The 57,671-nt window shown below is 36.6% G+C and carries 59 protein-coding genes (1 of these 59 running past the window's edge); 45 read left to right on the top strand and 14 right to left on the bottom strand.

Going from position 1 to position 57,671, the window contains the following annotated elements:
- The 6 genes from ACIQYS_RS17880 to ACIQYS_RS17855 form a co-directional block, all read left to right on the top strand.
- Window positions 1-704: the 3' portion of a response regulator gene (locus tag ACIQYS_RS17880; protein ID WP_402982877.1), read on the top strand. Its footprint begins 1 nt before the window's first position; the window shows 704 of its 705 coding nt (coding positions 2-705); its start codon straddles the left edge of the window (only 2 of its three bases are visible, at window positions 1-2); it ends in the stop codon at window positions 702-704.
- A gap of 1 nt (window position 705) precedes the next feature.
- Window positions 706-1,692, top strand: coding sequence for a sensor histidine kinase (locus ACIQYS_RS17875; protein WP_402982875.1), 987 nt, complete (start codon window positions 706-708; stop codon window positions 1,690-1,692).
- A 17-nt stretch (window positions 1,693-1,709) separates the two neighbouring features.
- Window positions 1,710-2,483 (top strand): ABC transporter ATP-binding protein, encoded by a 774-nt coding sequence (locus ACIQYS_RS17870; RefSeq protein WP_402982873.1) that lies wholly within the window; start codon window positions 1,710-1,712, stop codon window positions 2,481-2,483.
- Window positions 2,455-4,389, top strand: a complete 1,935-nt coding sequence (locus ACIQYS_RS17865; protein WP_402982871.1) for an FtsX-like permease family protein — start codon at window positions 2,455-2,457, stop codon at window positions 4,387-4,389. Before ACIQYS_RS17870 ends, ACIQYS_RS17865 begins: the two co-directional genes overlap by 29 nt.
- A gap of 92 nt (window positions 4,390-4,481) precedes the next feature.
- Window positions 4,482-6,038, top strand: coding sequence for a fatty acid--CoA ligase family protein (locus tag ACIQYS_RS17860; RefSeq protein ID WP_402982869.1), 1,557 nt, complete (start codon window positions 4,482-4,484; stop codon window positions 6,036-6,038).
- 551 nt (window positions 6,039-6,589) lie between these two features.
- On the top strand, window positions 6,590-8,566 hold the full coding sequence (locus ACIQYS_RS17855) for a S9 family peptidase (protein ID WP_402982867.1): 1,977 nt from the start codon (window positions 6,590-6,592) through the stop codon (window positions 8,564-8,566).
- A gap of 76 nt (window positions 8,567-8,642) precedes the next feature.
- Here ACIQYS_RS17855 and ACIQYS_RS17850 read toward each other — a convergent pair whose 3' ends face one another.
- A complete protein-coding gene (locus ACIQYS_RS17850) occupies window positions 8,643-9,998 on the bottom strand; it encodes an amino acid permease (protein WP_402982865.1) in 1,356 nt (451 codons plus the stop codon).
- Between the two features lie 134 nt (window positions 9,999-10,132).
- On the opposite strand from ACIQYS_RS17850, the gene ACIQYS_RS17845 reads away from it, so the two are divergent.
- The 7 genes from ACIQYS_RS17845 (at window position 10,133) to ACIQYS_RS17815 (ending at window position 15,704) form a co-directional block, all read left to right on the top strand.
- Window positions 10,133-10,660: a GNAT family N-acetyltransferase gene (locus ACIQYS_RS17845; RefSeq protein WP_402982862.1), complete on the top strand. Its 528-nt coding sequence runs from the start codon at window positions 10,133-10,135 to the stop codon at window positions 10,658-10,660.
- On the top strand, window positions 10,657-11,385 hold the full coding sequence (locus ACIQYS_RS17840; protein ID WP_402982859.1) for an ABC transporter ATP-binding protein: 729 nt from the start codon (window positions 10,657-10,659) through the stop codon (window positions 11,383-11,385). Before ACIQYS_RS17845 ends, ACIQYS_RS17840 begins: the two co-directional genes overlap by 4 nt.
- Window positions 11,382-12,131, top strand: coding sequence for an ABC transporter permease (locus ACIQYS_RS17835; protein WP_402982857.1), 750 nt, complete (start codon window positions 11,382-11,384; stop codon window positions 12,129-12,131). The genes ACIQYS_RS17840 and ACIQYS_RS17835 overlap by 4 nt, the downstream gene beginning before the upstream one ends.
- 382 nt (window positions 12,132-12,513) lie before the next feature.
- The gene (locus tag ACIQYS_RS17830; protein WP_402982854.1) at window positions 12,514-13,152 is read left to right on the top strand and encodes a class I SAM-dependent DNA methyltransferase; all 639 of its coding nucleotides are present in this window, start codon (window positions 12,514-12,516) and stop codon (window positions 13,150-13,152) included.
- Between the two features lie 12 nt (window positions 13,153-13,164).
- Window positions 13,165-13,635, top strand: coding sequence for an S-ribosylhomocysteine lyase (locus tag ACIQYS_RS17825; protein WP_402982852.1), 471 nt, complete (start codon window positions 13,165-13,167; stop codon window positions 13,633-13,635).
- On the top strand, window positions 13,635-14,567 hold the full coding sequence (locus ACIQYS_RS17820; RefSeq protein WP_402982849.1) for a PLP-dependent cysteine synthase family protein: 933 nt from the start codon (window positions 13,635-13,637) through the stop codon (window positions 14,565-14,567). Before ACIQYS_RS17825 ends, ACIQYS_RS17820 begins: the two co-directional genes overlap by 1 nt.
- Before the next feature lie 3 nt (window positions 14,568-14,570).
- Window positions 14,571-15,704: a bifunctional cystathionine gamma-lyase/homocysteine desulfhydrase gene (locus tag ACIQYS_RS17815; RefSeq protein WP_402982847.1), complete on the top strand. Its 1,134-nt coding sequence runs from the start codon at window positions 14,571-14,573 to the stop codon at window positions 15,702-15,704.
- 118 nt (window positions 15,705-15,822) lie between these two features.
- Here the strand turns inward: ACIQYS_RS17815 and ACIQYS_RS17810 are convergent, their stop codons facing one another.
- From ACIQYS_RS17810 to ACIQYS_RS17795, 4 genes are all read right to left on the bottom strand, one after another.
- Window positions 15,823-17,049: an NAD(P)/FAD-dependent oxidoreductase gene (locus tag ACIQYS_RS17810; RefSeq protein ID WP_402982844.1), complete on the bottom strand. Its 1,227-nt coding sequence runs from the start codon at window positions 17,047-17,049 to the stop codon at window positions 15,823-15,825.
- A complete protein-coding gene (locus ACIQYS_RS17805; protein WP_402982841.1) occupies window positions 17,042-17,380 on the bottom strand; it encodes a (2Fe-2S)-binding protein in 339 nt (112 codons plus the stop codon). The genes ACIQYS_RS17810 and ACIQYS_RS17805 overlap by 8 nt, the downstream gene beginning before the upstream one ends.
- Window positions 17,377-17,643 carry a (2Fe-2S)-binding protein gene (locus tag ACIQYS_RS17800; protein ID WP_402982839.1) on the bottom strand — a complete coding sequence of 89 codons (267 nt, stop codon included), beginning with the start codon at window positions 17,641-17,643 and terminating at the stop codon, window positions 17,377-17,379. Before ACIQYS_RS17800 ends, ACIQYS_RS17805 begins: the two co-directional genes overlap by 4 nt.
- Window positions 17,644-17,724: 81 nt before the next feature.
- Window positions 17,725-19,455 (bottom strand): sigma-54 interaction domain-containing protein, encoded by a 1,731-nt coding sequence (locus ACIQYS_RS17795; RefSeq protein ID WP_402982836.1) that lies wholly within the window; start codon window positions 19,453-19,455, stop codon window positions 17,725-17,727.
- Window positions 19,456-19,615: 160 nt separating this feature from the next.
- On the opposite strand from ACIQYS_RS17795, the gene ACIQYS_RS17790 reads away from it, so the two are divergent.
- The 6 genes from ACIQYS_RS17790 (at window position 19,616) to ACIQYS_RS17765 (ending at window position 26,831) form a co-directional block, all read left to right on the top strand.
- Window positions 19,616-20,797 carry an NAD(P)/FAD-dependent oxidoreductase gene (locus tag ACIQYS_RS17790; protein WP_402982834.1) on the top strand — a complete coding sequence of 394 codons (1,182 nt, stop codon included), beginning with the start codon at window positions 19,616-19,618 and terminating at the stop codon, window positions 20,795-20,797.
- Complete coding sequence (locus ACIQYS_RS17785) at window positions 20,797-21,837, top strand: proline racemase family protein (protein ID WP_402982832.1); 1,041 nt, start codon at window positions 20,797-20,799, stop codon at window positions 21,835-21,837. Before ACIQYS_RS17790 ends, ACIQYS_RS17785 begins: the two co-directional genes overlap by 1 nt.
- On the top strand, window positions 21,838-22,755 hold the full coding sequence (locus ACIQYS_RS17780; protein ID WP_402982830.1) for a proline racemase family protein: 918 nt from the start codon (window positions 21,838-21,840) through the stop codon (window positions 22,753-22,755).
- A gap of 41 nt (window positions 22,756-22,796) precedes the next feature.
- Window positions 22,797-23,690: a 4-hydroxy-tetrahydrodipicolinate synthase gene (gene dapA / locus ACIQYS_RS17775; protein ID WP_402982827.1), complete on the top strand. Its 894-nt coding sequence runs from the start codon at window positions 22,797-22,799 to the stop codon at window positions 23,688-23,690.
- A 19-nt stretch (window positions 23,691-23,709) separates the two neighbouring features.
- Window positions 23,710-25,200 carry an aldehyde dehydrogenase family protein gene (locus tag ACIQYS_RS17770; RefSeq protein ID WP_402982824.1) on the top strand — a complete coding sequence of 497 codons (1,491 nt, stop codon included), beginning with the start codon at window positions 23,710-23,712 and terminating at the stop codon, window positions 25,198-25,200.
- 149 nt (window positions 25,201-25,349) lie between these two features.
- Complete coding sequence (locus ACIQYS_RS17765) at window positions 25,350-26,831, top strand: alanine/glycine:cation symporter family protein (RefSeq protein WP_402982822.1); 1,482 nt, start codon at window positions 25,350-25,352, stop codon at window positions 26,829-26,831.
- Window positions 26,832-26,913: 82 nt separating this feature from the next.
- Here the strand turns inward: ACIQYS_RS17765 and ACIQYS_RS17760 are convergent, their stop codons facing one another.
- A complete protein-coding gene (locus ACIQYS_RS17760; RefSeq protein ID WP_402982820.1) occupies window positions 26,914-28,023 on the bottom strand; it encodes a M24 family metallopeptidase in 1,110 nt (369 codons plus the stop codon).
- 126 nt (window positions 28,024-28,149) lie between these two features.
- Between ACIQYS_RS17760 and ACIQYS_RS17755 the strand changes: the two genes are divergently transcribed.
- The 6 genes from ACIQYS_RS17755 to opp4C all read left to right on the top strand — a co-directional run bounded on the left by ACIQYS_RS17755 (window position 28,150) and on the right by opp4C (window position 35,328).
- Window positions 28,150-29,226: a M24 family metallopeptidase gene (locus ACIQYS_RS17755; protein WP_402982818.1), complete on the top strand. Its 1,077-nt coding sequence runs from the start codon at window positions 28,150-28,152 to the stop codon at window positions 29,224-29,226.
- Window positions 29,227-29,538: 312 nt separating this feature from the next.
- A complete protein-coding gene (locus ACIQYS_RS17750) occupies window positions 29,539-30,519 on the top strand; it encodes an ABC transporter ATP-binding protein (protein WP_402982815.1) in 981 nt (326 codons plus the stop codon).
- Complete coding sequence (locus ACIQYS_RS17745) at window positions 30,519-31,580, top strand: ABC transporter ATP-binding protein (RefSeq protein ID WP_402982813.1); 1,062 nt, start codon at window positions 30,519-30,521, stop codon at window positions 31,578-31,580. Before ACIQYS_RS17750 ends, ACIQYS_RS17745 begins: the two co-directional genes overlap by 1 nt.
- A gap of 89 nt (window positions 31,581-31,669) precedes the next feature.
- Complete coding sequence (locus ACIQYS_RS17740) at window positions 31,670-33,319, top strand: peptide-binding protein (RefSeq protein WP_402982810.1); 1,650 nt, start codon at window positions 31,670-31,672, stop codon at window positions 33,317-33,319.
- Between the two features lie 129 nt (window positions 33,320-33,448).
- Entirely contained in the window at window positions 33,449-34,399 is a 951-nt protein-coding gene (locus ACIQYS_RS17735) for an ABC transporter permease (protein WP_402982808.1), read from the top strand.
- Between the two features lie 11 nt (window positions 34,400-34,410).
- Window positions 34,411-35,328 (top strand): oligopeptide ABC transporter permease, encoded by a 918-nt coding sequence (opp4C, locus tag ACIQYS_RS17730; RefSeq protein WP_402982805.1) that lies wholly within the window; start codon window positions 34,411-34,413, stop codon window positions 35,326-35,328.
- 58 nt (window positions 35,329-35,386) lie between these two features.
- Here opp4C and ACIQYS_RS17725 read toward each other — a convergent pair whose 3' ends face one another.
- Window positions 35,387-37,429: a prolyl oligopeptidase family serine peptidase gene (locus tag ACIQYS_RS17725; RefSeq protein ID WP_402982803.1), complete on the bottom strand. Its 2,043-nt coding sequence runs from the start codon at window positions 37,427-37,429 to the stop codon at window positions 35,387-35,389.
- A gap of 157 nt (window positions 37,430-37,586) precedes the next feature.
- On the opposite strand from ACIQYS_RS17725, the gene ACIQYS_RS17720 reads away from it, so the two are divergent.
- Entirely contained in the window at window positions 37,587-38,006 is a 420-nt protein-coding gene (locus ACIQYS_RS17720; protein ID WP_402982800.1) for a GNAT family N-acetyltransferase, read from the top strand.
- 261 nt (window positions 38,007-38,267) lie between these two features.
- Here ACIQYS_RS17720 and ACIQYS_RS17715 read toward each other — a convergent pair whose 3' ends face one another.
- Window positions 38,268-38,516 (bottom strand): hypothetical protein, encoded by a 249-nt coding sequence (locus ACIQYS_RS17715; RefSeq protein WP_402982798.1) that lies wholly within the window; start codon window positions 38,514-38,516, stop codon window positions 38,268-38,270.
- A 164-nt stretch (window positions 38,517-38,680) separates the two neighbouring features.
- On the opposite strand from ACIQYS_RS17715, the gene ACIQYS_RS17710 reads away from it, so the two are divergent.
- Window positions 38,681-39,535 (top strand): DUF2268 domain-containing putative Zn-dependent protease, encoded by an 855-nt coding sequence (locus ACIQYS_RS17710; RefSeq protein ID WP_402982795.1) that lies wholly within the window; start codon window positions 38,681-38,683, stop codon window positions 39,533-39,535.
- Here the strand turns inward: ACIQYS_RS17710 and ACIQYS_RS17705 are convergent.
- On the bottom strand, window positions 39,516-40,223 hold the full coding sequence (locus tag ACIQYS_RS17705) for a class I SAM-dependent methyltransferase (protein WP_402982793.1): 708 nt from the start codon (window positions 40,221-40,223) through the stop codon (window positions 39,516-39,518). The two genes, ACIQYS_RS17710 and ACIQYS_RS17705, sit on opposite strands and share 20 nt — an antisense overlap.
- Window positions 40,224-40,353: 130 nt before the next feature.
- Between ACIQYS_RS17705 and ACIQYS_RS17700 the strand changes: the two genes are divergently transcribed.
- A complete protein-coding gene (locus ACIQYS_RS17700) occupies window positions 40,354-40,707 on the top strand; it encodes a hypothetical protein (protein ID WP_402982791.1) in 354 nt (117 codons plus the stop codon).
- Between the two features lie 122 nt (window positions 40,708-40,829).
- Here ACIQYS_RS17700 and ACIQYS_RS17695 read toward each other — a convergent pair whose 3' ends face one another.
- Together ACIQYS_RS17695 and ACIQYS_RS17690 are read right to left on the bottom strand one after the other, a co-directional pair.
- Window positions 40,830-41,213, bottom strand: coding sequence for a hotdog family protein (locus ACIQYS_RS17695; protein WP_402982788.1), 384 nt, complete (start codon window positions 41,211-41,213; stop codon window positions 40,830-40,832).
- Window positions 41,214-41,257: 44 nt separating this feature from the next.
- Window positions 41,258-42,229, bottom strand: coding sequence for an MBL fold metallo-hydrolase (locus tag ACIQYS_RS17690; RefSeq protein ID WP_483880190.1), 972 nt, complete (start codon window positions 42,227-42,229; stop codon window positions 41,258-41,260).
- A 543-nt stretch (window positions 42,230-42,772) separates the two neighbouring features.
- On the opposite strand from ACIQYS_RS17690, the gene ACIQYS_RS17685 reads away from it, so the two are divergent.
- The 10 genes from ACIQYS_RS17685 to ACIQYS_RS17640 all read left to right on the top strand — a co-directional run bounded on the left by ACIQYS_RS17685 (window position 42,773) and on the right by ACIQYS_RS17640 (window position 50,568).
- Window positions 42,773-43,213, top strand: a complete 441-nt coding sequence (locus tag ACIQYS_RS17685; protein WP_402982783.1) for a cell wall hydrolase — start codon at window positions 42,773-42,775, stop codon at window positions 43,211-43,213.
- A 524-nt stretch (window positions 43,214-43,737) separates the two neighbouring features.
- Window positions 43,738-45,042: an aspartate aminotransferase family protein gene (locus ACIQYS_RS17680; RefSeq protein ID WP_402982780.1), complete on the top strand. Its 1,305-nt coding sequence runs from the start codon at window positions 43,738-43,740 to the stop codon at window positions 45,040-45,042.
- A gap of 4 nt (window positions 45,043-45,046) precedes the next feature.
- Window positions 45,047-45,844, top strand: coding sequence for a transporter substrate-binding domain-containing protein (locus ACIQYS_RS17675; protein WP_402982778.1), 798 nt, complete (start codon window positions 45,047-45,049; stop codon window positions 45,842-45,844).
- Between the two features lie 45 nt (window positions 45,845-45,889).
- The gene (locus ACIQYS_RS17670) at window positions 45,890-46,546 is read left to right on the top strand and encodes an amino acid ABC transporter permease (RefSeq protein WP_402982775.1); all 657 of its coding nucleotides are present in this window, start codon (window positions 45,890-45,892) and stop codon (window positions 46,544-46,546) included.
- A complete protein-coding gene (locus ACIQYS_RS17665) occupies window positions 46,539-47,261 on the top strand; it encodes an amino acid ABC transporter ATP-binding protein (RefSeq protein ID WP_402982773.1) in 723 nt (240 codons plus the stop codon). The genes ACIQYS_RS17670 and ACIQYS_RS17665 overlap by 8 nt, the downstream gene beginning before the upstream one ends.
- 151 nt (window positions 47,262-47,412) lie before the next feature.
- Entirely contained in the window at window positions 47,413-47,805 is a 393-nt protein-coding gene (locus ACIQYS_RS17660) for a DUF4181 domain-containing protein (protein ID WP_402982771.1), read from the top strand.
- A gap of 185 nt (window positions 47,806-47,990) precedes the next feature.
- Entirely contained in the window at window positions 47,991-48,176 is a 186-nt protein-coding gene (locus ACIQYS_RS17655) for a hypothetical protein (protein WP_402982769.1), read from the top strand.
- Window positions 48,173-48,922: a hypothetical protein gene (locus ACIQYS_RS17650; protein ID WP_402982767.1), complete on the top strand. Its 750-nt coding sequence runs from the start codon at window positions 48,173-48,175 to the stop codon at window positions 48,920-48,922. The genes ACIQYS_RS17655 and ACIQYS_RS17650 overlap by 4 nt, the downstream gene beginning before the upstream one ends.
- On the top strand, window positions 48,915-49,685 hold the full coding sequence (locus ACIQYS_RS17645; protein ID WP_402982764.1) for a class I SAM-dependent methyltransferase: 771 nt from the start codon (window positions 48,915-48,917) through the stop codon (window positions 49,683-49,685). Before ACIQYS_RS17650 ends, ACIQYS_RS17645 begins: the two co-directional genes overlap by 8 nt.
- A 244-nt stretch (window positions 49,686-49,929) precedes the next feature.
- Entirely contained in the window at window positions 49,930-50,568 is a 639-nt protein-coding gene (locus tag ACIQYS_RS17640) for a GntR family transcriptional regulator (RefSeq protein WP_402982762.1), read from the top strand.
- 335 nt (window positions 50,569-50,903) lie between these two features.
- Here ACIQYS_RS17640 and ACIQYS_RS17635 read toward each other — a convergent pair whose 3' ends face one another.
- Together ACIQYS_RS17635 and ACIQYS_RS17630 are read right to left on the bottom strand one after the other, a co-directional pair.
- Complete coding sequence (locus ACIQYS_RS17635; protein ID WP_402982903.1) at window positions 50,904-50,981, bottom strand: DUF5412 family protein; 78 nt, start codon at window positions 50,979-50,981, stop codon at window positions 50,904-50,906.
- A complete protein-coding gene (locus ACIQYS_RS17630) occupies window positions 50,978-51,160 on the bottom strand; it encodes a DUF5412 family protein (protein WP_402982760.1) in 183 nt (60 codons plus the stop codon). The genes ACIQYS_RS17635 and ACIQYS_RS17630 overlap by 4 nt, the downstream gene beginning before the upstream one ends.
- A gap of 414 nt (window positions 51,161-51,574) precedes the next feature.
- Here ACIQYS_RS17630 and ACIQYS_RS17625 point away from each other — a divergent pair, with 414 nt between their 5' ends.
- The 7 genes from ACIQYS_RS17625 to ACIQYS_RS17595 all read left to right on the top strand — a co-directional run bounded on the left by ACIQYS_RS17625 (window position 51,575) and on the right by ACIQYS_RS17595 (window position 56,775).
- Complete coding sequence (locus ACIQYS_RS17625; protein WP_402982758.1) at window positions 51,575-52,051, top strand: GNAT family N-acetyltransferase; 477 nt, start codon at window positions 51,575-51,577, stop codon at window positions 52,049-52,051.
- Window positions 52,052-52,368: 317 nt separating this feature from the next.
- Entirely contained in the window at window positions 52,369-53,166 is a 798-nt protein-coding gene (locus ACIQYS_RS17620) for a hypothetical protein (RefSeq protein ID WP_402982755.1), read from the top strand.
- Window positions 53,167-54,162: 996 nt separating this feature from the next.
- A complete protein-coding gene (locus tag ACIQYS_RS17615; protein ID WP_402982753.1) occupies window positions 54,163-54,300 on the top strand; it encodes a hypothetical protein in 138 nt (45 codons plus the stop codon).
- 105 nt (window positions 54,301-54,405) lie between these two features.
- On the top strand, window positions 54,406-54,882 hold the full coding sequence (locus ACIQYS_RS17610; protein ID WP_402982751.1) for a hypothetical protein: 477 nt from the start codon (window positions 54,406-54,408) through the stop codon (window positions 54,880-54,882).
- A gap of 111 nt (window positions 54,883-54,993) precedes the next feature.
- Window positions 54,994-55,251, top strand: coding sequence for a hypothetical protein (locus ACIQYS_RS17605; RefSeq protein ID WP_402982748.1), 258 nt, complete (start codon window positions 54,994-54,996; stop codon window positions 55,249-55,251).
- A gap of 215 nt (window positions 55,252-55,466) precedes the next feature.
- Window positions 55,467-55,985 (top strand): sigma-70 family RNA polymerase sigma factor, encoded by a 519-nt coding sequence (locus ACIQYS_RS17600; protein ID WP_402982746.1) that lies wholly within the window; start codon window positions 55,467-55,469, stop codon window positions 55,983-55,985.
- Complete coding sequence (locus ACIQYS_RS17595; protein WP_402982744.1) at window positions 55,978-56,775, top strand: hypothetical protein; 798 nt, start codon at window positions 55,978-55,980, stop codon at window positions 56,773-56,775. The genes ACIQYS_RS17600 and ACIQYS_RS17595 overlap by 8 nt, the downstream gene beginning before the upstream one ends.
- 209 nt (window positions 56,776-56,984) lie before the next feature.
- Here the strand turns inward: ACIQYS_RS17595 and ACIQYS_RS17590 are convergent.
- Window positions 56,985-57,671 (bottom strand): transposase (locus ACIQYS_RS17590; RefSeq protein ID WP_402982742.1); only part of this gene is annotated, 687 nt, incomplete at its 5' end.

Genomic DNA, 57,671 nt, shown 5'->3' with positions numbered 1-57,671 from the left:
TGATGATACACCGTGTATTAGTAGTAGAAGATGATCGTAAAATCGCATCGCTTCTTGCAGATACTTTGAGGAAATACCATTATGAAGTACAAACAATTGAAGATTTCGATCATATTATCGAGGAGTTTACAGCGTTCGATCCTCATATTGTGTTATTAGATGTGAATTTACCGTCTTATGACGGCTACTATTGGTGTCGTCAACTCCGTCAGCTAACCACGTGCCCGATTATTTTTGTTTCGGCAAGATCAGGTGAAATGGACCAAGTATTTGCACTTGAAAATGGTGGGGATGATTTTATCACGAAGCCTTTTCATTACGAAATCGTCCTAGCAAAGATAAAGAGCCACTTAAGAAGAACATATGGTGAATATGCAGCGAAGCAAGAAGAGCGTGTGGTGAAAGTAGGGAAATTGCAGCTTTATATGGAACGTATGGAATTACATACGTCAAAAGAAGAAATTCCACTTCAAAAGAAAGAATGTACCATTTTAGAATTATTACTGAAAAATCACCCAAAGCTCGTCACAAGAGAGCAATTACTAGAAGAACTATGGGATGACCAGTCATTTGTGGATGAAAATACACTTAATGTAAATATGACAAGAGTGCGAAAGAAAATGGCTGATTATAGTGTTTTATCTACAATTGAAACAGTTAGAGGAGCGGGATATCGTTTGAACCTAAGTCCGGAGGAAGCTTAATATGTTTCGGTTATTTGTAAAGGAACATTTACTATTTATCATTTTTCAATTTTCATTAGTTCTATTTGTCATGCTACTGTACTGGTTGGATGGATTTCGAAACCTAGACACCGCTGTCTATTCCATTGTTATTAGTAGTATATTGACGCTTACTTTTTTAGGGACATTGTTTGTGAAAAAATATACGTTTTATAAAAAAATCCTCTCTGTCCCAACCCAAATCGAAGTTATTTTGCAACGAGCAGCGCAGTCCCCAGAAATCAAACAAGTAGAGAATTACTTACAACATATATATCGTTTATATCAAAAGGAAGTACAACTTTTATATGCTAGACAAAATAGGCATTTACAATTTATGAACAGTTGGGTGCACCAAATGAAGACCCCGATTTCTGTCCTCGAACTAATGACACAAAACAGTGAAGAGATTGATTCGAAGAGTGTAGTAGAAGAAATGGATCGACTCAAGCGAGGGTTAGAAGCAGTTTTAATGAATGCGAGATTAGACACGTTCGAAGAAGATATGCAAATTGAACGGATAGATTTAAAACAATTGGTAACCGAAGTAGTAACGGAGAATAAGCGGTTATTCATCGGCAATCATTTATTTCCAGTAATTTCGATGGAGGACAATTGTATGATTACATCGGATAGAAAATGGATCCGTTATGTCATTGCACAATTTGTAACGAATGCGGTTAAATATACATTTGAGAAAAATAAAAAAGTATATTTTGAAACGAATATCGAGGAAAAACAAATAATTTTCTCTGTTAGGGATGAAGGAATTGGTATTCCTGCATCGGATATTAAAAGAGTGACAAAGGCATTTTTTACCGGAGAAAACGGTCGTAAAACTGGTGAGTCTACTGGAATGGGATTATATTTGGCACAGGAAATTTGCAGCCGTTTAGGGCATGAAATAAGTGTAACATCGAATGTAGGGCAAGGTACAACCGTATCGATCTTATTTGAAAACAAGAAGTAATGAAGCGAGGTGGGCAAATGTCTATATTAATACTGGAGGAAGTAACGAAAGTATATGAAGGAAAAGTAGCGCATCTAGCGATTAATCAATTAAGTTTTGAAGTAGAAAAAGGAGAATTTATTGCCGTAATGGGTCCTTCAGGAAGTGGAAAAACGACATTATTAAATATTATATCGACCATCGATCGACCAACTTCTGGAGAAATTACGATTAGTGGGTTAAAACCGGCAGAACTCCCTAAAAACGACTTATCGCTTTTTAGAAGAAGGGAACTTGGTTTTGTGTTTCAAGATTTTAATCTGTTACCTGCACTAACAGTGGAAGAAAATTTAGTATTACCACTAACACTTGATGGCCAATCGATAGAAGTGATGAAAGCAAAAGTACAACAAATTGCAGAACATCTTAACTTAACGTCTATTTTAGAAAAAAGACCTTCCGAGATTTCTGGTGGTCAGGCACAAAGAACAGCTATCGGTCGTGCGCTAATACATGAACCGAGTATTATACTTGCGGATGAGCCTACCGGAAATTTAGATTCGAAAGCAGCAAAAGACGTATTAGAAATTCTTTCACAAGTGAATAAAGGGAGTCAAACGACCATTATGATGGTCACACATGATCCAATAGCAGCAAGCTACTGTGATCGAGTGTTATTTATAAAAGATGGGGAATACTTCAATGAGATTTATAAAGATGACAGAAGACAAACTTTTTTCCAAAGAATACTAAATGTGTTGTCTTTATTAGGTGGAAATGTAAATGACCTTTCAACAATTCGCTTATCATAACGTTATTCGTAATAGTCGGATATATGCCGCATTTTTTATGGCGAGTATATTTTCGGTTATGGTGTTCTTCGTTTACTCGATGCTGATGTTTCATCCAAATATTGAAGATCAGTTTTTACGAGATGTTGCTTTTGGGGGAATGCTTGTTGCACAAGTCATTCTCATCATTTTTACATTGTTTTTTTTGTTTTATTCGATGAGTGCCTTTTTACAAGCTAGATTACACGAGTTCGGGGTTCTATTGAATTTAGGAATGGAAAGGCAACAGTTAAATCGTTTGATCTTTTTAGAAACGATGATTTTAGGATTTATATCCATAACGATTGGTATCTTCTTTGGATTTGCGTTTTCTAAATTTTTCTTCATGATCATTCGAGAATTGTTTTTACTGGACAGTTTGCCTCTTTACTTATCATGGAAGCCATTTGCTTTGACGATTATTGTATTTTTATCACAGTTTATCATCATATCGATCAGTAGCGTTGTCTTCATCCGGAAAAAAGAGATTGTCCAACTTATTAAAGGAGATGGCAAACATAACGCAGTTGCTTCGTATAAAAAGGGAAATGCTTTTTTAGGATTAGGGTTGCTTGCCGTAGCGTATAGTCTCGTTATTTTCTCTGTTTTCTTTATGAATATATTTATGATCTTACTGATTATTTTAATGGCTTTTATTGGAACGTATTTCTTTTACACAGATAGTATTTTATATATACTCGACATCATTCGGAGAAAAGAACGTCTCTATTGGCATTCTTTTCGTCTCATCGCTTTTGCGGAGGCTTCGATCAAAATTAGGGAAAATGCGCGCATGTTTTTTGTCGTGACGATAGTGTCCACGATTGCGTTTTTATCTGTAGGTGTAGTGACTTCTTTCACTTCATTTACTGCACAATATCGGGAACTAAACCCGGTTAGTATTTTCTATGCTAGTGATTGGGACAACCCATTTGAAGAAGCGCATATTATGAAATTATCGCAAGAACTGCAAAGGGAAGGCTTGTCTTACGAGCTCGTGAAATTTAATGTAAAAAGACAAACCTCCTCTAATTCGCGTGAACAAGTGAATATAATAAAGGAATCAGAGGTCAATAGTTTGGCGGTTGCCTTAAAAATTCCATTGATCGACTTGAAGCAAGGAGAAGCTTTATTGGTTTCAAATACCCAAATAGACTTTGAAAATATTCGTAGTGGAAAGGAACAAACAGTTCTGGAGGAAAGTAGCATACCTATTCAAATAAAAGGGATGTATAAATACTCGATATTCCCTTCTTTCGCAATAAAAGATAGAGCATTCATTATTAGCGACGAGGACTTTTCTCTCCTAACGGAGCCACTATTTGGCTATAGTCTAGAAGAGTCTAAAACTACTTTTTTTGCATTTCATGTATCTGAATGGTTGCGTACAAAAGACGTTGGGACGGATTTAGATAAGATTATGACTGAAACGATGGGTATATCAGGAGTTAATCCAAATCCGTTTTATTTTGTTAATCCTGGATTGAATTTTTCCGTTATTCGTGCCACGTTTGCATTATTATTGTTTACTGGTTTACTTGTAGCAGCGGTTCTCTTACTTGCAGCTGGAAGTTTTGTCTATTTTAAACTGTACACAGATTTAGAAAGAGATAAAAAACAATATGATGTACTTAGAAGAATGGGAGTAACAGATCAAGAACTAGTGAAAATCGTAAATCGACAATTGGTGCCACAATTCTTTTTACCATGGGGACTTGCAATGGTGCATAGTACATTTTCTTTTATTTTCCTACAAGCTTTTTGGGTGGATCTAGCAGCGGTTTCTATTGCAATGGAAATGTTAATAGTACTAATTGTGTTTACTGTTATTCAAATATCTTATTTTTACTTAATTCGTTGGAGATATATAGCACATATTCAAGAGTAAAAGAAGATTGAATAGTCAAAACTTTTTTTATATAATGAATTTAGGGGAATATGAATGAATACTCATTCAAATAAAAAATGGGAGATGGGAAAATGGGTTTAGCTTCACAAGTTCAACAAATTGCCTCAATGCATCCAGAAAAAATAGCGTATCACTTTATGGGAAAAGACACGACTTATGCAGAATTTGACGAATCAGTCGAGCGTTTTGCACATGGACTTCAAGTATTAGGAATCCAAAAAGGAGACCATGTAGGCTTTTTACTTGGCAATACGCCACATTTTTTAATTTCTTTATATGCAACGATGCGTTTAGGGGCAACTGCGGTACCGATTAATCCTATTTATACACCAGATGAAATTAGTTATATTGTGAAAAATAGTGATGCCAAGGCGATTATTGCGCTTGATGCGTTATTACCTTTAGTAGAACAAGCGGCTAGTGAATTTACGACTGTGGAAAACTATATTATTTGTGAAACACAAGCAGATACGATAGAGAAGTTAGCTGGACTTTCGAACGGTTTGAAAGAAAAAGTGAAATCGTTTTCATCATTACTTGCAATTTCTGGGGAACATGTGAAGCCTGTTGAAGTGTCAGAAGATGATACGGCGATTATATTGTATACATCTGGTACTACTGGGCATCCCAAAGGTGCGATGCTTACATATAATAATATATACTCGAACGCTCGCGACGTAGCAGAGTATTTGAGTATTAATACAGAGGATCGAGTTATTGCGACGCTTCCTGTTTTCCATGTATTTGCCTTAACTGTTGTCGTGAATGCACCATTACTAATGGGAGCTACTATATTACTAGTTCCTAGATTTAGCCCTCAAGATGTCTTTTCCATTGCAAAAGAACAAAAAGCGACTGTTTTTGCAGGGGTGCCTACCATGTACAATTTCTTGTACCAATTCCCAGAAGATAAAGTGGAGGATTTCTCAGGTGTTCGTTTAGCAATTTCTGGCGGCTCTTCATTGCCGGTTGCATTACTGCATAATTTTGAGAATAAGTTTCATGTGCGGGTATCAGAGGGGTACGGGTTATCAGAAGCATCTCCGGTAACTTGTTTCAATCCGATTGATCGTGAACGTAAGCCTGGCTCTATCGGGACTAATATTTTGAATGTGGAAAACAAAGTAGTGAACGAATTGGGAGAAGAGGTTCGAGTTGGAGAAGTTGGGGAACTGATTGTCCGAGGACCTAATGTGATGAAGGGCTATTATAAAATGCCAGAAGAAACCGAAAATGCGATTCGAGATGGTTGGCTATATACAGGGGATCTTGCTAGACAAGATGAAGAAGGGTATTTTTATATTGTTGATCGAAAGAAAGATATGATTATCGTGGGAGGTTATAATGTATATCCACGGGAAGTAGAGGAAGTTCTGTTTGAGCATCCAAGTATTATAGAAGCGGCGGTTGTCGGAGTGCCAGATCCTACATTTGGAGAAGAGGTACTTGCATTTGTTGTGAAGAAAGATGCTTCTTTAACGGAAGAGCAATTGCAGGAATACTGTGGCGAAAAACTAGCAAAATATAAAATTCCTAAACGAATTGAGTTTTTAGAAGAATTGCCGAAAAACACTACCGGAAAAATTTTACGTCGTTCGTTAAAAGGACAAGGACAAACTGTTCAATAAAAGAAGAAGCCGCTTCTTATAGGAGTGGCTTTTTGGTTGGTTTAGAAAAGATAAGGTAGACGGTATGGCAGTATTTAGGGATAATGCGTATTCGGATAGGTTCTTCGGGTTTTTCGTGTTGAGCGGTCTTTTTGTCGCGCTCGAAGGCGTTCGCAGTGGATTTGTCTCGTTCAACCATATACTGTAAGATTTGAAACCGATTAGATAGCAATTTTCGTGGATTGGAGCGGAAGGGTGGCGACTCCGACGGGATTAAGTGAGATAGATAAGACATCACAACGTACGCGAAGCGGCGGTGAAGGCTCTTCACTCACCCCGCGGAAAGCGTCCGCCCTGCAGCGGAAATCATAGTGGTTACCTAATAAAACTTGCTATGACACATTATCCCTATACTGTACACTTCTCACAGACTTCGAAAACAATATACACCAAAAGAGCAATTATTCTTTTGTGTTTAGAACAGATATTCATCAATATAGTATATAAAGCAGGAAAAAGGTTTCGAGTGTCGAAGTATATGAAAGAGTCGTTTGAAAGAGAGGAATGGACAAATGAGTAAAAGAAAATTAGAAGCAAAGGATCTATTTAACTTGCAATCTGTTACAAATCCCGTTATTGCACCAAATGGGAAAGAAGCAGTATTTATTCGCACGGAAATGGATGAAAAGGATAATACATATTATGCCTATTTATATCATGTAAATGTGGAAACGGAAGAGATAACACAATGGACACATAAGAAAGAGCGTATATCTTCACCGAAATGGTCTGCAGATGGTAAATACATTGGATTCCTATCGAACCGTGAAGAGAACAATCAAGTATATATTCTTTCAACAAGTGGCGGGGAAGCAAAAAAGTTAACGGAAGTTGAAAAGGGCGTTTCAAGCTTTCTTTGGTCATCATGCGGCAACAAAATTTGGTTCGTGGCACCTTTAAAAGAAGGTAAAGCTTGGTCTGATAAAGAGAAAAAAGAAGAAAATAAATTGCCAGAAGCTTATGTCGTAGAAAAAATGAAATATCATGCAGATGGTGTTGGCTTGCTACCAAAAGATACATATAAACAAATTGGGTATATAGATCTCTCCTCGCAAGAAATAACACAGTTTACAAAAGGAGCCTATAATTACAGTTTACAAGCTATTTCACAAGATGGAAAGAAACTAGTAATGGGCGTTAACCGTGAAGAAAATCAAGACTTCACATTCCGCCAACCATTATTGTTAGTGGACATAGAGTCTAAAGAAGAAACTGTACTGGTAAATGAAGAAGGCTATTACGGTGGAGCAGCTTTTTCCAAAGATGACAAGTATATTGCCTTTACTGGCAGCAATCGACAATTTGAAAATGCAACGCATGCGGAAGTGTATGTATATGAAGTGAGTTCAGGATCTCGTCAAGTGCTAACGGAAGGAATTGACGCGCCAGTAGGAGATTATTCTGGTGGAGATGTTCAGCAAGATGCAAGTGCACCTGCTGTAGTATGGACGAATGCGAACCACTTGTACTTCCAATTGTCTACAATGGGCGACGTACGACTTTATTTTGCATCATTAGATGGGGCGGTGTATCCTGCAACATCTGAAAACGAACATGTATATGGGTATGATATAGATCCTACAGGCACATTTGCACTTGCGACAATAAGTAACGCAATATTTCCCGGGGAATTATTTAAGCAAAATTTAGCGACTGGTGAAAGAATTCAGCTTACAAGTTTTAATGAGGAATTGTTAAATGAACTAGAGCTTTCCCAACCAGAAGCAATTGTATATAAAAGTTCCAAAGATTGGGACGTTCATGGATGGTTAATGAAACCAGCAGAATATGAAAAAGGGAAAAAGTATCCACTAATCGTAGAAATTCATGGTGGACCACATACGATGTATGCCAACACATTTTTCCATGAACTCCAATTGCTAGCTTCAAAAGGGTATGGCGTATTATATGTGAATCCGCGAGGTAGCCATTCATATAGCCAACAATTTGTCGATGCAGTACGTGGCGATTATGGTGGAGGGGATTACGAGGATATTATAGCAGGACTCGATCATGTACTCGCTGAAAATGACTGGATTGATGAAACGAGACTAGGTGTAACTGGTGGTAGTTACGGAGGGTTTATGACAAACTGGGTTGTTGGTCATACGAATCGCTTTAAAGCGGCAGTTACGCAGCGATCCATTTCAAACTGGATTAGTTTTTACGGCGTTTCTGATATTGGCTATTATTTTACTGAGTGGCAAATTGGTGCAAATATGAAGGATATAGAGAAACTTTGGGATGCATCTCCATTAAAATATGCATCGAAAATAGAAACGCCACTACTCATTTTGCATAGCGAAAATGACTATCGTTGTCCTATTGAACAAGGTCAACAATTATATGTGACGTTAAAAGCGATGGGGAAAGAAGCGAGTTTTGTACGTTTTCCGCAGGCAGATCATAATTTATCTAGAGTCGGGCTACCAAATTTGCGTCAAACTAGATTAGAGCAAATTACTAATTGGTTTGAGAAATATCTTTAATAGTGACAAACCCCTTCATTTCTTGTATGAAATGAAGGGGTTTTTGATGAATCGATCGAACCATCAATCATTTGTATTATTGCTTATGGAATCCTTTATTATAATACATAAAAACGAGTGAAATAATCCAAATAGGTCCTACCATTAATGCAATTCGAGTGTCAGGGAAATACGCCATCAGTCCAAGCACTAATATTAAGAAGGCAAGCGCTAAGTACGACCCAATCGGATAAAACAATGCTTTATATGTTAACTTTGAAACTTCCGATTTAGATAATCTCTTTCGAAAGTTTAATTGAGACAATAAAATGATTCCCCAAGTCCAAACTGCCCCGAAAGTTGAAATACTCGTGACCCATATAAATACTTTTTCAGGGACAAGATAATTCAATAGAACACCGACTAATAGTAATAGGGCAGAAAATAATACTGCTCTTGCAGGTACACCAGCCCCATTAATTCTCTTGAAGCTAGGAGAAGCCTGTTTTTGTTCCGCTAAGTTAAATAACATACGTCCTGTACTGAAAATACCGCTATTACAACTAGAAAGTGCTGCCGTTAAAACAACAAAATTAATAATTCCAGCGGCTGGTCCGATGCCAATTTCTTCAAACATTAATACGAAAGGACTGCCATTTTGGCCAATTTCATTCCATGGATAAATAGACATAATAACGAAAAGAGCCCCAACATAAAAAATAAGAATACGCCAAAAAACAGTGTCAATTGCACGAGGAATAATCGTTTTCGGATTTTTAGCTTCGCCTGCTGTTACACCAATCATCTCAACGCCTAAATAAGCGAACATGACCATTTGTAATGACATGAAAATTCCTCCAATCCCATTTGGAGCAAATCCACCATTTGACCACAAGTTGCTAAACCCAACAGCTATTCCGTCATTCCCAATACCAAAAATGATCACCCCGAGCCCTAAAAAGATCATTGCTAAAATTGCGACAATTTTAATGAGAGCGAACCAAAATTCGAATTCCCCATAAGCTTTAACGGCAATTAAATTGACTATTGTCATTATAATAAGTGCTGCTAATGCCCAAATCCATGGAGGTGTATCGGGATACCACATTTGCATATAAACACCGACAGCTGTAATTTCAGCCATACATGTAACAACCCATAAAAACCAATAATTCCAACCAGTGATGTATCCCGCAAGTGGTCCTAAGTAATCCCTAGCATATCTACTAAACGATCCGGATACGGGATTATGTACCGCCATTTCTCCAAGTGCACGCATGATTACTAATATTACAAGTCCACCAATTATGTATGAAATAAGAATTGCTGGTCCTGCTAACCTAATGGCTGTTGCAGATCCTAAAAACAATCCGACCCCAATTGCTGCTCCTAAAGACATGAGGGTGATATGCCGCTGTTCAAGCCCTCTTTGTAATTGCTGACTCCCACCCAAAGTTGTGTCACTCCTTTTCTATTAATACTTTTGTTGTATAACACTTTAACATAACGAAGTGCATCTGTGATACGGTCATATGAACGAAATTGTGATAATATTAAGTTTATGTAAGTAGGACGGGGGTCATGAAAATGCAAAATATTATAATAAGACCTATTAAAGAAACAGAAATAATTCGGTTATGGGAATTAAGCGCAAAAGAAACATCACCTGAATGGAAAAAATGGGACGCCCCCTATTTTCCATATGAGCCAAAAACATTAGCACAATTTCTAGAAAAAAAGGATCAACTGATTAACCAAGAGGATATGTGGGGTATTTATGTAGACGATGAACTAGTAGGATCACTTTGCTACTATTGGGAGCATGAAGAATCGCTTTGGCTAGAAATGGGCATCGTTATTTATGAGCCACAGTATTGGAGTGGCGGAATTGGAACAAAAGCACTTCGTATGTGGATTACGCATTTATTCCGAGAATTACCCCTTGTACGTGTAGGTTATACAACATGGTCTGGGAACGAACGCATGATCAAAGTTGGCGAAAAATTAGGAATGACGATGGAAGCACGTCTTCGTAAATGTCGTTTTTATAATGGTGTTTACTATGATTCTATTCGAATGGGTATATTAAGAGAAGAATGGGAAGGACAAGTATGACAGCACTGCTTGAAATGAAAGGCTTAACAAAAAATTATTGGCATACAAAAGAACAAACGAATCGTACTTATTTATTTTCAGATTTAAATGCAGCTATAAAAACCTCTGAGCGTATCGTTTTACTCGGTAACTCTGGGCAAGGAAAAAGTACGCTTTTACGCATGCTTGCACGATTAGATAATGCCGATAGCGGAGAAATACGTTTAAACCGGGTTCATGCGCGAGACATAGATCCACGTATTTGGCGTACGAAGGTGACGTATGTAGCACAGCAAGCAACAATGCTTCTAGGAACCATTGAGGATAATTTAAAAACGGTCAGTAAAATACATAATGAAACATTTGATGATAAGCTTGCTCGAAAACTAATGAAGGACGTTGGACTAGAATCGATTGATTGGACCAAGAAAGCGACTGATTTATCAGGAGGAGAGAAGCAACGAGTGGCTTTAGTTCGTTCTTTATTACTCATACCTTCTATTTTATTGCTCGATGAAGTGACGGCGTCTCTTGATCAGCAAAGCAAAGCATTTGTAGAAAATCTGTTGATCAATTGGAGTAAGGTTAGAAAAACCGCTTTCATTTGGGTAACGCATGATATGGAACAAGCAAAAAAGGTTAGCGAACGAATATGGTTTATGGAAGATGGTACACTCGCAATTGATTGCGAGACAGATACATTTTTTAAAAAACGGAACTTGTTGGCTAGTTCGGTGACATTATGAGTTTATTGGCATTAAGTTTTACTTTATTATTTGTTGTTATTACGATGCTTTTGTCTGTTTGGCAGAAGCTTGATCTGGAAAAGGATATTGCAATAGGTACGGTGCGCGCAACGATTCAGCTACTCGCCGTTGGTTATGTGCTGCAGTTTATTTTTAAATCGGAAAATATGTTCTTTATCGTACTGATTATATGCGTCATGATAGTCGTTGCTGCGCTCAATGCAGCAAAACGGGCAAAAAGTATGACGGGAATTGTTTGGCGAATTATCTTTTCCATTGCAACGATGGAAATATTAATGATGGGACTTCTACTTAGTTTAAAAATTATCGAAGCAACCCCCCAGTACATTATTCCTCTTAGCGGAATGACGATTGGGAATGCGATGGTAGCTTGTGGATTATTTTTGACGCAATTAAAAAGAGAAACGGAAAGCTCTAAAAGTGAAATCGAAACGTTATTAGCACTAGGTGCAACAAGTCGGCAGGCGGTGCAAGATGTGCTGAAACGATCGGTTAAGTTTAGTATGATTCCAACGATTGATGCAATGAAAACAGTTGGACTTGTGCAGCTTCCAGGGATGATGACCGGAATGATTGTTGCAGGAGCGGACCCAGTAGATGCCGTACGCTATCAAATACTAATCATCTTCGTATTTACAAGCTCCTCCGCTATTACGAGCATGATGTTGAGTGTTATTTGTTATAAAAGGTTATTTACGAAGGATTTGCAGTTGAAAAAGTGGTAAGTAACAACTGAATCTATTCGGTTATTTTCGGAAATAAACAGTTAAATAGTACGTCTAATATTGCATACTATTTTACGATTAATGAAAAATGGTTGTTTTTTATGACTAAAATTTCCTTTTACAACTATCGCTTCGATTTTTACAACTAAATACACTAAAATTACAACTAATACAGCTATTTTTACAACTAAAAGTATTTCCTATAAAAAATGCAGGGGGGAATCAAATCTCCCTGCATTTTTTATTAATAATCGTCTGTAATGCCGATAGAGAGACTCTTTTTTTGTTTGACAATTTGCTAAATTATGTTATAAATATTTATGTTAAGCCTAATTCAAAGTAATTGAATCGGAATAATGTAGTTTTAAAAAGGGGTCATGACATGGGCAGGGAGTTTGTCGATATTTTTGATGATTGGGCGGATTCATACGAGGCTTCGGTTTCTGGAAAAGATCCGGAGTATCGAGATGTATTTGAAGGATATGAAAAAATATTAAATAAAGTTGTATCGAGTGTTTCAGGCACTGTCATCGAATTTGGAACCGGAACCGGAAATTTAACAGCAAAGTTAATAGAAGCAGGGATTTCGGTCATTGGTATCGAACCTAATATAAAGATGCGTCATGCAACAGCCACACGATTTCCTTCTATTAGAGTTATAGATGGAGACTTACTGCAATTTGAAGAAGGAACAGAACGTATTGATGCATTTGTAAGCACATATGTATTTCATCATTTAACCGATGATGAAAAAAGAGAAGCATTGCAAAAATATGCAGCACTTCTATCGACAAATGGAAAAGTTGTTTTTGCAGATACTGCTTTTATATCAAAGGATGCAAAACTAGCCCAAATTGCAAAAGAAAGAGCTCGTGGATTCCATCATGTAGCAGATGATTTAGAAAGAGAATATTATACGACGATCCCAATCTTAACAAAATTGTTTGATGAAGCGGGTTTTCAAGTGCATTTTACGAAAATGAATGATTTTGTTTGGTTAATGGAAGCGGAAAAAATATAAGGAGCGATAAAAATGCAAAAAATGAATGTAGAAAGTTTTAACCTGGATCACACAAAGGTAGCAGCACCATTTGTCCGTTTAGCAGGCACAAAAGAAGGAATTCGTGGAGATGAAATTTATAAATACGATATTCGTTTTAAACAGCCAAATAAAGAACATATGAAAATGCCAGCTCTGCATTCATTAGAGCATTTGATGGCGGAAAATATTCGTAATCATACCGACCAAGTAGTAGATCTTAGTCCGATGGGATGCCAAACTGGATTTTATTTATCAGTTATCAATCATACAAACTATGATGAAATTTTAGAGATTCTGGAAAAAACATTACAAGATGTGCTAAAAGCAACAGAAGTACCAGCTTGCAATGAAGTGCAATGTGGATGGGCAGCGAGTCATAGCTTAGAAGGTGCCAAAGAAATTGCGTCTGAAATGCTTGCTAAAAAAGATGAATGGCGACAAATTTACAAAGAGGAAGTATAATGAACTATTTTCGTAGTGTCCAGGAGTTAATAGGAAACACGCCTATCGTGGAAATTACACATATTACTATTCCAAATAATTGCAGAGTCTTTGCAAAGTTGGAGTATTTAAACCCAGGTGGTAGTGTGAAAGATCGACTTGGTTTATCTTTGATCCAAGATGCGCAAGAATCCGGAAAGCTAAAGCCTGGTGGAACAATCATTGAGCCGACTGCTGGAAATACCGGAATAGGTATTGCGCTAGCTGCAATTGGAAAAGGGTACAAAGTAATTTTTGTCGTTCCAAAGAAGTTTAGTATCGAAAAACAAACGTTAATGCGTGCATTAGGTGCAGAAATCGTAAATACAGAGACATCTCTTGGAATGCAAGGCGCAATCGATAAAGCAAGTGATTTAGCTGCGACCATCCCAAATTCTTTTTCCCCATCCCAATTTTCGAATCCGGCGAATCCAGCTACTTACGAAAAAACACTTGGACCGGAAATTTGGAGAGATTTAGAAGGGCAAATTGATGTGTTTGTTGCAGGAGCCGGCTCAGGCGGGACGTTTATGGGTACGTCTACTTTTTTAAAAGAGCGAAATGCTCATGTGAAAACGGTCATAGTAGAACCAGTTGGATCTATTTTGAATGGTGGGACTGCGGGTTCGCATGTGACGGAAGGGATTGGAATGGAGTTTTTACCACCATTTATGGATCGTTCTTATTTCGACGCGATTCATACTGTACGCGATGAAGATGCTTTAGCACAACTTCGAGCGTTGTCTCAAAAAGAAGGTTTACTTGTTGGTAGTTCGTCAGGAGCAGCTTTTTATGCGGCATTGAAAGAAGCAGAAGTTGCAAAAGAAGGAAGCCATATTGTCACTATTTTTCCAGACTCTAGCGAACGTTATTTAAGTCAGAAAGTGTATGAGTTATTTAAGGAGGAGAAATAAAACATGCGTGCAAAAACGAAACTGATTCATGCAGGTATTGTTGGCGACGAAGCAACTGGTGCTGTATCTACACCAATTTATCAAGTGAGTACGTATAAACAAGAAGCGGTCGGAAAATTCAATGGGTATGAATATTCTCGAACTGGAAATCCTACTCGTCATGCATTGGAAGTATTAATAAGCGAGTTAGAAGGCGGAGTTGCTGGATTTGCATTTGCTTCTGGGATGGCTGCAACCAGTTCAGTAATGATGCTTTTCAATAAAGGGGACCACGTTATTTTAACAGATGATGTCTATGGCGGGACCTATCGGGTCATGTCGAAAGTATTAAATCGTTTTGGAATAGAGGCTACTTTTGTAGATACGAGTGATCTAGCCAAAGTGGAATCAACTATTTTTAAAAATACGAAAGCGATATTTATGGAAACACCAACGAATCCTTTATTAAAAATTACCGACATGGAAGCTGTTGCAAAACTTGCAAAAGAAAAAGGGTTACTTACAATCGTAGATAATACATTTATGACACCTTATTTCCAGCAACCAATTGCACTGGGAGCAGACATTGTCTTGCATAGTGCGACGAAATATATTGGTGGGCATAGTGATGTAGTGGCTGGTTTAGCTGTTGTAAATTCCGAAAAGCTTGCGACCGATTTACATTTTGTACAAAACTCAGTTGGAGCAGTGTTAGGACCTCAAGATTCTTGGTTATTAATGCGCGGCATTAAAACACTAGGACTTCGTATGGAAGAGCATCAGTCGAATGCTCAGCGAATTGCGGAGTTCTTTGATGAACATAAATTTGTGGAGAAAGTCTATTATCCAGGTTTAGTGCAACATCCAGGTCACGAACTGATGAAAAAACAAACGACTGGCTTCGGTGGAATGATTTCCTTTGATGTGGGAAGTGAGGAAAAAGCTGATGCGTTATTAGCGAAGCTTCGATATTTTACCTTAGCAGAAAGTTTAGGTGCAGTGGAAAGCTTAATCTCTGTACCAGCAAGAATGACACATGCTTCAATCCCTAGGGAGCGCAGGTTAGAATTAGGTATTACGGACGGGCTTGTACGAATTTCCGTTGGGATTGAAGATGTGGAAGATTTAGTGGAAGATTTAGCGCAAGCACTAGTATAATCAATTAATGTACGCCACTTGGATATAGTGGTGTGCTTTTTATTTGTCATTGAAATGACTACCTTCAAAGCCTAGTTAGACTTTGAAGGTAGCCGGAATTTCTAATATCGATATTCATTTAGTTCAGTATTTCCATCTCTTTAGAATTTAAATGATTTTCCCAATACTGTCGTAGTTTTCGTTTTCCTTCATTTACAGAAGGATGGAACTGGATATAAGCATCTTTTCGGGTTTGTCCGATATGTTCAATAGAAGCTTGGATTAATCCTTCTTTATTAGGTACCCCACTATTATGAACAATCGATAAACCTGCTGTAATTCCTTGACGGATTGCTACTTTGGCACCTTCGATTCCCGTAATGTTACCTGCAACATACAGACCATCTAGTGCGGTTTCCATACGGTCATTATGAAGAGGTACATAGCCACCTAATTCCTCAATATGATAAAAAGGACATCCAGCTACAGCAGCCAATTCTGCCAGAGGATATAATCCACCTGCAATACAGACAAAATCAGCTCCAATTTTCTCTTCAGTACCTGCAATGATTTCTCCAGAAGGACTAATGGTGGCAACTTTCACCCCTTCTACTTGACCATCTCCATATATTTCAATTACTGCTTTACGAAGCATGATTGGAATATCCCACATTTTCACGCCACTCTTCGGAAAAAAAGAGATACCCATCTTTTTCATGAACTCATTCTTCATCAGTTTACTTCCGAGTTTAACAAACGCAGAAGGGGCCATATGAGAAACATGTAATAATGAATTCATGACATTCATGGGATTTCCTGATTCTTTAGTTATTTTGTTCATTTTAGGTAAAGCAATACATTCGACTCCAATACCGGCAAGTTTGAGTTCCATCGCTATTGCGGATGAAAGGACGTTAATGCCTATAATTACACCATTTTCTCCGGGTTTAACTCGATGCACATTTGTCATAACTTGCGCAGCTCCAACAGACATGACGCCAGGAAGTGTCCATCCTGGGATAGGTAGTGGGGCTTCGGCTGCCCCAGTTGCGAGCAATAAATGGGAAGTAGTATATGTTTCGGTGTTTGTATAAATGACCCATGTTTCATCCATTTTCTCGATATTGGAAACCGGTGTATTTAGATAGATTTTGACACCGAGTTCAACGGCCCTTTCATATAACTTTTGGGATTCCTTTATACCATTCCACCAATTTCCGTTAGGTTCTTCATACAATTGCCCTAGTAACCTACCACCAGCAATCATATATTCATCGAGAACTAAAACATCCAATCCATTTTCTGCAATGGTAATAGCAGCAGATAATCCTGCAGGACCTGCGCCTATAATAATGACTTTACTCATTCTCCGACCTCCAATCTCTTACTGATGTTAGGAAGGTTTCGCCACTTGAAACATTCATGCCTTCTTTTAAAGGGGTTAGACAAGCTCTTACCCCTTGTTGTCCATCGACAGTTACACGACATTCAAAACAATGACCAATGTTACAATAAATACCACGTGGTGTCCCGCTTTCTTCATGAACTCGTAATGTGCGGATGCCATTAGCTAACAGAGCAGCAGCTAATGATTCGTTTTTCAAACCCTGTAATACAGTGTTATTAAAAGTAAAAGAAATAACATTCGTTTCGTCTATTTTATCCAATACTGGATGATTAATAATTCTTCTTGTCATCTCTCCACAGCTCCTAAATCACCGAAACTTATAGGTCTAATTGGTGGTTGATATTTTAGCGTAATCTCCGTACTAATTCTTTCGGAGGAGGAATGGGCAATGCTATCAACCATATTGCGACAGGTTCTCCCCCCACAATAGCCCATACCAGCCCGCGTTCGAAGCTTCAGTTCCCGAGAATTACAGTTATACGTATTTGCGGTTTCTACTAATTTACCGTAAGTTACTTCTTCACACCTACAAATAATCATTTCTTTTTCCATCGATTAAAATCACCTCATACTTAGCATTTTTAGTTTACATATTAATAACTATGCAAGAATGAAGCCAAAATGTTGCATGTATTATTTAATACCTAATTTGTTCATGCGGTTATAAAGGGTTGCTCTAGTAACTTCTAAATTTTTGGCGCAAAGCAGCTTGTTCCCATTTACATTATTCAGTTCTCGAAGAATAATTTCTTTTTCATATTCTTGTAGTTGATCATTTAAGGACTTGCCCTCATTCGTAAAGGAATGATATGGAATGCTGTCACTATCCATATTTATCGATGTTGTAATTCTTTCCATTTCAATAGGTAGATCATCGATTTTAATTTCACCGTTTTCGGAAAATACAACTAAACGTTCGATGATATTCCTCAATTCGCGAATATTGCCTGGCCATAAATATTGAAGCAAAGACTGCATGACAGCTTGTGATATACCATGAATCGGTCGATTGTATTTGACGGAAATTTCATATAAGAAGTAATGGGTCAATTCAATAATATCTTCTAAGCGTTCCCTAAGTGGGGGGACTCGGAAGTTGACTACATTTAAGCGGTAATAAAGATCTTCCCTGAACTTTCCTTCTCTAATAAGTTCTTTTAAATCACGGTTTGTCGCTGCGACCACCCTAAAGTCAACCTCTAATTCTTTTGTTCCCCCAACTGGATAAAACTTTTTTTCTTGTAAAAGCCGCAAAATTTTCACCTGCATTTCCAAGGGCATTTCGCCGATTTCGTCCAAGAATAGTGTGCCATTTTTAGCAAGTTCTACTTTCCCTTTTTTCCCTTTTTGATCTGCGCCGGAAAAAGCTCCTTTTTCGTATCCGAAGATTTCACTTTCAAACAGCCCGTTTGGGATTGCCCCACAGTTAATTGCAACAAAAGGTGCGTTTTCCGATTCACGTAAATGGTGAATTGCCTTTGCAAACAGTTCTTTACCGACACCACTTTCTCCATATATTAGGACAGCAGCATTTGTCGAAGCCGTTTTTTTCGCAATTTCGATAACCTGTTTTAAGGCTGGACTATTTCCTTTTATATAAGAAAAAGGGTTAATAGCAGGTAGCGATTTCCTTACTTCTTCTTCTAAGTGAAACAACTTTTCGGATGTCATATAGAGCTCATTATTTAATCTAATTTGGCTTGTTATATCTGTTTCTGACACCACTGCCCCAATAATTTCCTCATTTAAATAAACAGGATTTGAATTGATCATAACGACTAAATCCTTTCTAGCGTGATGTTGACTATGATAAACGGAAGTTCCTTTTTTTAATGTGTTTAATATCTCTAGTTGACCCTCATCAAAAAAATTAGTTATTGGATTTCCGATAATTTCTTTTTCTTTGAAAGAGAAGATTTTTTCAGCTCCTTTTGTCCAATAAAGGACGTTTGTATCGTGATCAATAACGGTACATGATTCATCAATTGTATTCAAAATTGTGTGTAAGTAGGCCTGTGTGCGATCGTATTCATTCAAAAGGTGTTTAGAAAACACATCATAAGTAAGAAACCCTACATAATCATTATTATCATTTACGACAATTACAAAGTCGTATTCCGCTAGTGAAGCAAGCACTGCTTCCATGGCGCTGTTTAAGGAGATAGTTTTGCAAGGAATATATATTATTTCCTTTGTGGATTCAGAAATTTGAACACAATATGGTTCTTCATCATTTGAGATAAATACTTTTTTGGGTGCTTCTTTTTCTATTCGTTTGACTAAAATGGACTGATTCTCTATTGAATTTATTTTCACAAAATTTTTATCTATCAATTTCTTTAGTAGAAATTGTCCGTAACTCATTTAATTAGCCACCTTTACTGTCAAATTATTTTGAATTGTATAATTTATTTTACACGAGAAGATTGAAAGTTCAATAGAAGTAATAGAATGTTGATGTTTTTTGTTTGGCACAGTACTTGCATTAAGTAATTATGAATCATTAAATGGGAGGTGGAATGATGTGGGAAATGTTCAACATAGGGATGTTGTCGTTATCGGTGGAGGCATTATTGGGGCGGCAATTGCCTACTATGGCTCTAAGGCAGGTCTAGATATTACGATTCTTGAAAAAAATGAACTCGCAAGTGGGACATCCTCCAAGTGTGATGGAAACATACTTGCGATTGATAAAGATCCTGGTTTTGACAGTCAAATGTCCTTGAAAAGCCAACAACTTGTCCATTCTTTAAGTAAGGAACTTGAAATACCTTTTGAATACCGCAACCCTGGAAGCATTTTAGTTTGTGAGAACGATGCCGAAATGGAAGCGGCAAAAAAATGGGTAAGTAGCCAGCAAGATGCAGGATTGGATTTTAAAATGTTGGATCGTGATGATCTTCGAAATGAATCCAAATACTTCGCGGATGATTTATATGGTGGTCTAGAATGTAAAACGGACTCTACTGTAAATCCTTATATGCTAACGTATTCAATGTTTTATAGTGCGGAAAAGCAGGGGGCTAATATTCATACAAATACGGAAGTAAAAAATGTTACAACTAACGGTTCCGGTCAATTTATGATCGAAACGGACAAAGGTAAGTTTTCGGCTAATAAAGTCGTGAACGCAAGTGGAGTATGGGCTCCAAAGATTGGTGAAATGTTAGATTTGGACATTCCAATTATCCCGAGAAAAGGTCAGCTTATTGTTGCTTCGCGACAACAACCGGTCGGATTACGAAAAGTGATGGAGTTCGGCTACCTTATTTCGAAATTTGGAGGAGAAAGAACCGTAGATCCTTTCACAGAGAAATACGGTGTTGCACTTGTGTTTGAGCCGACGGAAAGCCAAAATTTTTTAATCGGAAGTAGTAGGCAATTTGCTGGTTTTGACACACGAGTTGATCATGAAGTGACAAAGTATATTGCGAAGCGCGCGGTTCGTTTTTATCCCAAAATTGCGGATATGACTATTATTAGAACATATGCAGGATTGCGACCATGGACAGAAGATCATTTGCCGATAATTTCACAAGTGGAACATATCCCAGGATTTTATATTGCAGCAGGGCATGAAGGGGACGGCATTAGTTTAGCTGCGGTAACAGGAAAACTGGTGGAAGAAATGATAAATGAAAAAGAAACCTGCATTCCAATTGAGCCTTTGCAATTGAGACGTTTTAAAGGGATGGTGACTAACTGATGAATTTCCAACGAATATTCACAACAATTGATACACATACAGGCGGAAATCCGACAAGGACTTTGATCAGCGGACTTCCTCCACTGAAAGGAAATACAATGTCCGAGAAGATGTTGTATATGGAGGAGCATTACGATTGGATTCGAAACTTTCTTATGAATGAACCGAGGGGACATGGGGTCATGTCAGGAGCTTTAATGACAGATCCTTGCCACCCTGATGCCGATGTAGGTGTTATATACATTGAGACAGGCGGTTATTTACCAATGTGCGGTCACGATACAATCGGTTTTTGTACAGCACTCGTTGAAGCTGGATTAATAGAGGTACAGGAGCCTTTTACAAATATTAAAGTGGATACACCAGCAGGACTTATCGATGTGAAAATCAAGGTAACGGATGGAAAAGCCGAAGAAGTGACGTTTGCCAACGTACCTGCATTTCTGTTGAAGTCAATTGACATTGAAGTGGAAGGCATCGGAAAGGTGGAATGTGATATTGCCTATGGCGGTAATTTTTATGGAATCATCGATGCACGCAAACACAATCTAGCTTTAATAGAGCAAAATGCAACAACTATCATCAATAAGGCAATTGACATACGAAACGCAATCAATGCTTCTGAAGGAGTCGTCCATCCAGAGTTTCCTTTTATCAACGGGTTGACGCATATTGAATTCTTTACGGATCCCGTGCATCCGAATGCGGATGTAAAAAATACAGTTATAGTGCCACCAGGAGGAATTGATCGTTCCCCATGCGGAACAGGTACTTCTGCTAAGCTTGCGACGATGTATAAAAAGGATGAAATTGGTTTAGATGAGCTTTTTGTACATGAAAGTATTGTTGGTACACTTTTTAAGGCAAGGGTACTGGAGGAAACGAAAGTGAAAGAATTGGATGCAGTAATTACTGAGGTGACTGGTTCCGCTTGGATAATGGGGATGCATAAGTTTTTCTACAATGAAAAAGATCCGCTTCGGGAAGGATTTTTACTCATCCCTCCGATGCAACATGAACCAGTGAAGGAGGGTGTCTAAGTGAACTTAGAAAAATTGTTTAGCACAATCGATACGCATGTAGTCGGCGAAGCATTCAGAATCGTTATCCAATCCCCCATTACGTTTCTAGGAAGTGATATAATGTCCAACCACGATAAGTTGAAAAACAACTTTGAAAACGAGAAAAACTTGTTGTTGAATGAACCGAGGGGCCATCGCGGCATGCATGGTTGTGTAGTTACTTCATCTAGTATAGCGGATTTTGGGTTATTATTTTTCAATCACGAAGCGGTTACAAATTTTAAGTATGAAGGATTACTTGCGACAGTAACGGCATTAATTGAAACTGGGAATTTGAACAGGAAGAAGGAAGATATTTATACAGTCGAAACCGAAAACGGCATTTACACGGTAAAAGCGAATGTAAACAAGCAGGAAGTGGCTTCCGTTTACCTTGAAGGTGAAGCAAGTTCCGAAGTCAATTTCACTCCAGATTACCTTTCTATAAGAGTGGATAATGGACGCAACTACTTGCTCTTTACGTTACCGGAATCCATTCCGAATATCGAATTAGTTCATCTAGCTTCATTGAATAATTGGGGAATGGCGTGTGCGACGAAACTGACTAAAGAAAACGTTGATTTTGAAGGAGTCATAGTCGTTGAATCAGAAACGTCTCCGAATAAAGTTAAATCGGTCACATTTGAAAAAGATGGGTATATACTTCGATCACCTGGAATCGATAGTACGATTGCAATCCTGGCTTCATTATTGGACAGATCTGTTAGCATTAGCGAAATCGAAAATGAAAGTATTTTTGGGAGCTCATTGAAAGCAAAAGTACTTTCAGCAAGTGAACGTCGATTTTCAATAGAAACAGAGGCATTTGTTACAGGCACACATGAATTTATATTGGACGAGGATGATCCACTTAGGAACGGTTTTTTATTAGTGTAATGAAGAATTTACACTAAATTAAAAAATAGGAGGAATTTATAATGGTAAAACTTGAAGGGGTATTCCCAGTATTAATTACACCAATGATAAACGAGAAGGAAATTGATTGGGAAGGATTTAAAAATAATATTGAACACTTCATCAATGAAGGCGTAACGGGAATCACTATAAACGGCAGTACAGGAGAATTCGTTAGCCTAACAAAAGAAGAGCGATTTAAAGCGGTGGAAGTTGCTGTAAAACAAGTAAATGGCCGAATTCCACTGGTAATAGGAACAGCTGCTGAAACAACAGCTGATGCGATTGAATATACACAACAAGCAGAAAAAGCTGGAGCAGACGCAGCGCTACTTATTAACTCGTATTATGCGCATCCAAAAGAAAATGAAATCTACGAACATTTTAAAAGTGTTGCAGAATCGGTGAAATTTCCGATTATGATTTACAATAACCCGTTCACGTCAGGTGTCGACATTAGCACTGAAACAATTTTGAAAGTAGGGCGTGACGTCGACAATATTACACATGTAAAAGAATCGAGTGGAGGCATAGGAAAAACTCGTGATATTGCAAGACAAGGCAAAGGATTTATAAGAGTATTTAGTGGTTCTGAGGACCTTGCGCTTGAATCACTGCTTGTTGGGGCGACCGGCTGGATTTCTGTGTCGGGCAACATTGTACCGCGTCTTGTAACAGATATGTACAATCATGTTCAAAACGGGGAAATGGACGAAGCTTGGGCACTTTATGACAAAGTTCTACCGCTTTGTAAATTTTTAGAAGATTCTGGTAAATACGTCCAAATTGTAAAAAGAGCGATGGATCTGCAAGGGTTAGCTGGCGGACCTTGCCGCAAACCAAGGCTTCCACTCAATGAAGAGGAAGAAGCGAAATTGAAGGAACTTCTACAAAGCTTGGAAACAGTCACAAACTAAGAAAAAGAGGTGATATATTATGGAAGCAATTGACTATAAATTAAAACCGAAAGTTCAAGAGTTCCTAGAAGGAGTGAAAGGACTTTACATTAACGGAGAATACGTACCGACAATTAGCGGAAAAACGTTTGATGTTATTAACCCTGCTACGGAAGAAGTGATTGCGAAAGTAAGTGAAGCACAAGCAGAGGATGTCGATGTTGCGGTCACTGCTGCACGGAAAGCTTTTGATGAAGGTGAATGGACAAAGTTGGCGACAGCAGAACGCTCACTACTAATCTATAAGTTTGCAGAACTCCTAGCAGAGAATAGGGAGGAGCTAGCACAACTTGAATCACTTGATAACGGGAAACCATATGCAGTTGCGTTAGCAGACGATGTTGATGGCACTGTTCAACACTTCAGATACTATGCGGGCTGGGCAACGAAAGTATTAGGCCAAACAATTCCGGTCTCTCCGGATTATTTAAGCTACACCGTTCATGAACCAGTAGGAGTAATAGGTCAAATTATTCCGTGGAACTTTCCACTTGCAATGGCTGCTTGGAAGCTCGGTTCAGCGCTCGCTGTAGGTTGTACGGTAGTTATCAAACCTGCAAGTGAAACACCGCTTTCACTTCTATATGCGGCGAGATTATTTAAAGAAGCTGGGTTCCCGGACGGCGTTGTGAACGTTGTTCCAGGTACTGGTCGGATTGCAGGAGACGCGATAATCACACATAAAGATGTGGATAAAGTTGCATTTACTGGATCAACAGCTGTTGGAAAAGAGGTTATGAAAAAGGCCGCAGACCAGATTAAAGGAGTTACGCTAGAGTTAGGTGGTAAGTCGCCAAGCATTATTTTGGAAGATGCAAACATTGAAGAGGCGATTGAAGGTGCATTTAACGGTACGATGTACAACCACGGTCAAAACTGTAGTGCTTGTACGAGGGTTTTTGTTCACCGCAAGCATTATGATCATGTCGTAAATACATTAGCAGAACGTGTAAACGCTTTGAGACTGGGCCCTGGAATGGATTCAGGAACGGAAATGGGTCCACTTGTTTCTGCAAAACAACAACAAACAGTCCTTCATTATATTGAGCAAGGGAAAAAAGAGGGCGCACGACTTGTTGCAGGTGGAGGAAAAGTGTTTGAAAAAGGCTACTATGTCCAACCAACGATATTTGCAGATGTGAAAGACGATATGGTTATTGCACGAGAAGAAATTTTTGGTCCTGTCATGTCGGTATTTGTTTTTGATACGGTAGAAGAAGTTATCAAACGTGCAAACGATAGCGATTATGGTTTAGCGGCTAGTGTATGGACGGAAAATATTAAAACAGGTCATTATGTTGCCAGTAAACTTAAAGCTGGAACAGTTTGGATCAATGACTTCGGTCTAGAATGGGAAACAATGCCGTTTGGTGGGTACAAGCAATCCGGAATTGGTCGCGAAATGGGTGGAGAATACGGACTTGCCAACTATACAGAAGTGAAAAGTGTCTTTGTGAATATAAAACAATAATTGTAAATTACTAATTTGACTTGATGAAGATGATCCCGAATGAATATTCTGGGATCATTTTCTTAAAGGGCTGTTTATTCTATCTTTTGAAAGTGGTTACAAGCTCTGACTGTTTCTTAACATACAACTTATATTTAGGGGGGAAATAAGTGGAAGATATAGTTAATTGGTTAGTGGATCAAGTATGGAGTATAGGGTTAGTCATCTTCGTATTGGGTGGAGGATTATTTTTCACTATTGTTACACGTTTTGTTCAATTAAGATATTTTAAGCAAATGATCAAATTGATATTTGAAGGAAAAAGCTCGGAGGCGGGAATATCATCTTTTCAGGCTTTTTGTTTAGCCCTCGCAGGTCGCGTGGGTATTGGTAATATTGCTGGCGTGGCCACTGCAATTGCGTTCGGAGGTCCAGGAGCGGTTTTCTGGATGTGGGTAATGGCAATATTAGGAGGAGCAAGCGCATTTATTGAGTCGACACTTTCACAAGTATACAAAAGTAAAATTGGAAATGAATATCGAGGAGGTACCCCTTTCTTTATCGAAAAAGGGTTGAACATGAGATGGTTCGCGGTAATAATGGCCGTTGTAGTTACCCTTTCATATGGAATTTTAGTACCGGGAATTCAAGCAAATAGTATTGCGGTAGGGTTTGAAAATGTACTTGGATTGAATAAGAATATTACAGGAATACTAATGGTTGCTTTGCTTGGAATCATTATATTCGGTGGTGTGAAGCGAATTGCTAGTGTCGCTGATAAAGTGGTTCCTTTTATGGCGTTAGGTTATGTGGTTGTAACATTCATTGTTTTATTTGCAAATATTTCAGAAGTTCCTAAAATGTTTTCGTTAATTTTCTCCAGTGCATTCGGTGTGAATGAAGCATTCGGGGGAATTCTCGGTTCAGCGATTGCTTGGGGAGTCAGAAGAGCGATTTTTTCCAGCGTTGCCGGAGTTGGTGAAGCAACATACAGTTCTGCCGCTGCTGAGGTTACACATCCTGCAAAACAAGGATTAGTTCAAGCTTTTTCAATCTATATCGATACAATTGTGGTATGCACTGCTACAGCGTTCATGATTCTTGTGACTGGTATGTATGATGTGATACCGATTGGAAAACAAGCCATTGTTAAAACGATGGGAAATATTGAACCAGGCCCCATTTATACGCAACAAGCAGTAGAAACTGTTTTTCCAGGTTATGGGGGACTATTTGTTGCCATCGCTATTTTCTTTTTTGCGTTCACTACACTTATGGCCTATTATTATATCGCCGAAACAACCCTTGTGTATTTAGATAGAAAACTAAAAGCGCAGTGGTTGAAAACGGCTTTGAAAATTGTTTTTTTAGCAATGGTATATATCGGTAGTGTGAAATCAGCAGCTTTTATGTGGGCTCTGGGAGATTTAGGTTTTGGAAGTATGGCTTGGCTCAACATGGTTGCAATTTTACTTCTGACAAAGCCTACGATAAAGGTATTGAAGGATTTTGATGTACAGATGAAGGCAGGAAAAGATCCGGTGTTTGATCCATTAACGGTAGGAATCAAGGGTGCAGATTTCTGGGAAGACAGATGCAAAGAGATGAAATTAGATTCGTTTAAAGAAGAGAGAGATGGAAAAGCCTCCTGATTGAAAGAATGAAATAAAAAATCCTTGCAGCTGTATAGCGGTAACAATAATTAGTTGCCGCCAAACAGTTGCCAGGTCAAAATTAAAGGACTTGAAGTTGTTTTGGGAAAGTAGTTAAAACTTCTGCATTACCATCTTCGTTAATGTAGACAATATCTTCAATACGGACACCACCGACATTGGGGATATAAATACCTGGTTCAATTGTGAAAACTAGGCCGGCTTCTGCTAGTTGTTCATTGTTTTGATGGATGGAAGGTTCTTCATGTACTTCAATACCTAAGCCATGTCCAACACGGTTATTGAAGTAATCACCATATCCATTTTGATGGATAACATTTCTAGCTGCGATATCAAATGACTTTAATGAGACACCTGCTTGTACTGCTTGAATTCCAGCTTCATTTGATTGCAAAACGATATTATAGATTTCTTTTTGCTTTTCAGATGCTTCGCCAATGATAAAGGTTCTTGTAATATCGGAACAATATCCATCTTTTACCACGCCAAAATCGATTAATAAATAATCCCCCTGTTGGATAGTTCGTTCTCCAGGAGAACCATGTGGTAATGCAGCCTTTTCGCCTGTCAATACAATAGTTGAGAAGGAAGGACCATCTGCACCAAACTTCCTCATAAGAAACTCCAATTCCCCGGTCAATTCAGATTCTGACATACCAACTTTCACTTTTTTAGTACCTTCTTCTAGAACTTTTTCAATAATTCTTATAGCCTCTGATAACTTTTCAATTTCCTCTTTGGTCTTTTTCATTCTTTGTTTGTTGATGAAGGGTTGTACATCGACTACTTCTACATGTGGGAAATGGGCTAGCAAGCTAATATAACGATCGTAGCTTAAGTTCTTTGCTTCAATTCCAACCGTTTTCGATAGTTTGCCAAACGATTTACTAACAACCTCAAATGGTACTTCCTCATCCGAGATCGAGATGATTGTAGTTATATCAGATTCTTGTACTGCAGCTTCTTTGTCCAAAGCAGGAACAAACAAATATGTCTCATCTGTAGAAGCGTTAATGATCAAAGACATGAATCGTTCGTGTGGGTCTGAATTGAATCCTGTATAGTAGTATACATTTGCCGGTGCAGTAATCATGACAGCACCGATATTTTGTTGAGCAAGATAAGTCTTTAAATGCTCCCGTCTTGTTTCGTAAATATTACTCAATATCATAAACCTCCTTTATTTGTAGTTAATACTGATTATGCAAGAGTGATGCCATTTTGGCAATTAGAGTTGGCATGGGTATTGCATTGTTTCTTGAAAGGCAGTTATAAATACAACATTGGGGGCGAAAAAATGAATAGAATTGAGAAACTTCAAAAGCAATTGGACGAATGGAATATCGATGGATTAATGATTAACGGGGACTGGAACCGGCGATACATATCGGGATTTACAGGCAGTAATGGAGTTGTACTTGTTACCCATAATGATGCAAGACTGATAACTGATTACCGCTATTTGGGACAGGCGAGAAATCAAACTAGCTTGGACATTGTTTTGCATAAAGAGCATACGGGTCACAAGCATAAGATTTACGATGAGGTAGCTAAGCAAGTCAAACAAATGAACATAAAACGTCTAGGATTTGAACAACAACATTTGAATTTCGGTAACTACTCCAAACTAAAAGGACTAATCGATTCCGAGTTGATCCCAACATTTGATGTAGTGGAAAACATACGTATGGTGAAATCACTAGATGAAATCGAAAAGATTAGAACTTCCTCTAAGATTACGGATAATGCATTTGTACACATATTGAACTTCATACGTCCGGGAGTTACAGAGCTCGAAGTTGCAGGAGAACTAGAAAACTTCATTAAAAACAATGGTGGAATCACATCTACATTTAGTCCAATTGTGGCGTCTGGAAATAGGGCGTCACAGCCTCATGGTCGGGCAAGTGACAAAATAATTGAACAAGGTGATATGATCACGATTGACTTTGGGGCTAATTATAATGGATATTGGTCTGATATTTCCCGCGTTGTGTCAATGGGAGAGCCGAGTGAAAAAATGAAGGAAATCCAACAGGTCGTTCTTCAATCATTCACAAACTGTGCGACCAATATAAAAGCAGGCTTAACGGATCGGGAAGTAGATAAGTACATGAGAGATATTCTAATCGAAACTGGTTTCAATGAATTCTCTGGCACAGGAACAGGTCATGGAATTGGACTTGAAGTACATGAGAAACCGCTATTTTCTGTAGATTCAGAAAATATTCTATTGCCTGGAATGGTAGTCACGATAGAGCCAGGAATCTATTTGCAGGGTATCGGGGGTGCTAGAATTGAGGATATGCTCCTTATAACGGAAGATAGTTGTGAAGTATTGTCGCCATCTGCGAAAGAATTAGTTATTTTATGATCATAAATAGGCTATTGGTACTCATATTTACTCGAGTATCAGCAGCCTATTTTTTATATTAATAGCCATCAAAATAAAGCTATTGGTTTAACTGTAAAAATAGATAGACACTTAAAAGAATATTCTAACAATTTAGACGTTTTTTAGTTGAGTAGTTAAAATGAACAAGGAACTATAAGGGGTGATACTACATTCTGCATTTTGACCTTGTGAATAAAATGACTTTGGCATAAATATTGCAATAGCTTTAATATGCATTAAACTTTGATGCTGAAATGTGCATAAAGAAAGATCAAAATGAGGTGAATGATGATGTCAACTATTTTAGAAGTAAACAATCTCAAAACATACTTTAAGAAAAATAAACGCATTGTTCGTGCAGTCGATGGAATAGATTTCAAGATTAATGCAGGTGAAATAGTTGCCCTCGTAGGAGAATCAGGATGCGGAAAAAGCATGACGTCTCTTTCTATTATGGGACTTGTTCCATCTCCAGAAGGGAAAGTAGTAGAAGGGGAGATTTTGTTAGATGGCGTTAATCTTGCACAATTACCCGAAAAGAAAATGTATAAAGTTCGCGGGAAAGAAATCGCAATGATTTTCCAAGAACCGATGACATCTTTAAATCCAGTTCTTACAATTGGTGATCAAATATTGAGTGTTATTATTTATCATTTAAAATTGCCAAAAAGAGAAGCGGAACGAAAAGCGATAGAAATGCTCGAGTTAGTAGGTTTTTCCGAACCTGGAAAATTGCTAAAAAGTTATCCGCATCGATTATCTGGTGGGATGAGGCAACGTGTGATGATTGCGATGGCAATGTCTTGTAATCCAAAACTTTTAATTGCCGATGAGCCGACAACTGCATTAGACGTTACTATTCAGGCACAAGTATTAGAATTGATGAAAGAGATTAGTATGAAGTTTTCTACATCGATTCTTTTGATAACGCACGATCTAGGTGTTGTTTCTGAACTAGCAGACAGAGTCATTGTTATGTATGCAGGGCAAATTGTTGAGATTGCAAACATCGATGATTTGTTCGATAATCCCTTTCATCCCTACACAGTCGGGCTCATTAACTCTGTTCCAAAAATTGAAGGTGAAATAGAAAGGCTTCAAGCGATTAAAGGAAATGTTCCTGCACCTGGAACCATCATCGAAGGCTGTAAGTTTGCAAAAAGATGTAATAAAGTATTTGAACGTTGTACAAAAGAAATACCTACTCTAAGAAAAATGGACGGATCTAGATCTGTTCGCTGCTTCTTATATGATGATGTGGAGGGAGAATAATGGGTTCAACAAGTTTATTAGAAGTTGCTTCACCTCTTAACGCGGAAGAAGTAACCAAAGTCATCAAAGAAGAAACATTATTAGAAGTACAAAATTTAAAAATGCATTTTCCAATTAAAGCAGGAATAATTCAACGAGTAGTCGGTCATGTAAAAGCAGTTGACGATATTAGTTTTCGTGTACGGAAAGGAGAAACACTAGGAATCGTTGGGGAATCAGGTTGCGGAAAGTCTACGATGGGCAGGGCACTCATTAGACTATATGAACCAACTGATGGAAAAGTGCTGTATGACGGTATAGATATTACAAAATTGCCAGAAAGAGAATTAAGACCACTCATTCGCAAGAAAATTCAAATGATTTTTCAAGATCCCTATGCTTCATTGAATCCGAGGAAATCGTTAGGGAATCTTTTGAATGAACCATTAAAAGCACATGGGTTATACGCTAATTTAAAAGAACGAAATGAAAAAATAAAAGAAATACTTGACGTAGTAGGATTGCATTCATCTTCTATGAATCATTATCCAAATGAATTTTCAGGAGGACAGCGTCAAAGAATTGGAATCGCTAGAGCAATCGTTTTAAATCCCGAGTTAATCATTGCAGATGAAGCTGTTTCTGCGTTGGACGTATCTATTCAGGCGCAAATTATTAATCTATTAGAAGATTTACAATCGCAATTTAATCTTACGTATATATTTATCTCACATGATTTAAGTGTTGTAAGGCATATTGCAGATCGTGTAGGAGTGATGTATTTAGGGAAACTCGTAGAATTAGCGGATAAGGATGATTTATATGCGGAAGCTCTTCATCCTTATACGCAGGCTTTACTTTCTGCGGTACCAACTATTCGACAAAATGGAAGTGTGAACAGAGATAGGATTATCTTAAAGGGAGATATCCCAAGTTCATCTAATCCACCTACAGGATGTGTTTTCCATACAAGATGTCCAGCAAAAATAAAAGCTTGTGAAACAATCGTTCCACAATTAAAAGAAGTCCAGCCAAATCGATTGGTCGCCTGCCATTTATATAATAATCCCCAAATAGTGTAATAGGTTGTTCGTTAACTTATTTGGAAGGGGGGATGTATTCAAAAATATTGGTGTAATTTGAATGTAATAATAAAAGGGGGAAAATGAAAATGTTAAAAAATCGTTTTTTATTATTCATCATCTTTTTGATCATGCTTATTGCCGCAGCATGTTCAGATGGAGCAGTGAAAGAGAGCGGTAATGAAGCGAATAGCGGAAAAGAAGATAACCAATCAGAGAATACACAAACAGAAGAAAAGTCTGGTGGTAGTTTAGTTTTAGGAACTACAGCGGCACCGACTTTATTTAATCCGTATTACTCAACAGATACTTCTAGTTCAACGATTGAAGGTTTCATTTTTAGTGGATTGGTAACAGTAGATACCGATTTTAATCCTGAAGGAGATTTGGCTAAGAGTTGGGAGTTCTCGGATGATGGGTTGAGATGGACCTTTCATTTACGAGAAAATGTGAAATGGCATGATGGAGCTGACTTTACGGCGGATGATGTCGTCTTCTCATACGGCATCCCTTTACATGAAGACTATATCGGACCACGTGGATTACCGTTTGAAATTATCGACGAGATCAACAAGATAGATGATTATACAGTAGAATTTGTCCTTTCGGAACCATATGCACCATTCATCACAATTACAGCGCAATTTGAAGTATTGCCAAAGCATATTTTAGGAGATGTTCCTATAGCGGAACTGGGTATGAACAAGTTTAATACGAAGGAACCAATTGGAACAGGTCCGTTTAAATTCAAACAATGGAAAGAAGGAGAATATATCGAGCTTCAAGCCAATGAAGATTATTATCTTGGAAAACCAAAATTAGATACTATCATCTATAAAATTGTTCCCGATATGAATACATTAATGGCACAGTTGCAAGTTGGGGATATAAATCTGACAGGGATTTCACCACAATATATTGAGACGGCTAAAAAGTTAGAGGAACAAGGAAAGGTTGTCGTAACATCAGGACCTTCTAATGCTTTCGAGTATATTGGCTATAACTTACGTAACGAATTATTCCAAGATAAATTAGTTAGACAAGCTCTAACGCATGCGATTGATAAAGAAGCAATTGTCCAAGCTATTCTGGACGGATCGGGAGTAGTAGCACATGGACCGGGTAGCCCTGCAAACTGGGCGTTTAACCCGGATGTACCAAAGTTTGAATATAATCCTGAAGAAGCAAAAAGAAAGTTGAAAGAGGCAGGATGGGAGCCTAACAAAGACGGTATTTTAGAGAAAGACGGTAAAAAGTTCGAGTTTGTCTTAAAAACGACATCGGCAAATGAAATACGTCAACAAATTGCAGAAGTTGTTCAACAACAATTAAGTGAAATCGGTATCAAGACTTCGATTGAATTGCTTGAATGGAGTGCGTATGTAGAACAAACAAGTCCACCATTATGGAATTTTGATGCAATTGTTGCTGGTTGGTCTATTGGAAGTGACCCTGACCCAACTTGGTTCTGGCATACTTCAGAAATTGAAAATGGCTTAAATTATAACGGTTTTTCGAATGAGCGAGTGGATGAACTTCTATCCGAAAATACGAGAATATCTGATCTAGAAGAAAGAAAGAGAATTATTGCTGAAGCCGATGCAATTGTTGCAGAAGAACAGCCAGATACTTTCTTATACTATGTAGAAGGCAGTTTAGCAAATGCACCTAATCTGCATGGACCAAAGTTTAATGCAGCTAATACTTATTACAAAATCCATGAATGGTATATAGACTAGTTCGCGAAAAAAATTCAATGTCAAAGGTGGCGAGCATCTCCAGTATGTAGTTCAGTGGGGATGTTCGCATTTCTCCTATTTCGAACATTAACAGCTACTAAATAAATTACTAAAAGGAGTTGGCTAGAAATGACTACATATATAATAAGACGAACGTTAATGGCTTTCCCATTACTTTTTCTTATAACGATCATTTCATTTGCCATGATGCAAATGGCACCTGGAGATCCGACGGCTTTAATGATGGATCCGATGATCAAGCAGGAAAATCTAGCGGCATATAAAGAAGCATATGGATTAAATGATAATGTAGTTGTGCAATACATCAGATGGCTAGGGAATATGATTCAAGGGAACTTTGGAGAATCACTTATTCGACAAGGTGTACCTGTCAGTGATCTCATATTAGCAAGGCTACCAAATACGCTCATATTAATGATTGTATCATCTGTTATTGCTTTTTTAATTTCTATTCCACTTGGTGTCATTTCTGCAACTAAACGGAATTCATTAACAGATTATTCCATTACTTTCGTATCTTTTTTAGGAGTTGCTACACCTAATTTTTGGATTGGACTTGTTTTAATTATGTTTCTGTCTGTACATATGGGCTGGTTTCCTACTGGCGGTGTAGCCACTCTTGGTGAACCTTTTAGTATATGGGATCGTATTCACCATTTAATACTCCCCGCATTTGTACTTGCGACTGCGGATATGGCGGGTCTAACTAGATATTCTCGGTCTAGCATGTTGGAAGTGCTTCGACAAGATTATATCCGTACAGCGAAAGCAAATGGTTTCAGAAGTGGAACAGTGATTTTTAAACATGGACTTCGAAATGGACTAATACCGATTATAACAATTCTAGGATTGATGTTGCCATCGTTTATTGGAGGTTCTGTCATCATTGAGAGTATTTTTGCTTGGCCGGGGATTGGCTTACTTTTTGTAGAAGCAGCATTTCAGAGAGATTATCCGGTGATTATGGCAGTAGTAGTTATTGCAGCTTCGTTAGTAGTAATTGGTAACTTAATTGCAGATATACTTTACGCTATTTTTGATCCAAGAATTGAATACTAGGGGGAGATGAAATGACACTTTCAGGGCGAAATTTAACGGTAAACGAACCATTACTTATAGAAGAAAAACATGACCATGTGCACGAATCCATTTGGAAAGTCATGTTACGTAAATTTATGAAAAATAAGTTAGCTGTTATTGGAGCAATTTTGTTAATAATCATTATCGTATCTGCTATATTTGCACCATGGTTAGCGCCGCAAGATCCAAGTAAACAAGTATTACTAGACAAGTTAAGTCCACCAGGAGAAAAGTATATTTTAGGTGCGGATAATTTAGGTCGTGACGTATTAAGTAGGTTGCTTTATGGGGCGAGAGTATCTCTCATTGTTGGTTTTACATCTGTTGCAGGTTCCATTTTTATCGGGACAATGATCGGTGCTGTGGCAGGTTATTACGGAGGAAAGCTCGATGCAATCCTTATGCGTTTTGTCGATGCTGTTATTTCATTTCCATCCTTATTTCTTCTCATAACACTTGTGACAATCTTTGAACCTAGTTTAATAACATTAATCTTTGTTTTCGCCATCTTTGGTTGGACTGGGACGGCGCGCTTAGTTCGAGGAGAATTTTTGGCACTTCGATCATCCGAATTTGTATTAGCTGCACGAACATTAGGGATTAAAAATTCTAAAATTATCTTTTCGCATATACTACCAAATGCGATGGGACCTATTATTGTTTCTGCGACACTTGGGGTGGGAGGAGTAATTTTAGGGGAAGCTGCCCTTAGTTACCTTGGACTTGGTATTCAACCACCTATTCCTAGCTGGGGAAATATGTTACAAAGTGCGCAAAACCCACAAATTATGCTTGGTGCATGGTGGTACCCGCTTCTTCCAGGATTTATGATTCTGATCACTGTATTGTCCTTTAACTTTGTAGGAGATGGACTTCGTGATGCGTTTGATCCAAAAATTAATGAATAAAAGAAGACTGTCTAGAATGTTGTTCATTTTAGACAGTCTTCTTATTTTTTTATACACTTTAATTCATCTCTAGGAATTTATATATAAAAGTATAAATATCCGTATGTTCTTCGATTATCTTGGAAGTTGGTTTTCCTAGACCGTGACCCGCATCCTTTTCAATTCTTAAGAGAATAGGAGCTTCACCAATTTGAGCCTCTTGAAGGGTAGCCGCATATTTTTTCGCATGAAGCGGGACAACCCGGTCGTCTGTATCAGCTGTAGTGATTAATGTGGCTGGATACTTTTGATTTGGCGAAATATTATGGAGCGGAGAATAGGCATAGATTGTTTTGAAATGTTCCGCGTTCTCTTCTGCATTGCCAAACTCCGATGTCCAAAAACGTCCAACTGTGAAATGTTGATATCGAAGCATGTCCGTCACAGGCACTTGGCAAATAACTGTATTATACAAATCAGGTCGTTGGTTCATACAAGCCGAAACTAAAAGTCCCCCATTACTACCTCCCATAATCGCTATTTTAGAAGAATTTGTATAACCACTACTAATTAACCATTCAGTCGCTGCAATAAAATCATCAAACACTTGTTGCTTTCTTTCAAACGTTCCGGCTTGATGCCAATCTTCACCGTATTCACCGCCGCCTCTAATGTTCGCTACAGCGTAAATACCTCCATCCTCGATAAACATTGCAATTGAAGCAGAGTAGGAAGGGGTCATGCTAATATTAAACCCACCATATCCGTATAAGAGTACAGGGTGCTCCCCATTTAGCTGGATGCCTTTTTTATGAGTGATAAACATCGGGATATTCGTTCCATCGGTAGATGGATAAAAAACTTGTGTTGTTTCAAAGCGAGCACTATCTAAACTCACTTTCGATGAAAAAACGGTTTCTAAAGTGTTAGTTTGAAAATCATATCGTATAACGGTCGTCGGTGTTAAATAGGAAGTATAACTAATGAACATTTCTTTATCTCGCTTATTGGTGCTAATATTTGTCACTGTAATCATAACTGGTAGATCTAATACCTTATGAAACACACCTTCAAGGTCATACAACTTTATTTGATCTTTGGCATGGTGCATATACGTAATGGCTAGTTGATCATCTACTATTTTAATAAATGACATGACATCTTGTTGTTCAGGAATAATTTCTTTCCAATTTTTCATTTCTGGCTCGTTAATGTTCATTGCCACTATTTTTCCATTCGGTGCATCTTTATTTGTATAAACAAAAAAAGTAGATCCTTTATTTCCAATAAAAGAATAGTAGGCATCTCCGGCATCTGCTAGAGGAATAAAGGATTCTTCACTTTCAACCCCACGATAATAAAGGCGACTCTTATTTTCTGTACCTTTCCATGATTCAAGTAAGACATATTTGTAATCATCTGAGATAATTGGTCGGAACGCCAGCTCTTTATCATCCTGTCTTTCATGGATTAATTTATCCTCCGATTGAGATGTATTTACGACGTGATAATAGAGACGATTATAATTACTTTCATCTACGGGTTCTACCGTTCCTTGTTCAGGAAAGCGACTGTAATAGAATCCGGTACCATTTTCGATCCAAGCAAGACTACTAAATTTACATCTTGTGATTGTTTCGGGATATTCAACACCTGTTTCCATATTTCGAATTTTTATTTCTTGCCAGTCGCTGCCATTCTCGGAAATTGCGTATGCCATCAACGTTCCTTCTTTATTGAAGGAAATGTTTGTTAGTGCAGTTGTGCCTTCTGGATTCAATGTATTTGGATCAATTATTACTTCTGGCTTAACATCTGTAAGTGATTGTGCGCGATAGAATACAGGCTGATTTTGTAAGCCATCATTTTTTTGAAAGTAGTAATACGAACCTTCCTTTTGAGGAATAAAATACTTTTCATAATTCCAATGCTTAGTGAGCTTGTCTTTTATGCTCGCTCTTTCTTGTATTTTGCTGAAATAGGCTTGTGTTTTTTTGTTTTGGTTGTCTCCCCATTTTTGTGTTTCAATACTATTATCATCTTCTAGCCATCTGAAAGGGTCTTCCACAATGGTGCCATGATAGTTATTACTAACAATCTCTTTTTCCTTTTTTATTTGCATCTGATTAGCTCTCCTTTTTAGGTTGTATTTTTACATTAGTAAATATATGCAAGTTATATGCCAATAGCTCTTTAAAAAATATAAAGGAGATACTACTAGTTTTGGAGAATATAATCAATCGACAGGGAAATAGGTTTAAAAGAAGGGGAAGTTAGACATGAATAGTAGAAAAGAAGATAAGGAAGCCATTCATTTTCGTGCATATGCAGCAGAAGATTTTGCAAGCATTCATCAATTAAATATAGAAGAAGAATGGAATAATCTTGTTACAAAAAAGGAAGATACCAAAAACGCTTGGAGCAATTCGAATATTGCATACGTAGCATGTGCAAATGATCATATCATTGGATACATAAGAGGAATAACGGATGGTACTATTACACTTTTTGTTTGCGAATTAGTAATTAATAAAAATTATCGTGGGCTTGGGATAGGAACAGATTTATTGAAGTTCGTACATACTAAATTTCCAAAAACGAGGATGGAACTTTTAACTACTAGTTCATCTAGTAGTTATTATGACAAACAAAGTTTTAGGAGCTTTTTTGGTTATCGTAAAACGTTTGAGGAATGGTAATGGGTAATAGTTAGAATGGAATGTTTTTAACAATGGGTAGAAATCGGAAGTCAACTTAACTTGGAAACGTGATCTTCAACTTTCTAAACAGGACTTACTAACAAGTGTTCACAGTTTCTGTTTTTGATAGATCTACATTGTATATATCATATCATTTTCTTTAGCATAATATAAAAGGGAATGGGCAAGATCACCTATTCCCTTTCTTATTATCTTACAGGTAAGCATAATGGAATGTACTTGAATAGGATAGGATATGTCTTACCAAAAAAATACGGAAGCTAAAGCGATTCCGGTAATTGCACCTAGTGCAATACCAAAGCCAGCACCAAATCCTTCACCAAAAAAGCCATAACCATACCCACCAAATCCTGCATCTGGTCGAATCCAAACTTTATTTCTGCTAACTCTAGTAATTTCACCTGTGTAAACTCTACCACCACGACAAGTTATTCTCACTCTTTGCCCATGATATCTACAACATTGATTATATAAATCAAATCGACTCATATTCGTCCTCCTCTCCCATGTATGTCCTACTAACATATGCGGTTCATAATATTACACGAAAGACAAACGTCTAACGAATGATGGATTACAAAAAATATCAAGTTTCTAAAATAATTTGAAGTGTAAACATTTGATAAGGAAAAAAGAAAAAAAGGAAGAGATGCATGCCAGTAATTCAAACGCAGAATATGCTTTATAAATTTGTTGAACTTTGCGAAGAGCAATCGGGAAAAGGAGCAACTTCTAGACATTCCGAGATAATATGTGAGCCACTCATGAAATTATTCCCCACTGTAAATCAAGATGTAGTACAGTATGAACTTCTAAGGAATGGTTTATTTAAACCGGAGGAATGGCGGAACATAAAAGATACAGTCAAACGAATGGAAGCGCAAAATGTGTGGCAAATCGTGAAACAGGAATATAAATTATTAAGAAAACGGTGGAATGGTCCGAAAGTATCCATCTATATTTTCCCAATAGAAAATGCAAATGGAAACTCAAGAAAGGACATTCCTAAAAAAAATGGCATAGCTTATAGAGGGACATTATTTTTGTTTTTATCTCCCGATCTCCATACGGAAGAAATAAAGGCTCTCTTTGCACATGAGTATAATCATGTGTGCCGACTAGATTATTTGAATCTAGCTCCAAGTATGATTTCTTTAAAGGATTCTCTAATTATTGAAGGACTTGGGGAATATGCGGTAAAGGACTTGTATGGTGAAAAGTGGTTAGCACCTTGGATAAGTTTTTATGCATTTGAAGAAGCCCTCGCTGTTTGGAGAAAACATTTTCTCCCCTCGCTAAATATTACAGGGGTTAAACATCATCAGGTTTATTTATTTGGTAAAGCTGGGAGTCGCTTGCCGAAATGGATCGGTTATCATATAGGCTTTCAAATTGTAGACAGTTTTCAAAAGAAGCATGGTCCCTTTCCGAATAATGAGTTATATAAGAAATCTTCTGAAGAAATAATCGCTGGTTCCGACTTCCCTATTAACATAAATGACATTTAAATACCCGGTAGCCAATGAATTGATTGTTCTGAAGTGTTAATTGATGATGTTCCTCCCAGAGGTCGAAGAATTTTGAATGGATATTTTTGGATTGATTGATGTCATCCAGTTCACTTAGTATAAGTGCAGATGGAGTTGGTATAATTTCAATTTTAGTGAACCCAGCTTGCTGTAATTTTGATCTCCACTCTTCTTCATTTAAAACTTCACGTATTCCGTATAAACGACGTATTTCTTTTCGCAATGCTTCGGGTAGATTTTGTTCGGCTGTCATTTCTATAATAATCATTCTACCCGTGTCTCTTAATACACGCGCTAGCTCATTTAATGTTTTCGAAATGTTAGTAAAGACGATTACTGATTCGGCAATAGCTAAGTCGAAGGAATCATCTGCTAAACCTAAATTTTCAGCATTTCCTTCTATCACATTGATAGGAGGTTTATTATTTTTCAATCGTTTCTTCGCTTTTTCAACCATAATGGGGTGATTGTCTATCGCAGTCACTTGGCAATGAAAACTTTTAGCTAAAAAAGCAGCAGTTTGCCCCGTCCCACAACCTACATCTAGTACAGCTTCCATTGGCTGAATGTTTTCGCCTCCTAATATAGACTCGGTCAGAGCAAATCCTCCTGGATGTGCACCCCCAATTCCAAAATAAGCTATTAAATCTAAATAATCGTTAGACAATGAAAATCCCTCCTAGTCTTTATACAAGTATAGTATGCTTGTCATATACTTTGGTACTGTATGAAGTGGAAAGTTTTTGAGTTTTTGCTATAAAAAGAATGTGTAATAGAAAGGGAGAAGTATTGCTACCATGAAAAAAAGAGTATATCTATTACTATTTTTTGTAGTTATTGTTCTTATTCCATTTTGTTATATTGAGTTGAAGAAAAATAGCTTAGAAAAGCAAGTGGAGGCATATTTAATAGAAGACAAGGGGTATGATTTTCAAGAAATCCAATCAATTGAAGGAATATTTTCCAAGTTACCTGTATGGAGTGTATGTGTAGTGTTTGAAGATGAAAGTGATATCAATTATTATTACCAAATCGAGTCAGGGAAGGTATTTCAAGTTAGGGAATACCCAAGGAACAATGTTACTGGCTCATTTCTAAATGATTTTATCGAGGGAAGAATTAATCTAATCCATACGGAAAATAGCAGATAAGAGATTCAGAAGTTATCAATTGGAGCGAGGGAAATCAGCGACTATCGAAGACTAGGAATTGAACAAATTTAATCAATTACGCCGGGGCGTAATTGATTTTTGGGGGAAGAAAGCATAAGAATTTAAAGTATTACACCTGAGAAATCGCCTTTTAGCACTTCTTTTTCAGCCTGATTTTTACATAAAAAAGATGCAGTAATAGCTGTTCTATTATTTTTGTTTTCTAGTCTTTCATATTTTCCAATTTTAACTTCACAAATTATAGTATCTTCCGTAAACACAGGTCTTAAGAACTCAAAATTCATCGTACGGGCCAATACATTATTATCTCCACCCACTTTTGTTGGCAGAGTTGCCGTCAGTAATCCTTGAACTACAAGTCTACCCTGTTCATCTGGGGTTAAATGATGAATCCCTTCGTCTCTTGAAACCTTCGTAAACAATTCCACATCTTCTACTGTAAAAGTCCGTTCAAATACAATAATATCGCCTACTTTTAAAGACAATGTTATTCCTCCTTTATTTCCTTTAATCATAAGCCTCACATTTTTTAGCTATGGGAGAAATCCTTACGTTTCCAATCTTTCGGTTTTATGTTATTGATCGTCCATTTCGTTTGAGGGGCTTGGTATGGAGTGTTAGCCATTAATGTATGATCATGCCAGCTTGCTGCTCCGGAACGAATCATTTCATCGAGCAGGATTTGAATAAATTCTTCCGGTTGAATCTGTAAAGAGTAGCGTGCAAAATCCTGAAACCAGCCGCACTGCAACAGGTAGTCATCGATATCTTCTTTTGCCAATCCGTTTTTTATGATTAATGTGAATGAAAAAATCCTTTTGCAGGCATGCCATGAAACTTTTTCTGGCGATTTTAGCCACTTTTCAAACCGTGTCCTTGCCGCATCAATGGCAGCTTGAGGATTCTCCATTTGAGGGCCATGGCCGGAATAAGCATGCTTGATCCGCAGATTGGACAATCGTTCCAAACTTTCTAAAGATCGTTGGATAGAGTTAACACCCTCTCGAAAAATATTTAACCAACCGATGTCATTTTTATGAAAGAGATCCCCACAAATCAATATCCCTTCTTCAGGTTCATATAAAGAAATATGCCCTAACGTATGTCCCGGTGTGTGTAGGACTTTCAAGATTCTGCTTCCTGTATCAATTTCTTCGCTATCTGTCAGCTTTATATCGACTCGATAAGGTTCTACAGGTTGATCTAACCATTCAGCACTACAGGCTTCAGTGTCACAACAATTAATTAAATCCGCTTCCCATTTATGAGCAGCAATCTTAACACCATAGTTTTTTTGAAGATGAAAATTGCCTCCAACATGGTCACTATGATAGTGCGTGTTCACAATAAGGTGTAATTCTTGTGGCGAAACGCCTGCTTCTTTCATTAATTGCTCTGTATTATCAACATCACTTCCAAAACCAGTATCAATAAGAATCGGGAGCTGATCCTTAATAAGGATCATATTTGCACTTGGAAATTTTCTTTCAAAGAAATTAATGTTGGATTTTTTCAGAAGTCATTCCTCCTTATATTCATTGATTGAAAGATTATGATTGAGCGTTCGCTCAAATACATTATACACAATTAACAGAATAGTATAAATATATTTACTAATTTCATTTGTAAATCAGTATCTATGTATAGCAATTTCCTTTTAGGCTAACAAATAAGTAGACACTAATATTCTGGAAATATATTACAGGTTTTTGGTATCTATATTATAAAGTTAATAGCTTTAAACTCGAACAGAAACTTAGCTAGAGGAATCTTTGATAATTACTCCGAAATTGATTTACATACGAATGTTACTCCTGATAGGAAAGCTGATTATATTAAATACAAACGAAATAGAGCAAGAAAAGCGTACTATAATGTGGTACGTTTCTTAGTAGTACTGTATTGGAATAGCGTATAGGAAGAATTGGTATAAAATTGATATGGGGTGAGCCACTTGTGGATACGGTTGTGAACTTTGTTCTTTTTTTACTAGCAATGACATCATTGCAGGCTTTTTTTCATACTATATAGTTGAGGTGAATAAATGCCAAGAGTACAGTACAAAAGTTCAGACGTTGACTTAGTGGCAAGGATGATGAGGGCAGAAGCAGAAGCTGAAGGACAGCAAGGAATGTTATATGTTGGAAATGTAATTGTTAATCGTGTTATAGCCGATTGTATAGACTTTAGTGATTTAAGATCAATTGAAGATGTCATCTTTCATGTACAAGGAGGAAATTTTTCTTTTGAAGCTGTTCAGAAAGGTAATTTGTTTTATCAAAGAGCGAGAGGTGTCGAAAAAAATTTAGCCAAAAAGGTTTTGGATTTTTGGCGAGACCACCCAGCAAAATATGCGCTTTGGTACTTTAATCCATATGGTCCATGCCCTCCAACATGGTACGATCAACCTTTTACTGGTCAATATAAACAACATTGTTTCTATGAACCTGCACCAGGAACATGTGATAGTGTTTATAGGGGGTAGGTAGGTACTGTTTTCATTCGATGCAACCCAACAGTTGTCAGTTGAAAAAAAGCTTAAAACCTAACTGCAACCTATTTTTTCTCACGAAATAGAAAGGGAGTTCCTGGTTAACGGGTACTCCCTTTTTTATATATTAAACAGTTTGTGCTCGCATTATCCAAGGCAGCGAAAGCATAAAACAGACGCGACTCTATTATTTTTAGATCCATTTTTTGCCCTGAAAAAATGGATGACATATTTTTGTATTGTTTTTGGATGTGAGATCTGATTACAGACCAACAGCTGGAAGCCTAGTGGCGTCCCCCTACGGTCTTAATATTCCCTTAACAGGAGACTGAAGATTGGAGCAATTAAAACTTTTGATTTCACAAAAAAACTTGTTGAATATTTATACACAAGGGTCTATATTGTATACATATCAAAAAAGTAATCGAAGTCGAACAAGACATTTTATGCTATTAATAGTTAGCGTTTAACTCTTTGTTATCAACTAGAATAACTTAGGAAAAGCGAAGGTGAGCAGTTTGAGTAACTGGTTAGAATTATATGATAATATGGGAGATTATTTGGCACCAAGTATGGCAAAAGATCACCCAAATATTCCTATTGTGAAGGAAGAAGGTTGCTACTACTACGGTGCAGACGGCAAAACCTATTTGGATTTTACATCGGGAATTGCGGTAGCTAATACAGGGCATCGTCATCCAAAAGTTGTACAAAGCATTAAGGATGCGGCGGATCATCTTGTACATGGTCCATCTGGCGTTATTATGTACGAATCTATTTTAAAGCTATCCAAAAATCTAGGCGATGTTTTACCAGGAAATTTAGATTGTTTTTTCTTTGCAAATAGCGGGACGGAGGCAATAGAAGGTGCTTTAAAACTTGCGAAATTCGTAACAGAGCGCCCGTATGTTGTTTCATTTACTGGTTGCTTCCACGGTCGTTCCCTTGGGGCGTTAGGTGTGACAACATCGAAAAGTAAATATCGTAAGTTTTTACAGCCATCGCATTTGTCTTATCAAATTCCATATGCGGATGTAAAAGGTTGTCCAGCTAGAGTGGACCCTGAAGTTTACTGCGTAGAACAGCTAGAGAAGGATTTTTCACGTCTTTTTAAACACCAAGTGACACCTGAAGAAGTGGCTTGCGTCATTTTAGAGCCAGTACTTGGGGAAGGTGGATATATCATTCCTCCGAAAGCATGGGTAAAGAAAATTAGAGAAATCTGTGATGAGCATGGTATTTTATTAATTTTCGATGAAGTGCAAACAGGCTTCGGTCGTACTGGCGAATGGTTTGCTGCACAATACTTTGGCGTAACACCGGACATTATGGCAATCGCAAAAGGCATTGCATCCGGTCTACCATTAAGTGCAACTGTCGCTTCCAAAGAATTAATGAAAAAATGGCCACTCGGAATGCATGGTACCACATTTGGGGGAAATCCTATTGCATGTTCAGTTGCTTTAACAACTCTAGAAATACTTCACGAAGAAAACCTTGTGGAAAACTCAAAGGTTGTTGGAGCTTACGCAACGGAACAGTTAAAAAAACTTCAGACAAAATATCCAATTATTAGCGATATTCGTTCAGTGGGGTTAATGATAGGAATTGAAATTTCCAATCCAGAAACGGGTAAGATCGATGGACAAGCAGTAATGAAAATTCTGGATTATGCATTAGAAGAAGGCGTGCTTTTCTATTTATGTGGTAACGAAGGGGAAGTCATTCGAATGATTCCACCTTTAACAATAACAAAAGAACAAATAGATGACGGTTTAAAAATGCTTGAAAAGGCAATTAATCGTTATATGGAAGGGAAATAATAGAATGAAAAATAAATTATTTATGATCATGCTAGTACTAATAATGGCTTTACTAGCAGCTTGTGGTACTAAGTCAGACAACGGAAAATCATCCGGTAGTGAAGGAACAACAGAGGACAAAAAAGTATTAATAATGGGTACATCTGCAGACTATCCACCATTCGAGTATGTTGACACAGCACAAGGGGAAGAAATTATTGGATTTGACATTGACCTTGCAAATTTAATCGCTGAAAAACTAGGTTTTGAAATGAAAGTTGAAAATATCGACTTCAACGGCTTAATCCCAGCAATACAAGCTGGCAAAGTAGATTTCGTTTTAGCGGGTATGAGTCCAAACCCAGATCGTGAAAAAGTAGTAGACTTCTCGCAACCATATAATGAAACGCAGCAAATGGTTGTTACGAAAAAAGATAGTGGTATAAAAACATTAGAAGATTTAGCTGGTAAAACAGTAGGTGCACAAATTTCGTCTATTCAAGAAGATCTTGCAAAAGAAGTGGCAAAAACGGTAGATATGAAAGTAGAAAGCCGAAACTTAATCCCAGAAGTAGTACAGGAATTAATGACGAAACGCTTTGATGCTGCAATTATTGAAGATATTGTAGCTGAAAACTATGTAAAGCGAAATCCAGATTTAACTTATTTCCCTGTTGAGGTTGACGATGTGGACTATAAAGCAGCTGTATTTCCAAAAGGTAGCGAACTAAAAGCGCAATTTGACCAAGCAATTCAAGAATTAATCGATAGCGGTAAAATAGAAGAATTAAGACAGAAATGGTTTGTAGTAGAAGCAGAATAACTTCAACTTCATTTAAATAGTTCGAAAAGAAAGGAGGGCAACGATATGTTAGATTTTAGTGCAGTCGTTCCCTCTATTCCTTATATATTAAAGGGAATAGGTGTTACGCTCCAAATCGTTATTGGGGCAACTATACTAGGAATGGTGCTTGGTATTTTACTGGCACTTTGCAAAATCGGAAAAATTGCAGTACTACGGTTAATAGCAGATTTTTATACATCCATTTTCCGTGGAACTCCGCTTGTCTTACAATTAATGATTATTTACTACGCAATTCCACAGCTTTTTGATATTAATATTGATCCAATGCCAGCAGCTATTCTTGCATTTGGTTTAAACTCTGGTGCATATATTTCAGAAATTATCAGAGGTGGTATTAATGCGGTCGATAAAGGTCAGCAAGAAGCATCACTTGCATTAGGTATTCCCTATTCAAAAATGATGAAGGACATTATCTTACCGCAGGCGATGAAAAATATTATGCCATCATTAATGAATGAATTTATCACATTAAATAAAGAATCTGCAATTGTAACGGTAATCGGTGCTTTAGATATTATGCGCCGTGCTTATGTTGTTGGTGGTTCAAATTATCATTATTTAGAGGCTTTAATGATTGCTGGTGTGATTTATTACATTATGACGCTCATTTTAACATTCCTTGGTAAAAAGCTAGAAAAGAGGATGAGTAGAAGTGATTAAAGTAGAGAATTTACACAAATCATTCGGTAAAAATGAAGTGCTAAAAGGCATTTCAACTGAAATTAAAGAAAAAGAAGTAATTGCAATCATCGGTCCATCCGGCTCTGGAAAGTCAACATTTTTACGTTGCATAAACTTATTAGAAGAGCCTACGAATGGCGTCATTACGATTGGCAAAGATGTTGTAACGGACAAACGCACAAACATTATGAAAGTACGTGAAAATGTAGGGATGGTATTCCAACATTTCTACTTGTTCCCTCATAAAACGGTACTTGAGAACATTACGTATGCACCAAGAAATGTGCAAGGTATTTCGAAAACAGAAGCGATTGCAAAAGCAGATGCGCTATTACGTCAGGTTGGTCTTTATGAGAAACGTGACGCCTATCCAAACCGCTTATCAGGTGGGCAAAAGCAACGTGTAGCTATTGCGCGTGCATTAGCGATGAATCCTTCTGTTATGTTATTTGATGAGCCAACGTCAGCACTTGATCCAGAGATGGTAAAGGAAGTTCTTGAGGTAATGAAGTCACTTGCTGATTCAGGTATGACGATGATAATTGTAACCCATGAAATGAACTTTGCACGTGAAGTAGCAGATCGAATATTATTCTTAGATGGTGGTCAACTTGTGGAAGATACGCCACCTGCTCAGTTTTTCACAGAGCCAAAATCTGCTCGTGCTAAAGAGTTTTTAGAGAAAGTTTTATAGTAGATGCCGAGCAATCCCTTTTATAAAGGGGTTGTTTTTTTGTTCATTCATCTTGTATGCTTGAAGGAAAATTCAAACAAATGAAACTTATCCCCATTTTAAATAGTATAATAAATAGAAAGTTCTTCCGGTTGGAAAAGGTGATTTAAATATGCAATGGGTAGCAATTATTTTGATTTATAGTCTATTAATTTTTAGTACCATAATGCTAGAACGATTTATTAAAAAGAAGTTTCAGCTTCCTAAGAAGCTGAAAGGTAATAAGAGAACTTTTACCGAAGTTCTACTTGTCATAATCGCTGTAATTGGTTGTGTTTTGGCGAATATATCGAGATACGAGAATGGAAACTTTCATCCTATTAATCCAATTCCAATGTATTTATGGCTTGCAATATATATGTTAGTCTTATATGGCTTCAGGGGATTTATAGCTAGACGATATGCGAAAGAATCTAACGAACACTATTATCAATTCACTTTTGCAATTTGGATTCCGATTCTTCTAATACTTGCTTTTCATATTTCTAAAAATTTATTTGTATAAACTAAGGGGAGTGAGGATACAGAAATGAAAGCAATGCGAATGAAGAAGTTTAAAAACATTCTGAAAGATATAAGTGAATCCATTCTAGCAGAAGTGATTTGGAATATAGTAATTTTCATACCAAGAATAATAGTTCGTATGTGGAAACATTTTTACTAATTAAATAAGAAGAGAGTGATTGGATAATGAATAATTGGCTATATACTTTATATTTTGTAGTGTTAGGCATTATTTCTTTTATAACAGGTGAAGTTGTTACTTTTGTGATGTTAGGGCTTATTTTGATTAGCCTAACAAATATACATTCCACTTTAAAGGAAATGTTAAAAGCGAATAAAGAAAAAATCAATGAAAGAATAGATTTCAAATGACTCGGAATAAAATAATTAAACCGATTCTACTCCTATTAATCATGGTTTTCACGGTGATAGGCTGTGCCAATAAAGAAGAAGAAGAAGCTTTAACAAAAGTGACGGGGATTGGTCTCTCGTATAGTGAGTATTTTAAGTCAGTGGATGCACAAGATGAAAGGAAAAATGTAGCATATTATATGCCATTACCAATAGATGAAATGCTGAATGTTGCACCTAATTCCATCCAAAATACGGTTCATCCTATTGATCCAAAAAAATTACCTTTTGAAGTAAATGAACAAAAGGCATATCTCGTTACTTCAATAAATGAAAAGGGAAATTTGCAAAATCAACTCCAGTTCACTTATCTTCACAATAATGAGTATGAACAACCAGAAGAGTTTTTTATCCTATCCGTTACAGAAGTAGATGAAAATCCACTGGATAAATATGATTTTTCGAAAGAACAAGCGGATACTGTAGGGAACGAATTAAGAAAAGAAAAATTAATCGACGATATCCCGATTTTTCACCAAGTGATTACAACAGATGGCGCACTGACTTATAGATATTATTCGTTCGATGAGAAGGAAAAACGATTAGTAACAGTAGTCACCACGGCTAACGAATTATATGGATATTATAACGATTATCTCTATCATGTCGGATATTCAACAAAAAATAACAATAAGAAAGAAGTACAAGATAAAATTTTTCAACTAACTCGTGCGTTTATAATGGGAGATGGAAGTTTGAATGAGTAAAAAACATATATTTAAAGAGAACTTGGAGAAATACGCAGATCCTGAAATGTATGACCATCTTTATGAAGGTTACCAGAAGGATTTAAACATAATCCTAGAATGGGCCAAGTCAGATTTACCGATTATTGAATTGGCATGTGGCACAGGTCGACTCACCATTCCTATGGCGAAACGCGGCTTCCAAATAATTGGAGTTGACATACACGAGGGAATGTTGGAACGTGCGAAACAAAAGGCGAAAGAGCAAATGGTATCGATTGAATTTATTTTGCAAGACTGCTCACAGCTGAGTATACCCGTAAAAGGTTCACTAGTTTTTATGACGGGGAATTCCTTTCAGCATTTTCTAACAAATGAAGTACAAGATGCCTTATTACAATCTGTTCGGCAGCATCTAGTAAAAGATGGACTTTTTATATTTGATACACGGAATCCTTTATTAAATGAGTTGGCGGCAGTGGACGAATATGAACAGAAGTATATTGATATAGAAGGAAATCAAATTATTGAATTTCATCGGGATGAATACGATTCACTAACACAAATCTTACATTGTCATACAAATCGGGAAATTTATGAAGGACATGCCTTGCTAGCGAAAGAGCAAGATGGTATTTCTTTGCGTTTTTCATTTCCACTCGAAATGGAAAGGATGCTTAAAAACAATGGATTTGAAATTCTAGAAGTATATGGTGATTGGGATAAAAATGAGCTGAATGAGAAAAGTATTTCTATGGTGTATGTGTGTCAGGTTAGAAATTGAAAAGAGTCAAGTTCTATTTTTAAGGCTATGTTAAAATTGTTGGTTAATTACCAAGCGTGGGTCGTGTAGACCTCGACACACTTGCATTACTAATAAAAGAAACCATTCATTTCAAAGATGTAAAACTCACCACTAGTCTAAAGTAAGTAATCTTTTAACTTAGGATGTAGTATTCTTCAAAAAAAATAATTTATAAAGTATAATAGGTGAGTATTTAATTAAAATAATTTCAAGGGGTAAAGATATGGTTTCAAACAAAACGAATGCACAAAAAATGGCTTACGAATACATTCAAGAACGTATGCTGGATGGAACTTATAAAGGTGGAATGAAGCTCATAGAAGAACGTCTTGCGGATGAGATTGGTGTTAGTCGTACACCAATTCGTGAAGCAATTAAAAGACTAGAGCAAGAAGGTTTAATTAAAAATAAGCATATCTATAGTCCCACTGCACAGGATTTGATATACATATATGAGATGCGCATAGCACTAGAAAGTTTTGCAGCAAAAAGAGCAGCGAGAAATATGACAACAGAAATAATAATAGAACTTGAGAATACGATAAAGAAATCTCGTCATTCGCTTATGGAAGGACAGTCTAAAAAAATATATAATGCAAACCAACGCTTTCATGAATTAATTATAAATGAATGCCAAAATCCATTAATGATTGAAAGATTAGAAAAAGCTCAGACAATTTTCTATTTGTTTAGCTTAAGGCTTGATATATATAATCGTCCACATTTAATAGATGAGCATGAAGAAATTCATAAAGCCATTAAGAATAGGAATGAACAACTTGCCGGCGAACTAATGGCCGAACATTTATATAAAGACATGAATTTTACTCTGGAGATTATTGGTAGGAAAGGACAGTATTAGAGTATTAAGCGATTTAAACTTTAAATAACGTTTAAAAGTAGGAATCAGCGTAATAATGCCAAATGTTATTTGAAATTGCTTATTACGTTGTTGAAAATAATATTCAAATACTTATCTTGATGGCATTGCTATTTAACTAAATGAAATATTATAGTCTAATGTTTCGAAGTCCTTCGAAAATTTATCTCTATACAAAATCAATAGGAAACTATAGATTGACTATATTCGCATAAAGTCTGTTAAAGGAGCTTCAGAAAAAGAATAGCCCTTTAATTGAGTAACTGTTATTGATTACAAAATCAAATTTATCATTTGCTACATCTAATGTATGCCCGTTACATTAATGTATTATTGTCCATCCAAGTAATATTTGCGGTACTTTCTCGATAATCCCAATAAATATTAAAGATCAATTCACCACGAACAACATAAGACGTTCAAGCACCTCCATCGCATATGCTTTTACGGTGTATTTTCCATCAGGCGATGTCTCTTCTGTGAAATATTCTTCTGTCGGTAACCTATTCTTATCAAAGAATGCACTATAAACTTCATACCCGACCAATGCAATAAATAACAAACTAATTCCCATGAACAATTTTCTGTGAAATCTGTTTTTCAGATTCACTGTTACTTCTTTATGTTCAAAAGCAATAGTCCCCCTTTTAAGAAAGTCTTTTCAAGTAACCTTCACAACCTTGTCCAGTTACATTATAGATGGTAACTTTACATTATAGTTAATAACCTGATATTAAAGTTGGTAACTTTACATTAAAGTAGGTTACTGATATTTATAAAAGAATGTTAAAATAGCCATAGATTGTGAAGGGTTTCACTTAAACTAACGGTGCAGTTTAGTTGAAGAGTGTTGTTTAACATGCGTTCAACAATCAGTCCATTTTACCGAGAAAGAATATCAAGGGAAATTGAATTTTTTATGGTAATTACAGAATGTATTTGCGAAAGATTGCAATTAAACTCAAAGTTTTAGGAAGGAGAGAGTTACATGATTTCACTTCGGAAAATTACATTAGAAAATCGAAGGGAGGTATTCAAGTTAGAAGTTGCAGATGACCAACGCCGTTTTGTTGCATCCAATCTCTCAAGTGTTGCTTCATGTTATGTTCTTGCTACCAATGGAGGAAGTCCACTTCCTTTTGCAATTTATGCTGATGAACAGATAGTGGGATTTGTTATGATTGTTTATGGCATTACTGGTTACGAGCTTCCGAAAATCGCTAATAACAATTATTGTATATTGCGTCTTATGATTGATAAAAGATTTCAAAATCAAGGGTATGGCAGGGAGGCTATGAAAAAAATATTGGAGTTCATACGCACATTCCCTGTAGGGCATGCTCAATATTGTTGGTTAGCATATGAAGCCGAAAACATTGTTGCTAAAAAGTTCTATGAAAGTTTTGGGTTTCGTGATAACGGTGAGATATGCGAAAATGAACCAGTAACTGTGTTAAATCTCTAACCCTTATAAATTTCAACTTACATATTCAACTAACGGAGGCTTTAGTTAAATATTCGCTTTCCGAAATAATCAATATTATTACTGCGTATTTTTAAGTTAAAACCATAACATTGGGTTACTAACTATAATGTAAAAACCTTAAAGTACAATTGGATGGGTTACCAACTATAATGTAAATTAAAATTATTTGAATCATCCGTATTTCGTTGCTGTTATTGAATTTTGGAGTTACCAACTATAATGTAACTGGACAATGAATGTTATAATTAAGGGAATTTATTGCAGTATTAAAGGTGGAGGTTGAGATTTTTTAATTTATGGACAAAAAGGAACAAGTAATATTAGAAGTATGGAATGATAAAATATCTATAAACATTACTGGGATGAAGAAACTAGCATTTGTAGACTACACTCCTGAAATGTATGACCTAATCAGAAATGCAAGATTTAGAATTCCTGATACCGAGGAAGCTAAAGAAAATTATAAATATCCGTATTCAAATGAATATAAAAAATCATTACATCAGATCTCATTTGATTATTATTTCGGGGAAGAATTGCGGAAAGAAGCATATAGTAAAGATTATATAATTGAGCACCTTGATAACGATGGATTTAATTGTTCAATATCAAACCTTTTTTTATTGAAGAAAGTTAAAAATACTTATAAAGGTTGGAATTTTGACAAGGTAGTGGATACAAGCAAGGATATTGCAGCACTGACGGTATATCATGTTTTAGAAAACAGAACATTTCAAATAACTATTGCATTCAATACTTTATACTTAAATGATCACACAGGAAAGTCACTTGAAAAAATTCGATTGCTTTATCAGTATAATTATGAAATTGTACTACAGGATGCTGAACAAATAATTGAAGCTATATCCAATAGAGAAAGTATCAACTTTGAAAGATGGAAAGATATCTACAGGTTTAAAGATATTCGTATCGAGTATGCACCTGAATTACAGTTAACGGAAGAAGAGAAGCAACAACCACCTGGTTCTTTAGTGATTAGAGATGGTCATTACTATTTGCTTGTTGGAAAAACAGATACTTCAGTTGGACTCGTCACCTCAATACCTTATGATAAAAATTGGGACATTGATTGAAATAATAGTGGTTATTGATAAACTTTGTAATGGAAATTACTTAAAGGGTGCTTTAGGTAAATATTCGCTCATCAGTATTGAATTACTGCTTATTGTATTGTTGAAGCGGTAACATTAAGAAAAACATTGGGTTACCAACTTTAATGAAAAATAACCTTGGAGTAAGATTGGATGGGGTTACCAACTATAATGTAAATTAAAGTTTTTTTAAACATCCGTATTTCGTTGCTGTTATTGAATTTTGGAGTTACCAACTATAATGTAACTGGACAAAAAGTGTCCAGTTACATTAAAGTTAGTAACTTTACATTAAAGTCGGTTACTGATATTTATAAAGAAATTTTAAAATCACCTCTTTAGTTTACTGAGAGGTGATTTTTTGTTGGATACTTATGTTAAAATAGTTAATGATTGTGAAGGATTTCACTTAAACTCCCATGAAAATTAGTTCCTCAAGAAACAATGAAAAATGACAATACTTAAGAAGACCCCTACTTAATCGTTAAAAAAAAGAGGAGAGCGTAAATAAGTCTATGGATTACGGTTGACTGGATTAAGGTCAGTATCAGTATTGACAAATCCTAACCATTTTCATGCTCTGTGGTGAAGCACTGATTTTGCGCTTCATGGATGGCTAACGGGTGCTTTACTTCAAGAAGGAGTAAAGCCTTTTTTCTTATTGAACTCCCATGAAAATTAGTTCCTCAAGAAACAATGAAAAATGACAATACTTAAGAAGACCCCTACTTAATCGTTAAAAAAAAGAGGAGAGCGTAAATAAGTCTATGGATTACGGTTGACTGGATTAAGGTCAGTATCAGTATTGACAAATCCTAACCATTTTCATGCTCTGTGGTGAAGCACTGATTTTGCGCTTCATGGATGGCTATAGAAGCAGTTTAGTTGAACAAGCATGTAACTTTAAACCATTTGAAACGTATGTAGTATTAAGTAAAAATACACAGATAAACAATGATTTAGACGGGGGGAATAGAAATGGATTTAATAATTGGAATAGCTATTGTACTAATTGTGTCTTTCTCTTCAAGCATAATTGAAAAAAGGTTAAAATCTATTGAAGAACAAAACAATCGTGTAATAGAAATACTGAAAGAAATTAGAGATAAAAAATAAATTGATATTCCACTAACGGGTGCTTTACTTCAAGAAGGAGTATAGCTTTTTCTTATTGAACTAACGTCGCAGAATAGTTTAAGATGTGTGGGGGGGTAAGTTGTTATGAAAAATAAAAAAACAGTAGCAATAGTGGCTATTGTCATTGTGTTTATTTTTATTTTAGTAAATCTATTAAAGAAGGATTTATGGGATGTTAATGCAGATTTATTGAAAGAAGAAGTGTTGTCTATTGAACAATCTGTCGAAACCGTAAATTTAACCGATATAACCCCATTTGAATGGGATTTAGCTTATTCCTTTGACCCATACATAACAAAAGATACGATATATAAAACAGTCGGTTATAAATGGGATAATATCAGTGAAACAGTAAGTGAAGGAATGAACCAAATTGTTTTTTTGAAGGATGAAAAAGTTGTATGTTATTTGTATGGATACCCACAAAATAATGGATATGGGATATATTTTACCAGTCAAAATAAAACAGAGGCGACTTCTTTCTCGGTTCTTAGTAACAAGGATGACTTGATATTTGAAGTAATAAGAAGTGATGATATTGTGATTTTATCGAATAATTAAGGTGCTTTACTTCAAGAAGGAGTAAAGCATTTTTCTTATTGAACTATAACAGCAGTTTAGTTTAAGTAACAAATCGGGATTATTATGGTCAATTATGGGGGAGGTGTATAAATGAAATTAGTGATTCAAGCATTTATAGCTTCGGTAATTATTCATTTAGTTTATATTGTTTGCACGATAGGAATTGGTTATATAAAAACAAAATTCTATAAACCAGATATATCAGGTGAGTGGGAGAAAGTAGACTATCTTCAAAATGAAGTAGCATTCGGTATGGTTATTTCCCCCTTTTTCTTTGTCTTTTCTTTGGTAGGAATAGCAATTATATGTGGAATTATTATATATCTATATAAAAAACTCTTTAGCTAACGAGGTGCTTTACTTCAAGAAGGAGTAAAGCCTTTTTTCTTATTGAACTAAAGCAACAAATATATGATGAATCTGAAAGAATGCACTTTCAATTGGGACATTAATCATAAGTTTTATTCCAAGCCAACGCATTAAGGCTTGGAATTTTATTTTTATTAATACAAATTAGACTTTCTTATATTATAAATCGTCTAATATATAGAAAGGGGATGCTTATGGACCAACTAGATGATGATAGGTTTCAATCTATTGTTTATGAACATAATGATTATTTACTTCAGCTTAGCTATCTTTATGTGAAAGACTGGGATACTGCAGAAGATATTGTACAGGAGGTATTTATCAATTATTGGGTTAAGTCGGAGCAATTTCAAGCACAATCAAGTTTGAAAACGTACTTAACACGAATGGCAATTAATCAATGTAAAGATTATTTAAAGAGCTGGCGTTACAGGACACAAACATTAACCAATGTTTTTACTGAGATTATTCGACCCAAAAATCAACTTATTCTAGAAGATGAACAATTGATTGTGGCTGAAGCGGTCTTATCGTTACCTATTAAATTTCGAGAAGTCATTATTCTATATTACTTTAAAGAACTGACTATACAGAACATATCCAATACTTTAAATACCTCAGAAAGCACAATTAAGTATCGACTAAAAAAAGCAAAGGAACGATTGAAAGAGATGTTGTCTACTCAACAATGGGAGGTATTTATAAATGAATGAAATAAAAAGACAATTAAAAATGAAAATTGGGGATACGACACAACAACAGAGAAATGTTGTTCAAAAAATCCGACAGCATTCAATTCAATCAAAAAAAAGTAATTCATTAGTTCCTGCTATAGTAAGTATAGTCGTTTTAGCAGCAACACTTATTTTTGTTTTCTCCGTTATTGGTGAAAAAAGTGGGATTAATACTTCTTCAGCAAACCTTCCTGACTCAATTACAATGATTAATTCTTTAAGTGGTGAAATAGTGGAACTTGATTACGGTGAGTATATTGGTTTCCTGGATTACATAACAGAAAATAACTATGGCAAACAAGAAGATGTACTATCAACCTTAAAATATACACCGATAAAAAATAAATTTTCATCATCATATCTTGTAACATTTGATTGCGGAAAAACTGTTTGTGCTAGTGCGTATCTGAATTTAGAGAGCAAAACAAGTACAATTGCTCCTTTAGGGGAAGGTATTCTTACAAGTGAAATCACCTATTCTCCAAATCAAGAAAATGTCATGTTTTTACTTTCTAATAGTGAAAAAACAAAACAAAGAATAGTCATAATCAATCTTGGATTTAGCGGCGAATCTAGAATACCATCTTTACATCATAAGTATTTTAGTAATTACAACTTGCCTATTACAAATGTTCAGTGGCTTACTGACAATAAAATTAAAGTGACAGTTGCTGATTTAGAAGAAACAACTGACGAAGTCATAAAAAAATGGGAACAAGACATAAATAGACCTACTAAGACTATTGAAGTGCCATTATCTAAAGATTAATTAGTCTTTTGATAATCTTTTACACTATGATATGTTTGAGCCAAACAGTTAATTTGTGGTTACTATGAAGAGCTTGTGAAGGTTTGTACTTAAACTCCCATGAAAATTAAAAGCTTCGATTTAGAGAAAAAGACAATACGAAATCAGACGCATCTCATTTATTTTTTAAAAAATGCAGCGCCTAAATGTGGATCAAATTATGGGTTGGATTAGGAGGCGTTTGGTTCAGTGATTGTAACGTTGTAACCTAAGTTTTCAAGTCTTCGAACAGAATATCGTACAATCGATTGTTCTTTTTGCTTATCAAAGTAATCTTCTCCCAAATCTACGTACATCTCTTTGCGGGTTAAGAGATAATAGGAGATTCTTAAAATGGCATGAGCGACAGTTACTCCTGCCCGTTTTTTACCTTTTCGGGATGCAGTACGTCTATACAATGCTCCTAGATATGTTTTGGAACCTCTGACAGAATGAGCGGCTTCTATTAAAGCAGATTTCAAATATTTATTTCCTTTTTTCATGTTGGTTGATTTTCTCTTGCCCGCACTCTCATTATGTCCAGGTGTTAATCCTGCCCAGGAACATAAGTGAGCCGCACTGGAAAATTGTTTCTCCACTTCAGTTCCGACTTCAGCTATAATCTGTTCCGCCATACGAGTGGCAATGCCAGGGATAGAATCCAACCTTTCAATATCTTCTTGATGGGAGGATAATCTAGTAGTCACCTCTTGGTTTAGCAGCTCAACCTGTTCAGATAAAAAATCAATATGAGTTAGAATGGTTTTTATCATTAACCGTTGGTGTTGATTAATATACCCACAAAGAGCGAGTTCAAGTTCAGTCTTTTTTTTCTTCATTGATCGTCGTGCTAAACTTGCTAACTTTTCGGGATCGTC

Origin of the sequence: Psychrobacillus sp. NPDC096426 (assembly GCF_044762745.1) — a bacterium.
Lineage (GTDB): Bacteria > Bacillota > Bacilli > Bacillales_A > Planococcaceae > Psychrobacillus.
Note: the sequence above shows the minus strand (reverse complement) of the source record. Positions and strands in the feature narration are given on the sequence as shown.

Excerpts from the sequence above, each read along its gene's own strand:
- ACIQYS_RS17875 (WP_402982875.1), top strand. The coding sequence starts at position 706 with ATGTTTCGGTTATTTGTAAAGGAACATTTACTATTTATCATTTTTCAA.
- ACIQYS_RS17870 (WP_402982873.1), top strand. The coding sequence starts at position 1,710 with ATGTCTATATTAATACTGGAGGAAGTAACGAAAGTATATGAAGGAAAA.
- ACIQYS_RS17865 (WP_402982871.1), top strand. The coding sequence starts at position 2,455 with ATGACCTTTCAACAATTCGCTTATCATAACGTTATTCGTAATAGTCGG.
- ACIQYS_RS17860 (WP_402982869.1), top strand. The coding sequence starts at position 4,482 with ATGGGTTTAGCTTCACAAGTTCAACAAATTGCCTCAATGCATCCAGAA.
- ACIQYS_RS17855 (WP_402982867.1), top strand. The coding sequence starts at position 6,590 with ATGAGTAAAAGAAAATTAGAAGCAAAGGATCTATTTAACTTGCAATCT.
- ACIQYS_RS17845 (WP_402982862.1), top strand. The coding sequence starts at position 10,133 with ATGCAAAATATTATAATAAGACCTATTAAAGAAACAGAAATAATTCGG.
- ACIQYS_RS17840 (WP_402982859.1), top strand. The coding sequence starts at position 10,657 with ATGACAGCACTGCTTGAAATGAAAGGCTTAACAAAAAATTATTGGCAT.
- ACIQYS_RS17835 (WP_402982857.1), top strand. The coding sequence starts at position 11,382 with ATGAGTTTATTGGCATTAAGTTTTACTTTATTATTTGTTGTTATTACG.
- ACIQYS_RS17830 (WP_402982854.1), top strand. The coding sequence starts at position 12,514 with ATGGGCAGGGAGTTTGTCGATATTTTTGATGATTGGGCGGATTCATAC.
- ACIQYS_RS17825 (WP_402982852.1), top strand. The coding sequence starts at position 13,165 with ATGCAAAAAATGAATGTAGAAAGTTTTAACCTGGATCACACAAAGGTA.
- ACIQYS_RS17820 (WP_402982849.1), top strand. The coding sequence starts at position 13,635 with ATGAACTATTTTCGTAGTGTCCAGGAGTTAATAGGAAACACGCCTATC.
- ACIQYS_RS17815 (WP_402982847.1), top strand. The coding sequence starts at position 14,571 with ATGCGTGCAAAAACGAAACTGATTCATGCAGGTATTGTTGGCGACGAA.
- ACIQYS_RS17810 (WP_402982844.1), bottom strand. The coding sequence starts at position 17,049 with ATGAGTAAAGTCATTATTATAGGCGCAGGTCCTGCAGGATTATCTGCT.
- ACIQYS_RS17805 (WP_402982841.1), bottom strand. The coding sequence starts at position 17,380 with ATGACAAGAAGAATTATTAATCATCCAGTATTGGATAAAATAGACGAA.
- ACIQYS_RS17800 (WP_402982839.1), bottom strand. The coding sequence starts at position 17,643 with ATGGAAAAAGAAATGATTATTTGTAGGTGTGAAGAAGTAACTTACGGT.
- ACIQYS_RS17795 (WP_402982836.1), bottom strand. The coding sequence starts at position 19,455 with ATGAGTTACGGACAATTTCTACTAAAGAAATTGATAGATAAAAATTTT.
- ACIQYS_RS17785 (WP_402982832.1), top strand. The coding sequence starts at position 20,797 with ATGAATTTCCAACGAATATTCACAACAATTGATACACATACAGGCGGA.
- dapA (WP_402982827.1), top strand. The coding sequence starts at position 22,797 with ATGGTAAAACTTGAAGGGGTATTCCCAGTATTAATTACACCAATGATA.
- ACIQYS_RS17770 (WP_402982824.1), top strand. The coding sequence starts at position 23,710 with ATGGAAGCAATTGACTATAAATTAAAACCGAAAGTTCAAGAGTTCCTA.
- ACIQYS_RS17760 (WP_402982820.1), bottom strand. The coding sequence starts at position 28,023 with ATGATATTGAGTAATATTTACGAAACAAGACGGGAGCATTTAAAGACT.
- ACIQYS_RS17755 (WP_402982818.1), top strand. The coding sequence starts at position 28,150 with ATGAATAGAATTGAGAAACTTCAAAAGCAATTGGACGAATGGAATATC.
- ACIQYS_RS17750 (WP_402982815.1), top strand. The coding sequence starts at position 29,539 with ATGTCAACTATTTTAGAAGTAAACAATCTCAAAACATACTTTAAGAAA.
- ACIQYS_RS17745 (WP_402982813.1), top strand. The coding sequence starts at position 30,519 with ATGGGTTCAACAAGTTTATTAGAAGTTGCTTCACCTCTTAACGCGGAA.
- ACIQYS_RS17740 (WP_402982810.1), top strand. The coding sequence starts at position 31,670 with ATGTTAAAAAATCGTTTTTTATTATTCATCATCTTTTTGATCATGCTT.
- ACIQYS_RS17735 (WP_402982808.1), top strand. The coding sequence starts at position 33,449 with ATGACTACATATATAATAAGACGAACGTTAATGGCTTTCCCATTACTT.
- opp4C (WP_402982805.1), top strand. The coding sequence starts at position 34,411 with ATGACACTTTCAGGGCGAAATTTAACGGTAAACGAACCATTACTTATA.
- ACIQYS_RS17725 (WP_402982803.1), bottom strand. The coding sequence starts at position 37,429 with ATGCAAATAAAAAAGGAAAAAGAGATTGTTAGTAATAACTATCATGGC.
- ACIQYS_RS17720 (WP_402982800.1), top strand. The coding sequence starts at position 37,587 with ATGAATAGTAGAAAAGAAGATAAGGAAGCCATTCATTTTCGTGCATAT.
- ACIQYS_RS17715 (WP_402982798.1), bottom strand. The coding sequence starts at position 38,516 with ATGAGTCGATTTGATTTATATAATCAATGTTGTAGATATCATGGGCAA.
- ACIQYS_RS17710 (WP_402982795.1), top strand. The coding sequence starts at position 38,681 with ATGCCAGTAATTCAAACGCAGAATATGCTTTATAAATTTGTTGAACTT.
- ACIQYS_RS17700 (WP_402982791.1), top strand. The coding sequence starts at position 40,354 with ATGAAAAAAAGAGTATATCTATTACTATTTTTTGTAGTTATTGTTCTT.
- ACIQYS_RS17685 (WP_402982783.1), top strand. The coding sequence starts at position 42,773 with ATGCCAAGAGTACAGTACAAAAGTTCAGACGTTGACTTAGTGGCAAGG.
- ACIQYS_RS17675 (WP_402982778.1), top strand. The coding sequence starts at position 45,047 with ATGAAAAATAAATTATTTATGATCATGCTAGTACTAATAATGGCTTTA.
- ACIQYS_RS17670 (WP_402982775.1), top strand. The coding sequence starts at position 45,890 with ATGTTAGATTTTAGTGCAGTCGTTCCCTCTATTCCTTATATATTAAAG.
- ACIQYS_RS17660 (WP_402982771.1), top strand. The coding sequence starts at position 47,413 with ATGCAATGGGTAGCAATTATTTTGATTTATAGTCTATTAATTTTTAGT.
- ACIQYS_RS17655 (WP_402982769.1), top strand. The coding sequence starts at position 47,991 with ATGAATAATTGGCTATATACTTTATATTTTGTAGTGTTAGGCATTATT.
- ACIQYS_RS17650 (WP_402982767.1), top strand. The coding sequence starts at position 48,173 with ATGACTCGGAATAAAATAATTAAACCGATTCTACTCCTATTAATCATG.
- ACIQYS_RS17645 (WP_402982764.1), top strand. The coding sequence starts at position 48,915 with ATGAGTAAAAAACATATATTTAAAGAGAACTTGGAGAAATACGCAGAT.
- ACIQYS_RS17640 (WP_402982762.1), top strand. The coding sequence starts at position 49,930 with ATGGTTTCAAACAAAACGAATGCACAAAAAATGGCTTACGAATACATT.
- ACIQYS_RS17630 (WP_402982760.1), bottom strand. The coding sequence starts at position 51,160 with ATGGGAATTAGTTTGTTATTTATTGCATTGGTCGGGTATGAAGTTTAT.
- ACIQYS_RS17625 (WP_402982758.1), top strand. The coding sequence starts at position 51,575 with ATGATTTCACTTCGGAAAATTACATTAGAAAATCGAAGGGAGGTATTC.
- ACIQYS_RS17620 (WP_402982755.1), top strand. The coding sequence starts at position 52,369 with ATGGACAAAAAGGAACAAGTAATATTAGAAGTATGGAATGATAAAATA.
- ACIQYS_RS17615 (WP_402982753.1), top strand. The coding sequence starts at position 54,163 with ATGGATTTAATAATTGGAATAGCTATTGTACTAATTGTGTCTTTCTCT.
- ACIQYS_RS17610 (WP_402982751.1), top strand. The coding sequence starts at position 54,406 with ATGAAAAATAAAAAAACAGTAGCAATAGTGGCTATTGTCATTGTGTTT.
- ACIQYS_RS17605 (WP_402982748.1), top strand. The coding sequence starts at position 54,994 with ATGAAATTAGTGATTCAAGCATTTATAGCTTCGGTAATTATTCATTTA.
- ACIQYS_RS17600 (WP_402982746.1), top strand. The coding sequence starts at position 55,467 with ATGGACCAACTAGATGATGATAGGTTTCAATCTATTGTTTATGAACAT.
- ACIQYS_RS17595 (WP_402982744.1), top strand. The coding sequence starts at position 55,978 with ATGAATGAAATAAAAAGACAATTAAAAATGAAAATTGGGGATACGACA.